Source organism: Massilia solisilvae, from assembly GCF_024753215.1.
GTDB lineage: Bacteria > Pseudomonadota > Gammaproteobacteria > Burkholderiales > Burkholderiaceae_D > Telluria > Telluria solisilvae.
The window spans coordinates 738,878-796,548 of sequence record NZ_JANUGV010000002.1 but is presented as its reverse complement, the minus strand read 5'-3'; the positions used below and the strand labels follow the sequence as shown (position 1 = coordinate 796,548).

Annotated in this window: 51 protein-coding genes, 1 tRNA gene and 1 riboswitch (2 of these 53 running past the window's edge); of the genes, 31 read left to right on the top strand and 21 right to left on the bottom strand. The window is 66.1% G+C overall.

Translation table 11 applies throughout. The features are described from left to right. Window positions 1-1,980: the 3' portion of a two-component system response regulator gene (locus NX773_RS11735; protein ID WP_258856501.1), read on the top strand. Its footprint begins 702 nt before the window's first position; 1,980 of the gene's 2,682 nt are visible here — the last part of the coding sequence; its start codon lies off the left edge, out of view; its stop codon occupies window positions 1,978-1,980. A 53-nt stretch (window positions 1,981-2,033) separates the two neighbouring features. Then, the gene (locus NX773_RS11730; RefSeq protein ID WP_258856500.1) at window positions 2,034-4,895 is read left to right on the top strand and encodes a M16 family metallopeptidase; all 2,862 of its coding nucleotides are present in this window, start codon (window positions 2,034-2,036) and stop codon (window positions 4,893-4,895) included. Window positions 4,896-5,116: 221 nt separating this feature from the next. On the opposite strand, the gene NX773_RS11725 is transcribed toward NX773_RS11730, so the two are convergent. From NX773_RS11725 to glyA, 10 genes are all read right to left on the bottom strand, one after another. Beyond that, complete coding sequence (locus tag NX773_RS11725; protein ID WP_258856499.1) at window positions 5,117-7,081, bottom strand: S9 family peptidase; 1,965 nt, start codon at window positions 7,079-7,081, stop codon at window positions 5,117-5,119. Between the two features lie 154 nt (window positions 7,082-7,235). Continuing rightward, entirely contained in the window at window positions 7,236-7,865 is a 630-nt protein-coding gene (locus NX773_RS11720; protein WP_258856498.1) for a riboflavin synthase, read from the bottom strand. A gap of 6 nt (window positions 7,866-7,871) precedes the next feature. Further along, the gene (gene ribD / locus NX773_RS11715) at window positions 7,872-8,975 is read right to left on the bottom strand and encodes a bifunctional diaminohydroxyphosphoribosylaminopyrimidine deaminase/5-amino-6-(5-phosphoribosylamino)uracil reductase RibD (RefSeq protein WP_258856497.1); all 1,104 of its coding nucleotides are present in this window, start codon (window positions 8,973-8,975) and stop codon (window positions 7,872-7,874) included. A gap of 27 nt (window positions 8,976-9,002) precedes the next feature. Continuing rightward, complete coding sequence (locus NX773_RS11710) at window positions 9,003-9,584, bottom strand: GspH/FimT family pseudopilin (RefSeq protein WP_258856496.1); 582 nt, start codon at window positions 9,582-9,584, stop codon at window positions 9,003-9,005. Beyond that, on the bottom strand, window positions 9,581-10,015 hold the full coding sequence (locus NX773_RS11705; protein WP_258856495.1) for a type IV pilin protein: 435 nt from the start codon (window positions 10,013-10,015) through the stop codon (window positions 9,581-9,583). Before NX773_RS11705 ends, NX773_RS11710 begins: the two co-directional genes overlap by 4 nt. Before the next feature lie 18 nt (window positions 10,016-10,033). Further along, window positions 10,034-10,765: a pilus assembly protein gene (locus tag NX773_RS11700; protein ID WP_258856494.1), complete on the bottom strand. Its 732-nt coding sequence runs from the start codon at window positions 10,763-10,765 to the stop codon at window positions 10,034-10,036. Continuing rightward, window positions 10,762-11,709 (bottom strand): PilW family protein, encoded by a 948-nt coding sequence (locus NX773_RS11695; protein ID WP_258856493.1) that lies wholly within the window; start codon window positions 11,707-11,709, stop codon window positions 10,762-10,764. The genes NX773_RS11700 and NX773_RS11695 overlap by 4 nt, the downstream gene beginning before the upstream one ends. Then, on the bottom strand, window positions 11,709-12,245 hold the full coding sequence (pilV, locus tag NX773_RS11690) for a type IV pilus modification protein PilV (RefSeq protein WP_258856492.1): 537 nt from the start codon (window positions 12,243-12,245) through the stop codon (window positions 11,709-11,711). The genes NX773_RS11695 and pilV overlap by 1 nt, the downstream gene beginning before the upstream one ends. A gap of 206 nt (window positions 12,246-12,451) precedes the next feature. Beyond that, window positions 12,452-12,910 (bottom strand): transcriptional regulator NrdR, encoded by a 459-nt coding sequence (gene nrdR, locus NX773_RS11685; RefSeq protein ID WP_258856491.1) that lies wholly within the window; start codon window positions 12,908-12,910, stop codon window positions 12,452-12,454. A 49-nt stretch (window positions 12,911-12,959) separates the two neighbouring features. Then, complete coding sequence (gene glyA / locus NX773_RS11680) at window positions 12,960-14,207, bottom strand: serine hydroxymethyltransferase (protein WP_258856490.1); 1,248 nt, start codon at window positions 14,205-14,207, stop codon at window positions 12,960-12,962. A 103-nt stretch (window positions 14,208-14,310) separates the two neighbouring features. Then, window positions 14,311-14,422: riboswitch (ZMP/ZTP riboswitch) on the bottom strand. A 123-nt stretch (window positions 14,423-14,545) separates the two neighbouring features. Between glyA and NX773_RS11675 the strand changes: the two genes are divergently transcribed. From NX773_RS11675 to NX773_RS11635, 9 genes are all read left to right on the top strand, one after another. Continuing rightward, a complete protein-coding gene (locus NX773_RS11675) occupies window positions 14,546-15,295 on the top strand; it encodes an SDR family oxidoreductase (protein ID WP_258856489.1) in 750 nt (249 codons plus the stop codon). 325 nt (window positions 15,296-15,620) lie between these two features. Further along, the gene (ybgC, locus tag NX773_RS11670; protein ID WP_258856735.1) at window positions 15,621-16,025 is read left to right on the top strand and encodes a tol-pal system-associated acyl-CoA thioesterase; all 405 of its coding nucleotides are present in this window, start codon (window positions 15,621-15,623) and stop codon (window positions 16,023-16,025) included. A gap of 27 nt (window positions 16,026-16,052) precedes the next feature. Beyond that, window positions 16,053-16,736: a protein TolQ gene (tolQ, locus tag NX773_RS11665; RefSeq protein WP_258822141.1), complete on the top strand. Its 684-nt coding sequence runs from the start codon at window positions 16,053-16,055 to the stop codon at window positions 16,734-16,736. Window positions 16,737-16,755: 19 nt separating this feature from the next. Further along, a complete protein-coding gene (locus tag NX773_RS11660) occupies window positions 16,756-17,187 on the top strand; it encodes an ExbD/TolR family protein (protein ID WP_258822142.1) in 432 nt (143 codons plus the stop codon). A 19-nt stretch (window positions 17,188-17,206) separates the two neighbouring features. Next, the gene (gene tolA / locus NX773_RS11655) at window positions 17,207-18,139 is read left to right on the top strand and encodes a cell envelope integrity protein TolA (RefSeq protein ID WP_258856488.1); all 933 of its coding nucleotides are present in this window, start codon (window positions 17,207-17,209) and stop codon (window positions 18,137-18,139) included. 32 nt (window positions 18,140-18,171) lie between these two features. Beyond that, the gene (gene tolB, locus NX773_RS11650; RefSeq protein ID WP_258822143.1) at window positions 18,172-19,446 is read left to right on the top strand and encodes a Tol-Pal system beta propeller repeat protein TolB; all 1,275 of its coding nucleotides are present in this window, start codon (window positions 18,172-18,174) and stop codon (window positions 19,444-19,446) included. 48 nt (window positions 19,447-19,494) lie between these two features. Beyond that, entirely contained in the window at window positions 19,495-20,019 is a 525-nt protein-coding gene (gene pal / locus NX773_RS11645) for a peptidoglycan-associated lipoprotein Pal (RefSeq protein WP_258856487.1), read from the top strand. A gap of 99 nt (window positions 20,020-20,118) precedes the next feature. Next, the gene (ybgF, locus tag NX773_RS11640) at window positions 20,119-20,904 is read left to right on the top strand and encodes a tol-pal system protein YbgF (RefSeq protein ID WP_258856486.1); all 786 of its coding nucleotides are present in this window, start codon (window positions 20,119-20,121) and stop codon (window positions 20,902-20,904) included. A 57-nt stretch (window positions 20,905-20,961) separates the two neighbouring features. Further along, window positions 20,962-21,037, top strand: a tRNA-Lys gene (locus tag NX773_RS11635). A 110-nt stretch (window positions 21,038-21,147) separates the two neighbouring features. On the opposite strand, the gene NX773_RS11630 is transcribed toward NX773_RS11635, so the two are convergent. The 10 genes from NX773_RS11630 to NX773_RS11585 form a co-directional block, all read right to left on the bottom strand. Then, entirely contained in the window at window positions 21,148-21,393 is a 246-nt protein-coding gene (locus tag NX773_RS11630; RefSeq protein ID WP_258856485.1) for a tyrosine-type recombinase/integrase, read from the bottom strand. A gap of 151 nt (window positions 21,394-21,544) precedes the next feature. Further along, a complete protein-coding gene (locus NX773_RS11625; RefSeq protein ID WP_258856484.1) occupies window positions 21,545-21,955 on the bottom strand; it encodes a hypothetical protein in 411 nt (136 codons plus the stop codon). 55 nt (window positions 21,956-22,010) lie between these two features. Next, window positions 22,011-22,541, bottom strand: a complete 531-nt coding sequence (locus NX773_RS11620) for a hypothetical protein (RefSeq protein ID WP_258856483.1) — start codon at window positions 22,539-22,541, stop codon at window positions 22,011-22,013. Then, on the bottom strand, window positions 22,529-22,696 hold the full coding sequence (locus NX773_RS11615) for a hypothetical protein (RefSeq protein ID WP_258856482.1): 168 nt from the start codon (window positions 22,694-22,696) through the stop codon (window positions 22,529-22,531). Before NX773_RS11615 ends, NX773_RS11620 begins: the two co-directional genes overlap by 13 nt. A gap of 610 nt (window positions 22,697-23,306) precedes the next feature. Continuing rightward, window positions 23,307-26,444: an efflux RND transporter permease subunit gene (locus NX773_RS11610; RefSeq protein ID WP_258856481.1), complete on the bottom strand. Its 3,138-nt coding sequence runs from the start codon at window positions 26,442-26,444 to the stop codon at window positions 23,307-23,309. Further along, the gene (locus NX773_RS11605; protein WP_258856480.1) at window positions 26,434-27,585 is read right to left on the bottom strand and encodes an efflux RND transporter periplasmic adaptor subunit; all 1,152 of its coding nucleotides are present in this window, start codon (window positions 27,583-27,585) and stop codon (window positions 26,434-26,436) included. The genes NX773_RS11610 and NX773_RS11605 overlap by 11 nt, the downstream gene beginning before the upstream one ends. After that, on the bottom strand, window positions 27,582-28,850 hold the full coding sequence (locus NX773_RS11600) for a TolC family protein (RefSeq protein WP_258856479.1): 1,269 nt from the start codon (window positions 28,848-28,850) through the stop codon (window positions 27,582-27,584). The genes NX773_RS11605 and NX773_RS11600 overlap by 4 nt, the downstream gene beginning before the upstream one ends. A gap of 15 nt (window positions 28,851-28,865) precedes the next feature. After that, window positions 28,866-29,231, bottom strand: a complete 366-nt coding sequence (locus NX773_RS11595) for a hypothetical protein (RefSeq protein ID WP_258856478.1) — start codon at window positions 29,229-29,231, stop codon at window positions 28,866-28,868. A 119-nt stretch (window positions 29,232-29,350) separates the two neighbouring features. Next, window positions 29,351-30,730: a sensor histidine kinase gene (locus tag NX773_RS11590; protein ID WP_258856477.1), complete on the bottom strand. Its 1,380-nt coding sequence runs from the start codon at window positions 30,728-30,730 to the stop codon at window positions 29,351-29,353. Between the two features lie 53 nt (window positions 30,731-30,783). Beyond that, window positions 30,784-31,488, bottom strand: coding sequence for a response regulator transcription factor (locus NX773_RS11585; protein WP_258856476.1), 705 nt, complete (start codon window positions 31,486-31,488; stop codon window positions 30,784-30,786). Window positions 31,489-31,653: 165 nt separating this feature from the next. Here NX773_RS11585 and NX773_RS11580 point away from each other — a divergent pair, with 165 nt between their 5' ends. Next, entirely contained in the window at window positions 31,654-32,694 is a 1,041-nt protein-coding gene (locus NX773_RS11580; protein ID WP_258856733.1) for a DUF535 family protein, read from the top strand. On the opposite strand, the gene NX773_RS11575 is transcribed toward NX773_RS11580, so the two are convergent. Then, the gene (locus NX773_RS11575; protein ID WP_258856732.1) at window positions 32,593-33,063 is read right to left on the bottom strand and encodes an Lrp/AsnC family transcriptional regulator; all 471 of its coding nucleotides are present in this window, start codon (window positions 33,061-33,063) and stop codon (window positions 32,593-32,595) included. The genes NX773_RS11580 and NX773_RS11575 overlap by 102 nt on opposite strands. Before the next feature lie 90 nt (window positions 33,064-33,153). Here NX773_RS11575 and ilvB point away from each other — a divergent pair, with 90 nt between their 5' ends. From ilvB to NX773_RS11480, 19 genes are all read left to right on the top strand, one after another. Next, window positions 33,154-34,935, top strand: a complete 1,782-nt coding sequence (gene ilvB / locus NX773_RS11570; protein ID WP_258856475.1) for a biosynthetic-type acetolactate synthase large subunit — start codon at window positions 33,154-33,156, stop codon at window positions 34,933-34,935. A gap of 186 nt (window positions 34,936-35,121) precedes the next feature. Beyond that, a complete protein-coding gene (locus NX773_RS11565) occupies window positions 35,122-37,170 on the top strand; it encodes a TonB-dependent receptor (protein WP_258856474.1) in 2,049 nt (682 codons plus the stop codon). Window positions 37,171-37,180: 10 nt separating this feature from the next. Further along, on the top strand, window positions 37,181-38,323 hold the full coding sequence (locus NX773_RS11560) for a PepSY-associated TM helix domain-containing protein (RefSeq protein WP_258856473.1): 1,143 nt from the start codon (window positions 37,181-37,183) through the stop codon (window positions 38,321-38,323). Window positions 38,324-38,611: 288 nt separating this feature from the next. Next, window positions 38,612-39,607: an AraC family transcriptional regulator gene (locus NX773_RS11555; protein ID WP_258856472.1), complete on the top strand. Its 996-nt coding sequence runs from the start codon at window positions 38,612-38,614 to the stop codon at window positions 39,605-39,607. Window positions 39,608-39,887: 280 nt separating this feature from the next. Next, the gene (locus tag NX773_RS11550; protein ID WP_258856471.1) at window positions 39,888-41,003 is read left to right on the top strand and encodes an alcohol dehydrogenase catalytic domain-containing protein; all 1,116 of its coding nucleotides are present in this window, start codon (window positions 39,888-39,890) and stop codon (window positions 41,001-41,003) included. Window positions 41,004-41,032: 29 nt separating this feature from the next. Next, window positions 41,033-41,563: a cupin domain-containing protein gene (locus tag NX773_RS11545; protein ID WP_258856470.1), complete on the top strand. Its 531-nt coding sequence runs from the start codon at window positions 41,033-41,035 to the stop codon at window positions 41,561-41,563. A gap of 30 nt (window positions 41,564-41,593) precedes the next feature. Further along, entirely contained in the window at window positions 41,594-42,124 is a 531-nt protein-coding gene (locus NX773_RS11540) for a bacteriohemerythrin (protein ID WP_258856469.1), read from the top strand. Continuing rightward, on the top strand, window positions 42,121-42,864 hold the full coding sequence (locus NX773_RS11535; protein WP_258856468.1) for an SDR family NAD(P)-dependent oxidoreductase: 744 nt from the start codon (window positions 42,121-42,123) through the stop codon (window positions 42,862-42,864). The genes NX773_RS11540 and NX773_RS11535 overlap by 4 nt, the downstream gene beginning before the upstream one ends. Window positions 42,865-43,110: 246 nt before the next feature. Then, on the top strand, window positions 43,111-44,451 hold the full coding sequence (locus NX773_RS11530; protein WP_258856467.1) for a Rieske 2Fe-2S domain-containing protein: 1,341 nt from the start codon (window positions 43,111-43,113) through the stop codon (window positions 44,449-44,451). Between the two features lie 95 nt (window positions 44,452-44,546). Then, the gene (locus NX773_RS11525) at window positions 44,547-45,944 is read left to right on the top strand and encodes an amidase (RefSeq protein WP_258856466.1); all 1,398 of its coding nucleotides are present in this window, start codon (window positions 44,547-44,549) and stop codon (window positions 45,942-45,944) included. 23 nt (window positions 45,945-45,967) lie between these two features. Next, a complete protein-coding gene (locus tag NX773_RS11520; protein ID WP_258856465.1) occupies window positions 45,968-46,981 on the top strand; it encodes a ring-hydroxylating dioxygenase ferredoxin reductase family protein in 1,014 nt (337 codons plus the stop codon). Between the two features lie 27 nt (window positions 46,982-47,008). Then, a complete protein-coding gene (locus NX773_RS11515) occupies window positions 47,009-48,340 on the top strand; it encodes a M20 family metallopeptidase (protein WP_258856464.1) in 1,332 nt (443 codons plus the stop codon). A gap of 240 nt (window positions 48,341-48,580) precedes the next feature. After that, the gene (locus NX773_RS11510) at window positions 48,581-49,630 is read left to right on the top strand and encodes a WD40/YVTN/BNR-like repeat-containing protein (protein WP_258856463.1); all 1,050 of its coding nucleotides are present in this window, start codon (window positions 48,581-48,583) and stop codon (window positions 49,628-49,630) included. A gap of 30 nt (window positions 49,631-49,660) precedes the next feature. Further along, complete coding sequence (locus NX773_RS11505) at window positions 49,661-52,036, top strand: efflux RND transporter permease subunit (RefSeq protein WP_258856462.1); 2,376 nt, start codon at window positions 49,661-49,663, stop codon at window positions 52,034-52,036. A gap of 75 nt (window positions 52,037-52,111) precedes the next feature. After that, window positions 52,112-53,695: a DUF1302 family protein gene (locus tag NX773_RS11500; RefSeq protein WP_258856461.1), complete on the top strand. Its 1,584-nt coding sequence runs from the start codon at window positions 52,112-52,114 to the stop codon at window positions 53,693-53,695. Between the two features lie 22 nt (window positions 53,696-53,717). Continuing rightward, window positions 53,718-54,968 carry a DUF1329 domain-containing protein gene (locus NX773_RS11495; protein ID WP_258856460.1) on the top strand — a complete coding sequence of 417 codons (1,251 nt, stop codon included), beginning with the start codon at window positions 53,718-53,720 and terminating at the stop codon, window positions 54,966-54,968. Window positions 54,969-55,073: 105 nt separating this feature from the next. Continuing rightward, window positions 55,074-56,018: a 3-carboxyethylcatechol 2,3-dioxygenase gene (locus tag NX773_RS11490; RefSeq protein WP_258856459.1), complete on the top strand. Its 945-nt coding sequence runs from the start codon at window positions 55,074-55,076 to the stop codon at window positions 56,016-56,018. 21 nt (window positions 56,019-56,039) lie between these two features. Beyond that, the gene (gene mhpD, locus NX773_RS11485; protein ID WP_258856458.1) at window positions 56,040-56,825 is read left to right on the top strand and encodes a 2-keto-4-pentenoate hydratase; all 786 of its coding nucleotides are present in this window, start codon (window positions 56,040-56,042) and stop codon (window positions 56,823-56,825) included. Window positions 56,826-56,835: 10 nt separating this feature from the next. Continuing rightward, window positions 56,836-57,671 carry the 5' portion of an acetaldehyde dehydrogenase (acetylating) gene (locus NX773_RS11480; RefSeq protein ID WP_258856457.1) on the top strand. Its footprint extends 100 nt past the window's final position, so only the first 836 of its 936 coding nucleotides appear in the window; it begins with the start codon at window positions 56,836-56,838; its stop codon lies off the right edge, out of view.

The following is a 57,671-nucleotide window of genomic DNA, read 5'->3' as shown; positions in this document are numbered from 1 at the left end:
GAACCGGGCGGCGCGGCCGTGCCGCCGCCGGGGCGCGCGCACCCCGGCCCCTTCCTCGGCCTGCCGGTGCACGACGCGCGCCGCCGCCACGGCTGGGTGTATGCCACCCGCCGCGCCGGCGCCGCCCCCTTTTGCGAAGAAGACGAGATCATTGCGGTGATGGTCGCCGCCCACCTGGCAGTGGCCTATGACAACCTGAACCTGTACCAGCTGGTGCAGGGCCAGGTCTTGCAGCTGCAGCGCGAAGCGGACGCGCGCGAGCGCGCCGACGCCGCGCTGCGCGAGAGCGAACACCGGCTGGTGCTCGCGCGCCAGGTGTTCGACAGCACGGCCGAGAGCATCATGATGACCAACGCCGACGCCAACATCGTCGCCGCCAACCCGGCCTTCGAGCGCATCACCGGCTACAGCGAGGCCGAGGTCCTCGGCCACAACCCGCGCCTCTTGCGCTCCGGCCGGCACGACCACGCGTTCTACCGCGAGATGTGGCAGGCGCTGTCCGAACAAGGCCAGTGGCGCGGCGAGATCTGGAACCGCCGCAAGAACGGCGAGATCTACCCGGAGCTGATCAGCATCAGCGCCGTGCGCGGCGCCTCCGGCAGCGTCAACGCCTACGTCTCGGTATCGACCGACCTGTCGGCGCTGAAGGCGGCGCACCACCAGGTGGACTACCTGGCCAACCACGACACGCTGACCGGCCTGGCCAACCGCGCGCTGCTGTTCGAGCGCATGGAACCGGCACTGGCCAGCGCGCGCCGCGACGGCGGGCAGCTGGCGCTGATGATGTTCAACCTCGACCGCCTGCAGCGCATCAACGACAGCCTGGGCCAGGCCGGCGGGGACGCGGCGCTGCGCGAAGTGGGCCGCCGCACCGCCGCGCTGGCCGGCGAGGACAACATCGCGGCGCGCCTGGGCAGCGACGATTTCGTGCTGATGCTGGCGCGCTGCGCCGGCACCGAGGATGCGATAACGTGCGCGCGCAAGCTGCTGGACACGATCGCGCGGCCGATTCGGGTGGACAGCCATGACGTGGTGCTCACCGCCAGCATCGGCATCGGCATGTACCCGCGCGACGGCGATACCGCGGGCGACCTGCTCAAGGCCGCGGACGCGGCGCTCACCAACATGAAGGCCTCGGGCAGCAACGACTTCCGCTTCTTCCAGCGCGACATGAACGCGCAGGCACTGCAGCTGCTGGCGCTGGAATCGCGGCTGCGCCGTGCGCTCGAACGCGGCGAACTGGCGCTGCACTACCAGCCGGTGGTCTGCAGCGAACGGGGCCACATCGTCGGCATGGAGGCGCTGCTGCGCTGGCACAGTCCCGAGCTCGGCCTGGTACCGCCGTGCGACTTCATCCCGCTGGCCGAAGAGACGGGCCTGATCGTCCCGGTCGGGAACTGGGTGATCCGTGAAGCCTGCCGCCAGAACAAGGCCTGGCAGGACGCCGGGCTGGCGCCGGTGCGGGTTGCGGTCAACGTGTCTGCCCACCAGGTCCGCTCCGGCAAGCTGCCGTCCGTGGTGCGCGCGGCGCTGGCCGAGACCGGTCTTGCGCCGTCCTGGCTCGAAGTGGAGCTGACCGAGACCGTGATGATGGGCGACAGCGGCGCGGCCGAGGCCCAGCTGGCCGAGCTGCGCGCCATCGGCGTGACGGTGGCACTGGACGACTTCGGCACCGGCTACTCGTCGCTCGGCTACCTGTCGCGCTTCTCGCTGGACAAGCTGAAGATCGACCAGTCGTTCGTGCGCGACATCACCGGCTGCGCGCGCAGCGCCGCGATCGCGCAGGCCACGGTGGCGCTGGCGCGCGGCCTGTCACTGGCGGTGGTGGCCGAAGGCGTCGAGACCGGCGCGCAGCGCGATTACCTGCGCGCGATCGGCTGCCATGCGCTGCAGGGCTACCTGTACAGCCGCCCGGTGCCGCCCGAGCAGATGGCGCAGCTACTGAGACAGGCCAAGCTGCCGCACAACGGTGCGGGCTAACTGCTGAGCCGGGGGTAGAATCGGTATCCAGACCGATACCGAAGAATCACCCGATGACCAACAACTTCATTCCCCGCGCCTGCCTGGCCACCCTGCTCTGCGCCGTGGCGCTTGGCGTGGGCGCTGCCCCGGACCCCGACGCGCCGATCCCGGTCGGCCCGCAGGTCAAGGTGGGCAAGCTTGCCAACGGCCTGACCTACTACATCATGCGCAACGCGCGGCCCGAGCACAAGCTCGAGCTGCGCCTGGTGGTCAAGGCCGGCTCGGTGCTGGAAGATGACGACCAGCAGGGCCTGGCGCACTTCACCGAGCACATGGCGTTCAACGGCACCACCCACTTCAAGCGCAACCAGCTGTTCTCCTACCTCGAATCGATCGGGGTCAAGAACGGCGCCGACCTGAACGCCTACACCTCGTTCGACGAAACGGTGTACATGCTGCCCATTCCCACCGACCGCAAGGAGAACGTGGACAAGGGCTTCCAGGTGCTGGAGGACTGGGCCCATGGCCTGACCTTCGACGAGGCGGACATCGACAAGGAGCGCGGCATCATCCTGGAAGAGCTGCGCCTGCACAAGGGCGCGGGCGACCGTATCGGCAAAGTCACCATGCCCCGAATCTTCAACGGCTCGCGCTACGCCGAGCGGCTCCCGATCGGCAAGGAAGAGACGCTGCGCAGCTTCAAGCCGGACGCGCTGCGCCGCTTCTACCGCGACTGGTACCGCCCCAACCTGATGGCGGTGGTGGTGGTCGGCGACATCGAGCCCCAGGAAGCCGAGCGGCTGGTCAGGGCGCATTTCGCCGGACTGACCAACCCGCCCAGGGAGCGGCCGCGCCAGTACGCGACCGTTCCGCAGCGGCAGGCGACCGAGGCGCTGGTGGTCACCGACAAGGAAGCCGGCGGCAATTCGCTGCTGATCCGCTACCCGGTGCAGCCGGTGCGCGACCGCGAGACCTGGCGCGGCTACCGCGAAACGCTGGTGCGCAGCCTGTTCGAGGGCATGCTGGGCCAGCGCCTGCGCGAACTGTCGCAGCTGCCGGAGCCGCCGTTCATGGCGGGCGGCAGCGGCGTCTCCAAGCTCACCCCGCGCTACGAATCGTACATCGTGCGCGCCGCCCTCGGCCCGCGCGGCGCCACGCCTGCCATCGACGCGCTGGTGCAGGAAAACGAGCGCGCCCGCAAGTACGGTTTTTCCAGCGCCGAGCTGGAACGGGTCAAGAAGAACCTGCTGCGCAACTTCGACCAGGCCTACCTGGAGCGCGACAAGACCGATTCGGCGACCTACGTGGCCGAATACACGCGCAACTTTCTCGAGGGCGAGTCGCTGCCAGGCATCGAGGCCGAGTACAGGATGATGCACGAGCTTATCCCCGGCATCACGCTCGCCGACGTCAACGCCTACGCGCGCCGCACCATCCCCGCCAACTCGGCCAAGCTGGTGATTTACACGGGCGTGGAGCGTGCCGGCGACAAGGCGCCGCTGGGGCAGGAGCTGCTGGCTGCGGTGGCTGCGGCCGAAAAGGCGCAGGTCAAGGCGCACGACGAAAAGGAGGTCGCGGCCAGGCTGATGGACAAGCCGCCGCAGCCCGGCAGCATCGTGGCCGAAAGCCAGGACAAGGCGCTGGGCCTGACCACCCTGCTGCTGTCGAACGGGGTGAAGGTCGTGCTCAAGCCGACCGACTTCAACAACGACCAGGTCTTGATGAGCGCAACGCGTTTCGGCGGCCAGGGACTGTTCGACGACAAGGACGTGCTCAACGCGCGCTTTGCCAACGCGATCGTCGAAAGCATGGGCATCAAGGACCTGGCGCCGCTGGACGTGAACAAGGTCCTGGCCGGCAAGGCCGCGACCTTGCGCACCAGCCTGGGCACCTACACCGACAACCTGGCCGGCGCGGCCGGCGCATCCGACATCGACACCCTGCTGCAGATGGTGTGGCTGCGCTTTGACGGCGTGCGCCGCGACGAGCAGCTGTACAAATCCTTCATCGGCAAGCAGGTCGAGTTTGCGCGCAACCGGATGGGCCAGCCATCGGCCCTGTTCGGCGACACGGTGCAGTCGACCCTGTACGGCGACCACCCGCGCGCGCCGCGCGCGCTGCATCCCGATGAGTTCGCGCAGATCAGCCTGGACCGCAGCATCGCGATCTACCGCCAGCGCTTTTCGAGCGCCAGGGACATGACCTTCTTCCTGGTCGGCAGCTTTGATCTCGAACACATCAAGCCGCTGGTGGCCACCTACCTCGCCAGCCTGCCCACGCCGGACCTGCCGGTAACGTGGCGCGACCATGGCCTGCGGCCGGTCAGCGGCGTCATCAAGCGCGAGGTGCACAGCGGCGCGGAAGACCGCAGCACGGTCTCGCTCCACTTCACCGGCCCGGCCGATTTTTCCGCCGGTGAGGAACTACGCCTGTCGGCGCTGATGGAGGTGATGAACCTGCGCGTGTTCGACGTGCTGCGCCAGCAGCTTGGCCTGATCTACGGCGGCGGCATGCAGGGCTCGATGACGCCGATCCCCTACGGCCACTACTCGATCACCGCGACCCTGCCGACCGGGCCGCAGAACGTGGACAAGGTGCTGGCGGCGACCTTTGCCGAAATCGAGAAGCTCAAGCGCGACGGCCCGGACCCGGCCGATCTGGAGAAGGTGAAGCTGAACTGGACGCAGAGCTACCGCAAGTCGCTGCGCGAGAACGGCTTCTGGCTGGCGATGCTGCAAACCTCGCTGACCGAAGGAACCGACCCGCACGAGGTGCTGGCCCTGGAAAACCGCGTCGCCACGCTGAGCGTGGCGGACGTGAAGGCGGCGGCGCAGCGCTACTTCAACACGAAGAACTACGTGCAGGTGGTGCTGTATCCGGAGAAGGATATGAGCAAGGTGGCGGCAGCCGCGCCGGCGGCGAAAGCGAATTAGATCGGTTCGTTCTCAGGTTGCGTCTGTCCGCACCACTTCGGCACCCGCCACTCCCTTGCCCCCGTCGTCCCCGCGAAGGCGGGGCCCCATGCTGAGTTTGCCAATACGCAGCCGTTGCCACTCCAGCGAGCTATGTATGGGTCCCCGCCTTCGCGGGGACGACGTGCGAATTGTGCCGGCAGGGCCATCGTTCGGCAAGACGGCCCGGCCATCCACCTGGATTACTTCAGGTAGTGGTCAAACCACGCCAGCGTGCGCTCGCGCTGGTCCTTCTGGTGCTCCGGCTTGCGGATCGCATGGCCCTCGCCCTCGTAGATCACGAGCTTGGTCGGCACGTTCATCGCGCGCATGCCGTTCCAGAATTCGATCGACTGCGCCGCCGGGCACTCGACGTCGCGTTCGCCCACGTAGATCAGGGTCGGCGTGGTCGCGTTCTTGATCGACTCGATCGGCGAGGCGGCGCGGTACACCGCCGGATCGTCATACGCCGAGGCGCCGAAGAACGGGATCATCCAGGTGTTGATGCCGTTCTGGCCGTAGTAGCTGATCCAGTTGGCGATGCCGGCGCCGGCCACCGCGGCCTTGAAGCGGTGGCTGTGGGTCACGCCCCACATCGTCATGAAGCCGCCGTACGAGTGGCCCATCAGGCCCAGGCGCTCGCCGTCGATCGGGGCAGCCTTGATCGCGGCATCGACGCCGGCAAGGATGTCGCGCCAGTCGCCGCCGCCGAAGTCGCGCTTGTTGGCGCCGCTGAACTTGGTGCCCTGCCCGTAGCTGCCGCGTGGGTTGGGCATGAAGACGAAGTAGCCGCGCTGGACCAGGTCGCGCACCAGGTTGCTGCGACCGCCTTCGGTGATGAAGCGCGGGGTCACCGCGGCAGCCGGGCCGCCGTGCACCTGCACGATCATCGGGAGCTTCTTGCCGGCTTCCACCTGGCGCGGGCCGACCAGCCAGCCCTGCACGTTGTAGCCTTCGTTGGTCCAGCTCACGCTCTGCGCCTTCACCTGCGGCGCAAAGTCGTCATTGTCGTGCGTGATCGTGGCCAGTTGCGGCAGGCGGCCGGCGACGATGTGCTGTGCGTGCTCGTAATCCTCCTGCACCGCGGCGGCCACCGCGCCGTCGGCGCTGAAGACGAAGTGGCCGTCACGCGAGGCGGACGACGAAACCGGACCGGACCACAGCGTGCGTGTGCTGCGCTTGGCCGGGTCGATCGCCACCACGGCCGAATCGCTGCCCGCCAGTACCGACGCCAGCACCGTTTTGCCGCGCCATGCGATGCCGTTGAACGAGCCGGCGTAGCCCGGCGTCACGTCCAGCGGCTCGCCGCCTGCCAGCGGGACCGTGTACACGTCGCCGCCAACCGAGCCGAAGTCGCTCATCAGGCCACCGATGAAGGCGACCGTGCTGCCATCCGGCGACACGTGCGGCATGTTCATCTGCATTTTCGGCGCGGCGATGATGCGCAGCTTGCCGCTGGCCGCATCGACGTGGCCGAGGGTCGCGACCCACCAGTTGGCGTCGCCATTGCCCTTGGCGCTGGTGACCACAAAGCCTTTGCCGTCCGGGGTCCAGTCGTATTCATAGACGAAGGTATCGGCCGGCGAAACCAGTTTGATCTGGCCGCCGGTGGCCGGCACCAGCGCCACACGCTGCTCGTCCTCGTCCTGCGACAGGCCCAGTTCACCGACTTGCGGTACGCCTGCCTCGACTGCGCCGGTCAGCTTTTTCGCGCCGACCGTGGCCAGCAGCGCGACCTGCTTGCCGTCCGGCGACCAGCGCGCGGTGCTGGCCACGCCCTTGATCGTGGTCAGTGCGGTGAGCTTGCCGTCGCGCGCGACGAACACGGTGGCGGTGCCGGCCTTGGCGTCGGTGCCGATGAAGGCCAGCGACTTCTGGTCCGGCGACCAGGACGGGAAATCGATCTTGCAGCCGGGGCAGGCGGTGGTGTCGTCGTAGCGCCCGACCACCTTGCCGGTGGCGGCGTCACGGATCACGATCAACGGCTGATTGCGTTTGCCGTTGCCTTCTTCCGATCCGCCTTCGACCACGGCAATCCGTGTGCCGTCCGCGTTCATCGCCAGCGATGCGTAGCTGTGCATCGCCGCGCCGGCGGCATGCGCCGCGCCCGCGCCAGCCAGCAGCGCGGCCAGCAGCATGCCGTGCGCCATCCCTTTCGTCTCTCTCATTTCTCGTCCTGTTCTTGAAGGAAGTCTGTCTTTACGGACTTTTCCCGTCCGCTACAAAATATGCATGGGGAAGTCTACGCGAAATGCGTTTCGCACGGGTATTGACAGACTCCCGCGCCAGGGCGGCGCGGGAACGGGGCAGACGGCTGGGAGATCAGGCGCGCGAGGCGGACAGCATGCGCTCGACGTAGCGCGCGATCAGGTCGATTTCGAGGTTCACCCGGGCGCCGGCGCGCAGGTGCTTGAGCGTGGTCACTTCGATGGTGTGCGGGATCAGGTTGATCGAGAAGCGGCACACCCTGGCTCCGCCCTCCTCCACGTCCTCGACACGGTTGACGGTCAGCGACACGCCGTTGACGACCACCGAGCCCTTGTACGCCAGGAACTTGGCCAGTTCCTGCGGCGCGTCGATCACGAGCTCGTGGCTTTCGCCGACCGGCTCGAAGCTGTGCACCTTGCCCAGGCCATCCACGTGGCCCGACACCAGGTGGCCGCCCAGGCGCTCGGCCAGCGTCAGCGCCTTCTCGAGATTGACTTCGCCGGGTGCGTCCAGCCCCACCGTGCGGTTCAGGCTTTCGCGCGAGACGTCCACGGCAAACCCATTGGCGCTCTTGTCGACCACGGTCATGCAGGCGCCATTGATGGCGATCGAGTCGCCGAGCGCAACGTCGGCCAGCGGCAGGCCGCCGGCGTCGATCTCAAGATGCACCCCGGCTTCCAGCCCGCCGGCAAGCGGCGTGATCTTGGTGATGGTGCCCACGGCAGCGACGATTCCAGTAAACATACAGCTTCATTCCTCCGGTTTGATGGTTCTTGCCAGGATGCGCACATCGGCGCCGACCTGTTTGAGTTCGTGAAAGCGCAGCGCGCGCTTGTCGGCCAGGCGTGCCAAAGGCGGCAGCGCGAACATCGGCTGCCCCGGCCCGACCAGGCTGGGAGCGAGGTACACCAGCAGTTCGTCCACGCAGCCCTCGCGCACCAGCGAGGCATTGAGCTTGGCGCCGGCTTCGAGGTGCAGTTCGTTGATCTCGCGCCGGCCCAGTTCCAGCATCAGCGCGGGCAAGTCCACCTTGCCGGACGCGTTGGGCAGATTGACCACGTCGTGCCCGGCCGCGCGCAGTGCCGCCTCCTTGTCGCCGTTCGGCTGCGCCGTCACGATCCAGCATGGCTCGCCCTGCAGGATGCGCGCATCGAGCGCAATCTCAAGCTTGCTGTCAACGATCACGCGGCGCGGCTGGCGCGGCGTGTCGATGCCGCGCACCGTCAGCTGCGGGTCGTCGGCCTTGACCGTGCCGATGCCAGTGAGGATGGCGCAGGCGCGCGCGCGCCAGGCGTGCCCGTCCGCCCGTGCCTCGGGGCCGGTGATCCACTGGCTCTCGCCGCTGGCCAGCGCCGTGGCGCCGTCCAGGCTCGCAGCCGTCTTCAGGCGCACCCACGGGCGGCCGTGGCGCATGCGGGTGAAAAAGCCGATATTGAGCTCGTACGCCTGTTCAGCCAGCACGCCCGACTCGACGGCGATGCCGGCCGCCTTCAGTTGCTCCAGCCCGCGCCCCGCAACCAGCGGGTTGGGGTCGACCATCGCCGCCACCACGCGGCCCAGCCCTGCCTGCATCAGCGCGCCTGAACACGGCGGCGTGCGGCCGTGGTGGCTGCACGGCTCCAGCGTGACGTAGGCGGTCGCACCGCGCACGTCGTTGCCGCGCGCCGCCGCGTCGCGCAAGGCCTGGATTTCGGCGTGCGCCTGGCCGGCCGGCTGGGTGTGCCCCGCACCGATCACCACGCCGTCGCGCACGATCACGCAGCCGATGCGCGGGTTCGGCGTGGTGATGAACATGCCTTTGGCCGCCCATTCGAGGGCCAGGGCCATGCCGTCGGTGTCATTCAGTATCTGCACGGTTTTCTTCAAGTGTGGTGGAAAGCGCTAAGGCGGCACGTCCGGCCCGTCGCAATCGCTGTCGCGCGACGGATCGCACAAGCGCACCCGGCCAAGCATGTTGATTTTAATACGCCGCACGAGCGGGCCGTCGAATAGCGACACTGTCCCCATGCGCGCGGCAGCGCTGTTGGTGTCGCTGCAGCTGCGTCCGGCGCCATTGTAGGCGATGTAATACGGCGGCGCAGCGGCCGTGAAGCTAAACGCTGTCGCGATCGGCCGCGGCAACGGGCCGTGCACGGCCAGTATCTCGTCGCCGGCGCCGGGCACATGGTCGCCGTCGCGGTCCACGAATACAGTCCAGCCTAGCGACCAGTCGTTGCCCGGCAGGCCATTGGCGAGCATTTCCACCCGTTCGTTGCGCGCCATCGCCTGTGCCCGCGTCATGCCGATCGCATCGAACAGCTCGCCGGCGGCAAGGCGGATCTGCTGGGCACGCACCAGCGCGGCCAGGCTGGGGGCGCCCACCGCAAACACGATCACGGCCATAGCCAGCACGGCCAGCAGCTCGAGCAGCGAAAAGCCACGCCGCCGCCGGCGCGCTGCGCGGACGTTCCGCCCGCTTCTCATGGCCAGCACCTGTCCAGCGTGCCGCTCGAGGTTTGCCTGCCTGCGCTGTCGAGCGTCAGCGTCTCGCACTCCGGGTCGCGAAAGCGGCTGTCCACCCGGTCGGTGCCGGGGCGCGCCCGCAGCACGATGCAGGCAGCGAGCGTGCTGTTCGGGCAGGGATAGGCGTCGATCTCGTAGCCGCTCGCCGCCGCCGTGCTGCCGGACCACCATCGAAACGGCCCGGAACTGCCGTCCAACGCCGAGAATGCCTTGTAGCGACGGTGCAGGGTGAAGTGATGCTCTTCCTGCCGCATGGCCTCGACCAGCACGAGCTGCGCTTCGATTCGCCGCGTCTTGCGGATGTACCCGGCGTAAGTCGGGTAGGCCAGCGCGCCCAGCACGGCAAGAATCACGAGCACGATCATCACCTCGACCAGGGTAAATCCTCTCATCGGTTTGCTCCGTTCTTGTTATTTGACGGCAGCCTCGTGCAGGTCCGTCCAGTTGGCGACCTCGCGCCATCCGATCCGACCGGCAGGCAGCGCGGCCTCGGGCTCCCCGCCCGCCCCGGGCGGCCCATGCCCGTCATCGCTGGCATGAGCGCTGGCGCCACCCGGCGCGCCCACTGGCTTGTGGTAGACCGCCTGCAAAACGACCCGCGTTCGCTCGCTGGCACCAAAACCGATCGCGGTGATGCGGAAGAAGTTTCCGCTGCCCGGTGGAGGATGGACCGGGGACAGGAACTCGACGAGGTAGCGCGGCACCCGGGCCGGCAGCGGCCCCTCGCCTGTCGCCATGCGCGCTCCCGTGAATGTGCCGTAAGCGACCGTGACCGACTCGTCCCCGGCCAGGTCCACTTCCTGCCAGGCCGGCGCGGCGGCGCCCGGCTCCACCAGGCAGAGCCCGAGATCGTCGGCTCCGCGCCCGCATCCCTTGCCGATGCCGCTCGCGCCCACATCGAACAGGGATGCCCGGCCGGGGTGGCTGCCCGTGGTGCTGGCGATGTCCAGCTCCGCATCGGCCAGCGCCGCCTCGGCTGAGGCGAACGCGATCTCACGGTCGCGCTGCTGGCGTGCCGTCTTCTCCTCGTTGGCGGCGGCGCGCGCGGCCGCAATGGCCAGCATGAGCAACACCAGCATCAGCACCAGCGCGGTCACGAGAACGGCGCCACGCATTTGGCCGCGCAGGTGGGCCCGGTTCATCGTTGACCTTCCCGCAGCGCCACCGTCGCCAGGAATGTCCTGCGCTGGCGCGGCGCGCCCACGCCCGCGAGCGCATCCTCGCTCAGCCGGGTGCCTGCATCGCTCGTGCCGAACCGGTCCCCGTACGCCGGCCCGAACAGGTCGTAGCTGCGGTTTCGCCCCAGGCTGCGCGCCTCCGCTCCCCGCAGCAGCAGCGCGTACTGCACGCTGGCCACGCGCTTCCAGTGGGTCCGCCGGTTCAGGTCCTGTTCGCGCTCGGCGGCCGTGCTGCCAGCCAGCACCAGCGCCGCGTCGAGTGCCTCGATTGCGCTGGCGTTCACGTAGCGGTTCGGCACACCGTCGGCCGGATCGTCGGTATCCAGCCCATACAGCACCTGGAAGCTGTCCACGCCGGTGACGATCGCATCGGCGCCCCAGCCGCCTGTGGCGCGGTACTTGCAGCGTAGCTCGCCGGCGCCATCGGCACCGCGCGCCACGTAGAAGATGCTCCAGCCTTCGGCATGCTCGTGCGCCGGAAATCCGCCACAACTGAGCATGGTGCCGTCGCCACCGGGCGCAGGACCGGCGCCGGAAAAGCGCACCGCCAGCACGTCGCTGCCGTTCACCGACCACGGCAGCGGGTTGGCAATCCCGTCACCGCCTTTGCTGATCGAATGCGCGTCCAGTCCGGCCACATGTGCGGGTGCGGCTGGATCGAAAGCCTTGCCAGGGTCGGCTTGCTCCAGGTCGCGCCACGCGGACTGGCGCAGAGCCCGGCCTATCGTGTCGAGCGCGTACCTGCCACCCTGCTGCGCTTCGGCGTCCTGCCCCTGCGCGAGGTAGGCTGCATTGGCCGATGCGAACAGCACCTGCGCGGCCAGCACCACCAGCAGCCCAACCGCGGCCGCGACCAGCAGTTCGACGATGCTCAAGCCCTGTTGATTGAACCAGCGCTGGCGTGCCATCACAAGCTCCCGCCAGCAGTCAGCGCAAACGCGCTCGCCTGCCCGTCGCCCTCTGCCCCGCGCCAGCCGATCTTGATGACGATGGGCGCCCCTGGGCCTGCGGCACAATCCCACGACAGCCGGTCGGCCGCGGCGTCCCACGGCGCCGCGTCCCGGCACACGCGCAGGCGCCCCTGGGGGAAGCCGTCGTGGAGCAGGCGGCTGGTTTCGTACACATCGAACGCGGCCAGCGCCGCGGGCGCGCAGTCGTCGCCGTAGCACGAAACCGGGGTTGGCGGCGCTCCGGCGGTGCTGTCGTAGTCAAGCTGGAGATAAGGGTTGGCGCCGTCAGGCGCTGCCATGGCGACGGGATTGGCGCGCATGCGTTCGGCGAGCGATGAAGCCAGTTGCACCGCGGCCGCGCTCAGGGCCAGCTGGCGGGCTGCCGCGTGTGCCTTCGACTGCGTGGCGGCCGCGCCGATGATCCCGACCGACAGCACGAACAGCGCCACCAGCACTTCCACAAGCGTGAATCCACCAGCCGACCAAGCGCGCACCGGGCACCTCCGCAGACGTCAAAAACGTGAGCTGAGAAGTTAGCAGGCGCGGGTCAGGCAGGGATGAGTTGGCTCAAGCGTGCGGTGGATCGTAGGTGGGCGGGTCCCCCGCCCACGCGTTCAGGCGGTGCCGGATCCGGGTGGGTGCTTGGGAGTTCAGCGGACACTCAGGCGCTGGCTGAACGCGTGGGCAGAATCTGCCCACCCTACTTCTTCGGATGCCCCACTTCGGCAATCGCTTCCTGGAACTCGGCCAGGTCTTCGAAATTCTTGTACACCGATGCGAACCGGATGTAGGCGATCTTGTCGAGCCGCTTGAGCTCCTGCATGACCAGCTCGCCCACGTAGCCGGAATCGACTTCGCGCTGCCCGCTGTTGAGGAGCTTCTCTTCGATCGACGCGATGGCCGCATCGATTGCCGCGGCCGACACCGGGCGCTTGCGCAGCGCCAGCATCAGGCTGCCGCGCAGCTTGGACGATTCGAATTCCGAGCGCGTGCCGTTCTTCTTGACGATGATCGGCATCGACAGCTCGACCCGCTCGTAGGTGGTGAATCGCTTGTCGCAATGCGTGCAGCGGCGCCGGCGCCGGATGGAATCGCCCTCCTCCGATATCCGCGTATCGAGGACCTGGGTGTCGTCATGCTGGCAGAAAGGACATTTCATGGCGCCGGATGATGCAAAGCGGGCCGCGCAAGCAGCGCGGCCCAAAGGGTTAGGAAGCGTACACCGGGTACTTGTCGGTCAGCTTCTTCACTTCCGCCTTCACGCGCTCGATGGTGGCGGCGTCGTGCGGGTTGTCGAGCACGTCGGCGATCAGGTTGCCGACCTGGACCGCATCTTCTTCCTTGAAGCCGCGGGTGGTGAACGCCGGGCTGCCCAGGCGGATGCCCGAGGTGACGAACGGCTTTTGCGGGTCGTTCGGGATGCCGTTCTTATTGCAGGTCATGTGCGCCTGGCCCAGGATCGCCTCGGCTTCCTTGCCGGTCAGGCCCTTGGAACGCAGGTCCACCAGCATCACGTGCGACTCGGTACGGCCCGAGACGATGCGCAGGCCGCGCGCCGTCAGGGTATCGGCCAGCGCCTTGGCGTTCTTCACCACCTGCTTCTGGTACTCCTTGAATTCCGGCGACAGCGCTTCCTTGAACGCGACCGCTTTACCGGCGATCACGTGCATCAGCGGGCCACCCTGGATGCCCGGGAAGATCGCCGAGTTGATGGCCTTCTCGTGTTCGGCCTTCATCAGGATGATGCCGCCGCGCGGGCCGCGCAGCGATTTGTGGGTGGTCGAGGTCACGAAGTCGGCGTGCGGCACCGGGTTCGGGTACTCGCCGGCGGCGATCAGGCCGGCGTAGTGGGCCATGTCCACCATGAAGTAGGCGCCGACTTCCTTGGCCACGCGGGCGAAGCGCTCGAAGTCGATGCGCAGCGCGAACGCCGATGCGCCGGCGATGATCAGCTTGGGCTTGTGCTCCCGGGCCAGGCGTTCCATCTGCTCGTAGTCGATGTCTTCCTGCTCGGTCAGGCCGTACGAGATCACGTTGAACCATTTGCCCGACATGTTCAGCGCCATGCCGTGGGTCAGGTGGCCGCCTTCTGCCAGCGACATGCCCATGATGGTGTCGCCCGGCTTGAGCATGGCGAAGAACACGCCCTGGTTGGCCTGCGAGCCCGAGTTCGGCTGCACGTTGGCGGCCTCGGCGCCGAACAGCTCCTTGACACGGTCGATCGCCAGCTGCTCGGCGATGTCCACGTATTCGCAGCCGCCGTAGTAGCGCTTGCCCGGGTAGCCTTCGGCGTATTTATTGGTCAGCTGCGAGCCCTGGGCCTGCATCACGGCCGGCGAGGTGTAGTTCTCGGACGCGATCAGTTCGATGTGGTCTTGCTGGCGCTGGTTTTCCTTCTGGATGGCGTCCCACAGTTCCGGGTCGACTTTGGCGAGCGTGTGATCTTTTGCAAACATGAAAAAATACTCCAATCGATGTGAAACCAGGCACCGGCGGTTTCGCCAGGATGCGGGAGCCGGGAATGAAACAAGGCAGCCCGCGATGCTGTAAAAGCACCGGTGTGGCTGCCCAGGCGAACGGCTGACGTCGTCTCACGTTCCCCGGTGGTGTCCACCTTCCGCCGCGCGGCCAATGATCCTGCGCGGTTTTTTCGCCAGTTACGTGAGACGGTAATGGAGTCTGGATTGTAAGTTAAGTGCCCAGTTAGGGCAAGGAAACCGGATGGGCCGCCCGCCGCCCCGGCCGGCTGTTTGGGCTACAATCTTGCAGCTTTCGCGTTCTTAAGGATTTGACCATGATCGTTTTCATCACCGGCGCCTCGGCCGGCTTTGGCGCCGAAATGGCGCGCACCTTCGTCCGGAACGGGCACCAGGTCGTGCTGGCCGCGCGCCGCATGGACCGGCTCAAGGCCCTGGCCGCCGAACTGGGCGACAACGCCCTGCCGCTCGAGATGGATGTGTCGGACAAGGAATCGATCGACGAGGCGCTGTCGATGCTGCCGCAATCGTGGCGCCAGATCGACGTGCTCATCAACAACGCCGGCCTGGCGCTGAACACCCTGCCCGCGCACCAGGTGCCGCTGGAGGACTGGGACACGATGATCGACACCAACTGCAAGGGCCTGGTGACGATGACCCGCGCCGTCCTGCCGGCCATGGTCGAGCGCGGCAGCGGGCTGGTCATCAACCTGGGTTCGGTGGCCGGCGCCTACCCCTACCCGGGCGGCAATGTGTATGGCGCGACCAAGGCCTTCGTGGACCAGTTCACGCTGAACCTGCGCGCCGACCTGGCCGGCACCGGCGTGCGCGCCACCAACCTGGCGCCGGGCCTGTGCGGCGGCACCGAATTTTCGAACGTGCGCTTCAAGGGCGACGACGCGCTGGCCGCCAAAGTGTACGAAGGCACCACGCCGCTGACGGCGCAGGACATCGCCGAGGCCGCCTACTGGGTGGCGACGCTGCCGCCGCACGTCAACATCAACAGCATCGAGATGATGCCGACCTGCCAGGGTTTCGCGCCGTTCAACATCAAGCGCCGGGGCTAACCGCGCCAGTGCCGTCGTCCCCGCGCAGGCGGGGACCCATAGACCGCGTCCGACTTCGGGAAGTCAGCATGGGCCCCCGCCTGCGCGGGGGCAAAACAATTCCGCCGGTCGCCGGAATTGTTTTGCTTTTGTAACAGCCACGGCAGCAGTCGTTAGAAAGTGTTACAGTCATTGGCTTAACGGCAGTATCTGCTTTCTACTATTGCCGTTTTGATAGCCCGCGACAGGCCATCACGGGCGATTGAGCGGCCATATGTACGCCTCCCTGCGATAAGTTGCACAAAATGGCGTAAAATGTTGCCCACTTACACTTATGGCAAATGAAATGCCTTCAGTTTTTGACTGGACAGTCCGTGTGTATTACGAGGATACGGACGCCGGCGGCATCGTGTTTTACGCGAACTACCTGAAGTTTTTCGAACGCGCGCGCACCGAGTGGCTGCGCGCTGCCGGTATTGGCCAGCAAGAACTGCTCGCGCGGGAAGGCGTCGCCTTCGTCGTCAAGCACGCCAGCATCGACTACAACGCGCCCGCGCGGCTGGACGATGAAATCCGTATCGCCACCACCATCCACAAGCTCGGCCGGGCCACGGTCCAGTTCTTCCAGCAGGCCTGGCGCGGCGAGCAGCTGTTGACCTCCGCGCACGTGAAAGTTGGCTGCGTCGATGCGGCTACCATGCGCCCCCGCTCCCTTCCAGACGAAGTCGCTGCTAAAATGCATGCCGTCTGACAATTATATTTGACCGAATACATTCCGATGAACGCTGTGCAAGATCTTTCCTTCGTCGCCCTGATCAGCAATGCGCACCTGATCGTGCAGATCATCATGGCCTTGCTGTTCGCACTTTCGCTGACGAGCTGGAGCTACATCTTCCGCAAGCTGTTCGCGATCCGTGCGGCGCGCCGCCAGACCGAGCAGTTCGAGCGCAGCTTCTGGGCCGGCGGCAACCTGCACACCCTGCACCAGATGGCCAGCAGCCAGCGCGACCAGAGCGGCGCCCTGGCCCGCATCTTCGAAGCCGGCATGGGGGAATTCATCAAGGGCAAACAAGCCTCGCGCGACGCGCTGGACATGGGCGCGGTGCTCGACGGCGCCCGCCGCGCCATGCGCGCCGCCTTCCAGCGCGAACTGGACGGCCTGGACACGCACCTGAACTTCCTGGCCTCGGTCGGCTCGGTCTCGCCCTACATCGGCCTGCTCGGTACCGTGTGGGGCATCATGAACGCCTTCCGCGGCCTGGCCAACGTGCAGCAAGCCACGCTGGCGGCGGTGGCGCCGGGCATTGCCGAGGCGCTGATCGCCACCGCGATCGGTCTGTTCGCCGCGATTCCGGCGGTGGTGGCGTACAACCGCTTCACCCACGACATCGACCGCCTCGCGATCCGCTTCGAGAGCTTCGTCGAAGAGTTCTCCAACATCCTGCAGCGCCAGTCGCGCTAAGCGAAAGCGGAGAATGACGATGGCCTTTTCCAGCAGCCTGCGCAGCGGACGCCGCAGAAAGTTCAAGTCCGAAATCAACGTCGTGCCGTACATCGACGTGATGCTGGTGCTGCTCATCATTTTCATGGTCACGCCGCCGGCCAACAACCCGAGCGTGATCAACCTGCCGGCCGCCGAGAAGTCGGCGCTGCCGCCGGACGACTACATCCAGATCCAGATCCAGCCGAACGCCGAGATCACGATCGGCGTGCAGGGCAAGAATTCGAGCGCGCAGGCGCGCATGCCCACCCGCAGCGCGGTGATCGACCGCCTGCGCAGCATGCACGAGGAACATCCCGATTACCCGGTGCTGATCGCGGGCGACAAGGACAGCAAGTACGACGACGTCATCCAGCTCATTTCCGAAGCCAAGAAGATGGGCATCAACCGGGTGGGGCTGGCGACGAAGTGATTGGCAAGCCATGTCAGCAATGAAGCAAGCGAGCAGCGGCCCCTACCGGGTGCCGCCGGAACCGCGCCGCTGGTCGGCGATCGTGCTGGCCGTGGCCGTGCACGCGTTCCTGCTCACCTTTTTGTGGGTGGGCATCAGCTGGCAGAACAACAAACCGGCCGCAGTCGAGGCCGAGGTGTGGGACATGAAGGTGCAGACCGCCGCGCCCCCTCCCCCGCCGCCCGCCGAGGCGCCGGAACCGGAGCCGGAGCCGCAGCCCGAACCCGCTCCCGCCCCCAAGGTGGTCGAGCAGCCGGCGCCGCCGGCGCCCGCGCCGGACATCCGGCTGGAGCAGGAGAAGAAGCGCAAGGAAGAGCTGCGCAAGAAGGAGCTCGCCGAAGAGAAGAAGCGCGAAGAGCTGAAGGCCAAGGAACTGGCCGACAAGAAGGCCAAGGAAGAGGCGAAGAAGGAAGCCGACAAGAAGGCCAAGGAAGAGGCGGCCAGGAAGGAAGCCGAGAAGAAGGCTGAAGAACTGAAGAAGAAGGAAGCCGAGAAAGCCGAGAAGGCGGCCAAGGCCAAGGCGGAAGCGCAGAAGAAGGCGCTGCTCGACAAGCAGCGCGCGCAGGACATGGCGCGCATGATGGCCCAGGCCGGCGCGGGCACCAGCGGCACGGCGGCGAAAGCGACCGCGCCGCGGCGCGACGCCGGCTACGAGGCCGCGCTCAGGGCGAAGATCAAGAGCATGACGAGCTACGCCGGCAACACCGACGTGCCGGGCAACCCGACGGTCACGTTCAAGGTGGAGCAGCTGCCGACGGGCGAGATCATCTCGGTGAGAAAGGTAAAGAGCAGTGGGATGCCGGAATTCGACGACGCCGTGGAGCGCGGTATTTCCAAATCGTCACCACTGCCTAAAAAGAAAGATGGTACGGTAGAGCGTTCACTGGAAATCTCGTTCCAAATGAAGGACTGAACGGCACCAGGTCGAACCACAACCATTGATTAATGAGGCTCATGAAAAAACTACACTACCTGCTGTTTTCCGCGACGCTGCTGATGGGCACGGCCCAGGCGCAGCTGCACGTCGAGATCGCCGGCGTGTCCAACAACCAGATCCCGGTCGCGGTGGCCGCGTTCGCTGACGAATCGGTGGCGCCGGAACAGGTGTCGGCCGTGATCCGCGCGGACCTGGAGCGCAGCGGCGTGTTCAAGGTCATCGACGCGCGCCAGGCCATCTCCGAAACCGCCAGCATCGACTACTCCGCCTGGAAAGCCAGCGGCGCCGACGCGGTCGTGGTGGGCAGCGTGCAAAAGCTGGCGGACGGCCGCCTGGCGGTGCGCTACAAGCTGCTCGACACCATCAAGGCCGGCCAGATCTCGTCGCTGTCGGACGCCGTGCAACCGCGCAGCACGCGCCTGCAGGCGCACCGCATCGCCGACGACGTGTACGAAAAGCTGACCGGCGTGCGCGGCATCTTTGCCACCCGCATCTCGTACGTGGGCGAGAACCCGCGCGACAAATTCCGCTACCGCCTCGAAGTGGCCGACTCGGACGGCGCCGGCGTGCAGGTGGCCTTCATGTCGCCGGAACCGATCATCTCCCCGTCGTGGTCGCCGGACGGCACCAAGGTCGCCTACGTCTCGTACGAGAAGAAGAAGCCGATCATCTACATGCAAGACCTGATCACCGGGCAGCGCCGCCTGATCTCTAACCAGAAGGGCAACAACTCGTCGCCGGCCTGGTCGCCGGACGGCAGCAAGCTGGCGATCTCGCTGTCCAAGGACGGCAACACGGAAATCTACACGGTCAATGCCGATGGCAGCGGCCTGCACCGGGTGACCGACAACCCGGCGATCGACAGCGAAGCGCGCTTCTCGGCCGACGGCCAGACCATCTACTTCATGAGCGACCGCAGCGGCGGCCCGCAGATCTACAAGATGAGCGCATCCGGCGGCAACGCCTCGCGCGTGACCTTCAACGGTCCTTACAACATCAGCCCGCGTATTTCGCCAGACGGGAAAACCCTGGCGTTCATCTCGCAGCGCAACGGCGCCTTCTCGCTCTACGCAATGGACCTGGCCTCGGGCCAGGAACTGCGTCTGGCGGACGACGCCTCGGAACCGAGTTTTTCGCCTAACGGCAAGTACATCATGTATGCGACCCATAGCGGCGGGCAGCGCTCGCTTGCCGTGGTCTCGGTCGATGGACGGGTGAAGCAGAGTTTGACCACCCAAGCGGGAAACATCAAGGAGCCCACCTGGGGTCCTTTCATGCAGTAATGATGCAGTAATGATTTGAAGTCCTTTTTTACAACCAGGAGAAAAAACATGCGCAACATCAAGAGTGTAGCCTTCATCGTGAGCGCGGCCGCCCTGCTGTCCGCCTGCAGCTCGACCAAACTGAACGAGACCCCGGTGGTCGACAAGAGCCCGGCACCGGCACCGGTCGCCCAGCAGGACAACCGCGAAGTCAAGCCGGTGACCCCGGACGTGGTGGACCCGCTGAACGATCCGAAAGGCGTGCTCGCGAACCGCAGCGTGTACTTCGACTTCGACAAGTTCGTCGTGCGTGACGACGGCAAGCCGGTCGTCCAGAACCACTCGGCCTACCTGACCAAGAACACCCAGCGCAAAGTGCTGATCCAAGGTAACACCGACGAGCGCGGCGGCACCGAGTACAACCTGGCCCTGGGCCAGAAGCGTGCCGAAGCCGTGCGCAAGGCCATGGGCGCGCTGGGCGTGGCTGACGGCCAGATGGAAGCCGTGTCGCTGGGCAAAGAGAAGCCGAAGGCACAAGGTCACGACGAAGCTGCCTGGGCAGAAAACCGTCGCGCCGACATCGTGTATCAATAATCCTGTCGGACTCGGCTGATTGACACGGGGCGGCGCGCAGTGCAGACTGCGACCGCCCCGTTATTTATTTGCACGTTACAGCGTTAGAAAGAGTCAATCATGATCAAGTTGTCCAAGTCCCGTCTTGCCGTCCTGATGCTGGCTGCCTGGCTGCCGCTGCACGCCTCTGCCGGCCTGCTCGAAGATGATGAAGCACGCAAGGCGATCCTCGACCTGCGCGCCAAGATCGACGCCATGGCGCGCGACCTGAACGCGCGCATCGACACCAAGTCGGACAAATCGACCGCGCTGGACATGCTCAACCAGCACGAGCAAACCATGCAGGAAATCGCGCGCCTGCGCGACCAGGTCGAAACGCTGGCCAACCAGCTGGCCAACGTGCAGAAGAGCCAAAAAGATTACTACGTCGACCTCGACGCGCGCATCAAGAAGCTCGAGCCGCAGCAGGCCACCATCGATGGCCGCACCGCAGAAGTGCTGCCGACCGAAAAGCAGTCGTACGACACGGCGATGGAGCTGTTCAAGTCGGGCGACTACAAGGGCGCCACCGCCGCCTTGGCCGATTTCGTCAAGCGCTTCCCGCAATCGGCGTATGCCGCCAACGCCCAGTACTGGCTGGGCAACGCCTACTACGCGCAGCGCGACTACAAGAACGCGATCGCCGCGCAGGAAGCCGTGGTGAACAACTACAGCACCAGCCCCAAGGCCGCCGACGCGATGCTCAATATCGCCAGCAACTACACCGAGCTGGGCGACGACAAGGCGGCGCGCAAAGCGCTGACCCAGCTGGTCAAGCAATACCCGGACACCTCGGCCGCACAGACCGCCAAGGACCGCCTGGCCGCGCTCAAGCCGGTGGCGGCCAAGACCGCCAAGAAGAAATGACGGGATGCGTGAGCGTTTGACACGTTCGCGCTCAGCCCATATAATCTTGCTTCTTTCGGGTCGTTAGCTCAGTTGGTAGAGCAGCGGACTTTTAATCCGTTGGTCGCGTGTTCGAGCCACGCACGGCCTACCAGAATTTGCAGTATCAGAAAAAGGCGTTACGAGTGATCGTGACGCCTTTTTTGTGCCCGCGGCAGTCCGCGCTTCCATCCTTGTGCCGTATTTGTGACGTGCAGTACGTCGTCAATCACGGCTGTGCCGCGCCATGTTGGCCCGGGCCGGATTCGCGTAACGCCCTACCATCACGGCCGTCTTCCAGCCGCCCATCTCCTGCAGGTCGTACAACTTCGTCCCTTGCTGCACCAGCCAGCTGGCCCAGGTATGCCGCAGGCCGCGCCAGCGGACGTTCGCGATCCCGGTGCGACGAAGGGAGTGGTGCCAGCCCTCGGTGTTCACCTGCCCCAGCGGCTTGCCTTTGTAGATGAGCACGCGCTCGGGGTGGCGGCCTTGCTGCCGTTTCAGCCCCAGTCGAGCCCGATGCCGTCCGCGTCGATGACGGCAACCCGCGAGTCGAGTATCCAGTGTGCCGTGGTGCTGGCGCCGCTGGCGCGAACGCCGTCAGTCGCGCTCGCGAACGGATTCAGTCGGTGAACTGGCGCAGGATGTGATCGCGCGTTTCCGGCCAGTGTTCGCGCGTGCTGCTGTCGATCGTGTCGCGATGGCGCTTCAATAGGCTATCGATGGCAGGGACGTAAGCGCGGGTGTGTTCGAGAAATGACTGGTGCAGCAGATACCGCAAGACATCGCTCGCGTCCGGCTCATCTGGGGACTTGAGGTCGGGGCAAGCGTCGAAGACTCGCGGATGCGCCAGTTCCAGCATCCTCAGTGCGGCTTTACCGACATGGGCGCAGGCGCCCAAATAGCCCATATCGGCTAGCAGCGCCAGTTCCCAGTTAATGCTATTGAACACGGCATTGTCGTTCCGGCTGATCAGCAGGACCGGCTGTTCGCCACGTTGGGCAAGGGCAATGGTCAGTTTCGGTTCGTACATGTATTTGCTCCTTTGGTTAGCGCCCCCAGCCGACTGCCTGGGGTGGAACAACGTGTCATGGTGCCGGATGAGCGCCGTTATCAGTCAGTTTACTCGCGGTTGCAAAACATGCGTACATTCGCCTGTTGGCCTGCTCCTCGCACACCTTGTACTCGCGATACTGCCGACTTGGTGGAAAGTGAGCTTTGCACACGTCGATCTCTACCTTGTTGTTGTTCACGCAGATTTCGTCCAGTTCGGCTTGAGTCTTGCCGCTGGTTTCTGAACCAGGTTGGCGCTCATTATCACTGGCGCTTTCCTGCCCTTCATTGCAGAAGACATGCGACCAATCGCACATCCGTTGCGGAAAAAAATACTGGTGGCCTGGCAACCGGTCTGGTGGACACTTACCCCGGATGCAGACCTTGACAATTCCCGCATCCGGACACGTATCCGGCTCGGACGACATCTGCGCAACGACCCAATCTGGGGCGTCTCGAGGCAGCAGCGGCGGATTGTAGTCGTATACCGGGCTACCCGGAGGCAGTTTGATCACTGGGATCTTGGCGACCGAGTCAGGGGTGCCCTTGATCGTCACGACTTGCATGTCGGTGCTGCCAGTGTCACCACCACCGCCACCACCTGTAGGAATCTCGCCGGTGTCGTCATCACCCTGCCCACCTCCGCCACTGCCGCCACCGCCGTCGCCACCGTTGCCCGGTGGGTGCCCTGGAACAGGAACTTGTGGTGGGTCTTGGTCATCTTCGGGCTCACCGTCTGGGAAATATGGCAGCGACGGCTGCCATCGAAATGAACACACAGGGAGCCGACTCATGCTGGTGATCAGGCACCTCCTTTCGTGATTTAGGTTTCGCGCATGCTGGGTGACGGGCCAGAAGATGAGTTTGGCTGCCACTGCGCATTCACGCGGTAGCTCGCCGATGGCGCCCATCTCGAGAAGGAATTCCTGCTGTCATCAGCTCGCCGCTCTTGTCTGATTGACAAACAATCGTGAATTATGGCTTCGCTGCCGTGCTCAGGCATTGCGGGCGCTCAGTCGCGTCGCCCCTGCGGGGCTAGTGCCCCCGACTGCGACAACATAAGCGGAAGTCGATGGTCAACTTGGCGTATTCGGCGTCACGCCCGTGGCGGTTGCACATCCTGAGCCCTGATCGTGACGCCCTTTTTTGTGCCTGCAAAAAAAATGCCGATGTATCGCACATCGGCAAAGACCACCCAGAGGATTCCCCCGAACGGCCATGGCTCACTAGGGAGAACTCCCCCATCGTATGCCATTGCCGCAGGTCCAAGGATTACACTTGGTTAATGTTGGGCCCGGGCAGGCCGCAAACCGGGAACAGCGAACCGGACATCATTCGGGACGGGCCGCAGGCAGCGCCTGCTCGTCACGCCCGTCGTCATTTGACTCGTCCTGCTCGGCCCTGCGTACGAAGTAGGGAAAAGCCAGTGGCAACAGCAGCAGCGTGAACACGGTCGCCGACACAATGCCGCCCACGATCACCACTGCAAACGGCCGCTGGGTCTCCGACCCGATCCCGTGCGACAGCGCCGCGGGAAGCAAGCCAAGACCGGCCATCAGCGCCGTCATCAGGATCGGGCGCAGGCGCGACACCGCGGCGGCCACCGCGACCTCGGCAAGCGGCGCCTTGCTGCGCCCTTCCCTGGCAAACTCCTCCACCATGATGACGCCGTTCTGGACCGCGATGCCGGCCACCGCGATGAAGCCCACCGCCGCCGAAATCGAGAAATGCAGGCCGGCCAGCGCAAGTCCTGCCACACCCCCGATGAGCGCAAACGGGACGATGGTCAGCACCAGCAGCGCATGGCGCACCGAACGGAACGCCGCAAACAGCAGGCTAAAGATCAGCAATGCCGTGACCGGGACAATCACGCGCAAGCGCTTGACCGCACGTTGCTGGTTCTCGAACTGTCCACCCCAGGTAAGCTGGTAACCAGGCGGCAGGTGCACCTGCTGCGCCACCAGACGCTGGGCCTCGGCCACGAAACTCCCCTGGTCGCGCCCGACCAGGTTCGCCTTCACCGACGCAATGCGCACGCCGGCCTGGCGGCTGATGCGCGCGGCGCCCTGCCGGACGGCGATGCGCGCGATATCCGACAACGGCACGGTGGCATTCCCGCCCGGCAGGCTGACCTGCACGGCGCCGATGCCGGTTAGCGAGTCGCGGTCCTTCTCGTCCAGCCGCAAGGTGACGTCAAAGCGCCGGTCGTCCTCGTAGAACTGGTTGGCGGCGATCCCGCCCAGCGCAGCCTGGATCGCGGCGTTGACGTCGGCGATGTTGACGCCCAGCCGCGCGATGCGCTCGCGGTCCACGACAATGTCGAGCTCGCTCTGGCCGCCGATCCGCACCGCCTCCACGTCGGCCGCGCCAGGAATGGCCGTCAGGATCGCGGCGATCTGCTGGCTCTTTTGCTCGAGCACGGCAAGGTCCGGGCCGAACACCTTGACCGCAATCTCGCCCTTGACGCCCGAGAGCGCCTCCTCGACGTTATCTTCGATGACCTGCGAGAAGTTGGTCGGAATGCCCGGTATCGCGTGAATGCGCGCCGAAATATCCGCGGTCAAGGCGTCCTTGCTGGCGAAACGCCATTGGCCACGCGGCGCCAGGTCGGCCAGGATTTCCATGTTGTTCGGCCCTTTCGGGTCGGTCCCGTCATCCGGTCGGCCCACATGCGAGACGACGTTGCCGATTTCCGGATAGCTGCGCAGGATCGTGCGCACCTGCTTTTCCACCTGCTGCGTCTTTTCGAGCGAACTGGAGGCCGGCAACTCGATCGTCAGCCACAGGTTGCCCTCGTCGAGCTTGGGCAGGAATTCGCTGCCCAGCATGGGTGCCGCGGCCAGCGCCACCACCAGCGCGCACGCCGACGCGCCGAACACCACATGACGGTTCGCCTGCGCCCGCAGCAGCAGGCGCCGGTACCGCTCCTGCAGCCGCGGCAGCCACATGTTCGGCCGTTCCCGCAAAGGACGGTGCGCGTTGGCCCAGGCCAGCAGGGTCGGAACCAGCGTCATCGTCAGCAGGATCGCGCCCAGCATGGCGAAGGTCAGGGTGAACGCCACCGGCGCAAAGATCTTGCCTTCCACGCGCTGGAAGGTATAGATCGGGATGAAAGCGACCACGATGATCGCCTTGGCGAACAAGATCGGTTTGCCCAGCCGCACCACGGTTTGCCGGACGGCCTGGTTGCCACGCCGTGAAGCCTCGCCAGGCTCGACGACCGTCTGCAGGTGCAGGCGCACCAGCAGGGCCTCCACCAGCACCACGGCACTGTCGATGATGATGCCGAAGTCCACCGCGCCCAGCGAGATCAGGTTGGCCGGAATCCCGCGCGCATCCAGCACGATGAATGCCGCCAGCAGCGACAGCGGAATCACGGTAGCGACGATCAGCGCGGCGCGCCAGTTGCCCAGGAATACGACCAGGATGGCAATCACCAGCGCCGCGCCGACCAGCAGGTTCTCGCCCACCGTGCGCACCGTGTGACCGATGAGCTCGCTGCGGTCGTAGATGGTACGGATGCGCACGCCGGCCGGCAGCTTGGCGTTCAAGGCGGCCACCGCCTGCTTCACCCCGTCCACCACCTGCGCCGCATTGGCGCCCTTGGTCATCTGGACGATACCCTCGACCACGCGGTCCTGGCCATTGAAGGCGACGCTGCCCGAGCGCGGACGGTAACCGACTTCCACGCGCGCCACGTCCGATACCAGGACGGTGCGCCCGTCGTGCGCGCTCACGATGACCCGTCCGATATCCGCGATCCGCTCGAACATGCCGATACCGCGCACCACCAGCGCCTCGTCGCCGCGCCGGACCAGCCCGCCGCCCACGTTGGCGCTGTTGCCGGCAACGGCCTGGCGCACCTGCTCGAGCGTCACGCCGTAGCGGTTCAGCGCAAGCGGATCGATCCTGACCTGGTACTCTTTCACCGTTCCGCCGAAACTGACCACATCGGCCACGCCCGGCACCACGCGCAGCCCCGGGCGCACCACCCAGTCCTGCAAGGCGCGCACCTCGTTCTCGTCCATTCCCGGCGGCGTCTCCAGCACATAGCGGAACACTTCGCCCACTGCCGTGGTCAAGGGCGCCAGGGTCGGCTGCACGCCTGGCGGCAGGGTCACGTTTTGCAGCTGCTCGAGCACGCGCTGGCGCGCGAAATAGTCGTCGGTGCCGTCGGCAAACGTCAGCGTGATGACCGACAGGCCGCCAATACTGACCGAGCGCATCTGGGTCTGGCGCGGCACGCCGCTCAGCTCGCGTTCGATCGGCAGCGTGACGGACCGCTCCACTTCTTCCGGCGCCTGCCCGGGCAATTGCGTGACCACCTGGACCTGCACGTCCTGCACGTCGGGGAATGCCTCGATCGGCAGCTCGTCGAGCGCGCGCCAGCCGGCGGCGGCCAGGCATCCGGTCAGGAACAGCACGAAGACGCGCTGGGCCAGGACAAAATCGACCAGCTTAGCGAGCATGGCTTGCCGCCTCCGCGTTCAGCAGCAGCGCGCCCTCGACCACCACGCGCTCGCCGCTGGCCAGGCCGTCGGCCACATAGCTGTTCTCGGCGCCCCCGACTGCCACGGCCACGCGCCGCTTGTGGAAGGCGCCCGGCGCGGTCTCCACGAACACGTAGCTGTACCGCCCCTCCGTGAACAGCGCGGTGTTGGGCAGCCGAACGCCTTGCTTGCCCTGCGCGTCTCCCACGAAGGCCACGCGCACGAACATGTCCGGCTTGAGGGCGCCGTCGGCGTTATCGAGCTCGCAGCGCACCTGCACCCGGCGCGTCACCGGATCGACCGCGACCCCGATGCGTTCGACCCGCGCCTGGAAGGCGCGGCCCGGCCACGCGTCCGCCTCGACCAGCACGCCCTGCCCCCGGCGCAGGCCGACCGCAAGGCGCTCCGGCACGTCCGCCACCGCCCACACGTGGCGCAGGTCGCTCACCACGATCAGCGGCGCGGCCTGGTCCGGGCGTACCTCCTGGCCGGGATTCATCTGCTTGTCGGCAACCGTCCCCCCGATCGGGGCGCGCAGCGCGAACCTGCCGTCCGCCGCGCCTTCCGCGTTCAGGTTGCGCACCCGCTGGCGCGCGCGCCGCGTCTCGGCATCGGCCTGTCGAAAGTCGGCGTCGGCGTTCTCGAGCTCGCGCCGCGCCAGCACGCCGGCGCCGGACAACTGCCGCGCGCGCTCCAGCGCCAGGCGCTTGCGCTCCTGGTCTGCCAGCGCCTTGCGCAGGTCTGCCTGCGCCGTCGCCAGGTCCGGCGAATCGAGCTGCGCCAGCGCCTGGCCGGCACGCACGCTGTCGCCCACTTCGACGGGGGCCGCCACAACGCGCCCCAGCACCGGAGAGGCAATACGACTGGTGTGTGCCTCGTCGTAGGCGATCTTCGCGGCCACCGCATCGGCCAGCGGCATTGGCTGCGCCTGCACTTGCGCGACTTTCAACGATGCGCTGCGCGGATCGCCTGCGGGAATACGGATGTCGTCGGCCGTGCGCGCGGGTGGCGGGACTGCCGGGGCGGCAGCGGGCGCCGCGCCCTCGATCAACTCGGCGGCAGCGAGCGCGGCGGCGCCGCACGCCAGCGCGGCGGCGATGAATCGGAAACGGATCTTCATTCTTTGCTTTCCTCGGAAATTGCGGCATCGAAGGCGGCGGCCGATTTGGCGAAATCGGCGCGCGCCGCGATGGCGTCCAGCTCGGCCGCCCGGTAGCTCCGGCGCACGTCGAGCACGTCCATGACACTGGAGGCGCCGTGGCTGAACGCGAATTCGCCGGCCTCCGATGCCTTGCGGGCGGCCGGCAGAATGTCGTGTTCGAATCGCCCAACCAGGGCTGCGCTGGTTTTCAACTCGGCCGAAGCCTTGTCCAGCTCGGCCCGCGCCAGCTGGCGGGTGCGCAGCAGCGCTTCTTCCGCCGCGTCCACGCTCGCCTGCGCCGCCCGCACCTCGCCTTCCATCCCGTAGCGCACGAAGAGCGGCACCTGCACGGCGATGCCTACGCTGTTGCCGCTGCCCTGGGGATTGGCTGCGCTGGCCGGATAGTGCTCGAACTGCACGCCGACCGTGATGTCGCGGGTACGCCCGGCCAGTGCCAGCTTGTGGGCGGCGCGCGCCGCATCGAGGCGCGCCTGGGCGGCGCGCACGTCGGCGCGCCGCTCGATCAGGGCCTGGCCGCGGTCGGCAAGCACCAGGGCCGGCCAGCCATCGACGGCGCTGGGCAGTTCGCCTGACTCGGCGCCGAGCAGCAGCGCCAGCGCGCGCTGGGCCTGCCCAAGACTGGCGGTGGCGCTGTCCGCGTCATTGCGGGCGCGCAGCGCATCCATGCGCAGGCGCAGGGTATCGCTCGGCGCCAGGTCGCCGGCGCGTTCGCGCTGTTGCGCCGCGCGCAAGGCGTGCTCGGACAAGTCGGCAAGCTGGACCAGCACCTGTACACGCTCCTGCGCCGCCAGCAGGTCGTAGTACGCCTGGCCGACGTCGCGCCGCAGCTGCCGCCGCACGTCGTCGGCGTCGGCGCGCGCCGCAGCCACCAGCTGGGCCGCGGCAGCGCCGCGCAGTTCGCGCTTGCCGCCGCGCTCCACCAGCTGGTCCACCCGCACGGTGCTATCGACGGTCTTGCTGCGCAAGCTGCCGGCGCCCACGCCTGCCGCCGGATTGATGTTCGTCGTCTGCAGCGTCAGGCTTGGATTGGGCGCAGCGCGCGCCTGGGTCTGCGCGGCCTCGGCGCTATCGACGGCAATGGCCGCGAGGCGCGCATCATGATTGCGGGAGAGCGCAAGCCGCACGGCCTGCGCCAGCGTCAGCGGCATTGCGGCGTGCGCCGGCGCGGCGCAAGCGGCAAACGCCAACAGCGCGCATCGCATCGCGCGATACATCGTTACCATGGGGGACTCCAAATCCTATTCGCGGTGCGCCGCGAGCATGCGGGAAATACGTGCGGGACGGCCGTCGGCGCAGGCCTCGGGCCAGAGCTCGACCTCGTCGCGCTCGTGCAGCGTCAGTTCGGCCGGCACCTCGGCCACATCGGTGACCGCACGGTGCCCGTTCCAGAATCGGACCCGGACGAAGCGGCGGCCCGCCAACAGGTCCGGCCCAAGCGCAGCCAGGCAGGCCGGGAGTTCGGACCTGGCCAGCGTGGCATCGGCTGCGCCGATCACCCGCGCGCGCCGGGCGCCATGTTCCCAGTCGGCTTGCGGCCCCTCGGGCTGGGCGCAAGCAGCCAGGCAAAGCGCCAGCACGAAACCGGGGCCATGAGTGAAGCGCATATCAATCCCTGACATCAATGCAGGCACATCCGATGGCCTGCGATCGGGGGACATGATACGGCGCCAGGCGGAGCCGAAAATTACAGCTCAGTAATGATTACGGGATCGTAATTTGTGTCTCAGGCGGCGTGCGAGAAACGCGGCAGCACCAGGCGCACCTCCAACCCGGGACTGGTATTGTGCACGATCAGCTTTCCGCCGTGCTGCTGCGCGATGGCGTTCACGATCGACAGGCCCAGGCCGTTGCCGGGCAGGTGGCGGCTGCGATCGACGCGATAAAAGCGTTCGCACAGGTGCGCCAGGTCGGCAGCGGGAACGCCGGGACCGTCGTCGCGCACGACCAGCGCCGCGGCGTCGGCCTCGGGCTGCACGCTGACGGCGATCCGCACGCCCGTGCCGCCATATTTGAGCGCATTGTCGATCAGGCTGGAAAGCGCGCTGGCGATCAGCTGGCGGTCGCCCTGGACCTGGCACGGCGGGCCGGCAGCCATGCCCAGCCAGGCCCCTTGCGCCTCGGCCGCCGGCTCGTACAGTTCCACGATGTCGGCGGCAATCGATTGCAAGTCCAGCGTGGCGAAGGATACGCCCGCCACGCCCGATTCGACCGCCGCGATCTGCAGCAGCTTGTCGAACACCCCGGTCAGCTCGTCGATCTGCTCGATCGCCGCACGCGCAACCTCGGACAGCTCGTCGCAGCTGCGCGACTCCTGCAGCGCCGTCTCCAGGCGCGCGCGTACCCGCCCGAGCGGGGTGCGCAGGTCGTGCGCGATCGAGTTCGACACGTGGCGCACGCCTTCCATCAGCTCGCCGATGCGGTCGAGCATCTGGTTGATGTCCGCGCTCAGGCGCGCAAATTCGTCCGAGCCCTGCACCGCGATGCGCCGCGTCAGGTCGCCCGCCCCCACCTGCCTTGCGGCGCGCCGGATCTGCCCGATGCGGCGCTCGAGCTGGCGCCGGAACACCAGGGCTCCCGCAAGCGCGAGCAGCAGCGACACCACGACACCCAGCGACAACGCGCGCCCGATCACGGCACGGACCGCGTCCAGCTCGCGCAAATCCCGTCCAACCACCAGCAGTGCGCCGCCGTCCAGGGCGCGCGTGACCAGGCGCGCCGAAAAGCGCTCGCCGTCGCGCGTCAAGGTGCGATAGGCCAGTTCCCCAGCCTTCGGCAGCGGCCCCTGCCAGCCGCCCAGGTTGCCGGCCACGGGCTGCCCCTGCGGCGACAGCAGCACCAGGATCTCGGTATCGGTGTCGATGCGGTCGGAAAGCTGGATGGCGATTTCACGCTCGAGGGCGGTGGCGCCACCGTCGCGGTAACGTGATTGCAGGTGCTGTGCGACCGCGCGTATCCGTGCATCCACGGAGTGCTCGAGCACCCCGACGGTCCCAAAATACAAGACCGCCGCGAGCGTGGCGACCGACAGCGCGACCAGCAAGGCGTAGCCGAGGGCCAGGCGCGCAGCGATCGAACCGCGCAAGCTCACGCGGGACCCGATCATTGGGGCAGCCAACCGGGCCTGGGTCGGGTGGAAGTACGCGACATCGTTCCCGCCTACAGGTCGAACGCCTCGCCGGACGCGGGCACCTTCAAGGTATAGCCGGTACCGCGTACGGTATGAATCAGCGGCAGATCAAAGCCCTTGTCCACCTTGCTGCGCAGCCGGCTGACCTGCACGTCGATCACGTTGGTTTGCGGGTCGAAGTGGTAGTCCCAAACGTCTTCCAGCAACATTCGGCGCGTCACGATCTGCCCCTCGTGGCGCATCAGGTATTCGAGCAGGCGAAATTCGCGCGGCTGGAGCGCAATCGGCTGGCCCGCGCGCGACGCGCGCATGGCGCGCAGGTCAAGTTGCAGGTCGGCGACCTGCAGCTGGGTGGCCAGGCGTGCGCTCGCGGCCCTGCGCACCAGATTCTCGACCCGCGCCACAAGCTCGGCCAGCTCGAACGGCTTGGCCAGGTAGTCGTCGCCGCCGGCATGCAGACCGCGCACGCGCTCGTCCACGCTGTTCAAGGCGCTCAGCACCAGCACCGGAGTGTCGTCCGAGCGGCTGCGGATCGAACGGAGCAGGGCCAGGCCATCGACCACCCCGGGCAACATGCGGTCGAGGACGACCACGTCCCAGCCGCCGCGCTCAAGCAGCTGCGCGGCGCGGATGCCGTCTTCGCACGGGGTCACGGCGTAGCCATTGCGCTCCAGGCCCTTGGACAGGTAGCTGAGCGTCTCGGCGTCGTCTTCAATGAGGAGGCACTGGAACATGGCAAGGTACGGCGCCTGGCTGGGGCGTGGGAGCAAACTTCGAGGCAGCCACGACTATACCATGCAGGGCCGAGCCCCCAGGCCCCTGCCCTGCTCCTCCAAGGTTACGGAACGGTAATCTTTACAGCAGGCTTGCTCCGCTATACTTCGCCGCTTCGCTTGCCCGTGCCCGAAAAGCGAGCACTGCTCTTCTTTATGTATTCCGACTTGCATCCCTGCGCGCGTGAGCGCGCCACGCTGAAAGACAGGGTAAAGCTGCTCCTGGGCGCCGCGCTCTTCCCCAGCCAGACCAAACGCTGGAAAGGCTACGTCCAGGGACACCCGGTCCTGCGCGACCTGGCCGATGGACTGCCAAGAATCATCCATAAGATTTATCGTCCCTACCTGTCCAATCACCTGAGCTGCGCCAGCCGGGTCCGGGTGCTGATGAACCATTACACGGCCATCAGCGACGCCGGCCTCGGCCCCCTGGTGCGCCGCGCCGCCGCGGCGCCGGTCGCGCTGGCCCGGTTCGACGGCAAGTCCGGCGCCATGCTCGAAGTGAGCCTGTCGGCGATCAGGAATGCGCACCGGGAAGGCGAGCTTGCGCTGCACTTGTCCTGCCAGGGGCGCACGGTGTACACCGCCAGCTTTACTGTCGTAATGCAGCGGGAGGAGCGCTGCCTGGCGCTCGGCGGCCTGCAGGGCCTGCGCGCCAGCGATGGCGCGGCGGTGGTCAAGCAGCTCAACCGCGAACTGCACGGCTGCCGGCCGAAGACCTTCCTGGTCGAGATCCTGCGCCACCTGGGCACTTGCCTGGGCTGCAGCAAACTGGTCCTGGTGAGCAACCGCAACCGCATCGTCGTCAACTGGCGGCGCACCGACCGGATCTCGGCCGATTACGACACGACCTGGCGCGAAATGCATGCCGCGCAACGCAGCGATGGCAACTTTGAGCTTCCCTGCATCAATCCGGCAAGCGGCGACATGAGTTCGGTGCCGTCGCACAAACGCTCGGAAGCGCGCAAGCGCCATGCCCTCATCTGTCTTGTCCAGCGCAAGGTCGAGACCTCGTTGACCCTGCCTGCGACGTGGGCGATGGGGAAAGCGGCCGATCAGGCGTCGTCAGCCTGTCAGCGGGGTGTCCTTCTTCTTGAGGGTCCGAAGCACGAAACTCGACTTGCTGTGGCGGATGCCCGGAATCTTGTAGAGCTTTTCCCGCAATAGCCGTTCGTAGTCACGCGTGTCCTTCACCGCAATCCTGATGAAGTAGTCGTAGTCTCCCGAAATCAAAAACGCCTCCAGGACCTCGGGAATGGATTCGAGCGCGCGGCCAAACTCATCCAAGGTCTCCTGGCTGTGGCTGCCCAGGGTCACTTGGACAATCACGGTGTCCTGATAGCCGATCTGCGCAAGATCGACCTTGACCGTATAGCTTTGGATGGCGCCGGCATCGGTCATCCGCTTGATCCGGTTCCAGCAAGAGGTGGTCGACAACCCTACCGCCTTGCCAATCTCCTGCAAGGGAGTCCGCGAGTCATCCAGCAGGATGCGCAAAATCGCCTGATCGTGGCGATCGAAAAATTTTTCATCCATTCCCTGTTTTGACACTATTTTTTCACCATTCAGCGCAATACCATTGAAATTATGAAGCACTTTCACCCGCCGCGCTTATAAAATTTCTACATGGAAGATTCATTGACAAGACCAGTCGCCTCGTCGCTTTCGCCTTGCCCAAGCGGGGTGCTGACGGGCGCACAAGTGCTGTTGCGGGTGCTGATCGACGCCGGTGTGGACACCGTTTTTGGATACCCCGGCGGCGCGGTGCTGCCGTTGTACGACGCGCTATACCAGGAACCGCGCTTGCGCCATGTGCTGGTGCGCCACGAACAGGCGGCGGTGCATGCGGCCGAAGGGTATGCGAGGTCGACTGGCCGTCTCGGTGTCGTCTTCGTGACGTCCGGGCCTGGGATCGCAAACACCATTTCCGGCCTGCTCGACGCAAGCTGTGACTCGATTCCAGTCCTGTGCATCAGTGGCCAAGTGGCGACGCCCCTGATCGGCACGAACGCGTTCCAGGAATGCGACGCCATCGGCATTTCACGCGCTGTCACGAAGTGGAACGCACAGATCCGCAATGCGCACGACATTGTCAGCACGATCAGTACCGCGATCCGGCAAGCCACCGATGGCCGGCCTGGCCCGGTGCTTGTCGATATCCCGAAAGATATCCAGTTACAGGCATGCGAACCTGTCGAGCCAGGAAGCGAGCCGGTGGCGAGCGCACCTGCGATGCCGCCTGCCCTGGACGAGCGTTGGGATGCATTGCTGGACAAGGCGGCGCGCTTGATCGCCAGCTCGCGCCGCCCTGTCTTTTATGGCGGCGGCGGCCTGATCAACTCGGGCGAGCTCGCCTGTGCAAAATTCGCGGACCTGGTTCGCAAAAAGAATGCGCCGTGTACGCTCACCCTGATGGGGCTCGGCGCCTTTCCCGCATCGCAGCCACAATGGCTGGGCATGCTGGGCATGCACGGCACCCTGGAAGCAAACCTGGCGACGCATGAGGCTGATCTGGTCGTCTGCGTGGGCGCCCGGTTCGACGACAGGGTCACCGGCGAGCTCAAACACTTCTGTCCGGGCGCACGCATCGTTCACATTGATATCGATCCCACATCCATCGGCAAAATTGTGCGCGCTGACGTTGGTTTGCTTGGCGATTGCCATACCGTCCTGGCCGCCCTCGGCCAGAAGCTTGCCTCAATGCAGCTTGCTTCGACAGCCCAGTGGTGGCAGCGCATCGAACTATGGCGAAGGGAAAATTGCCTTGGGTTCGAGCACAAGTTCCCGGGTATCGTCCCGCAGCAGTTGATGCAGCGTCTCTCACGCGCGCTGGACGGCCGCGACGCGATCGTCTCGACGGATGTGGGACAACATCAGATGTGGGCGGCACAATATTTGTCGTTCGACACGCCGCGTCGCTGGCTTACCTCCGGAGGCGCCGGGACCATGGGTTACGGCATGCCAGCTGCAATCGGAGCCCAGATCGCGCATCCCGGCAAGACAGTCGTATGCGTCAGTGGCGATGCTTCCATCCTCATGAACATACAGGAGCTCGCCACCGCCGTGCAGCACCGCTGCCCGATCAAGGTCATCCTGTCGAACAACGGCTGCATGGGAATGGTGCGGCAGTGGCAGGAACTGCACCACAACGCTCGCTACAGCCATAGCTACTCGGAAGCCGTTCCGGATTTTGTTGCGCTGGCACTCGCTTTTGGTTGGAAGGGGTGCAAGGTAACCCGGGCAGACGAGCTCGATGACGGGCTCGCCCAGTGCTTGTCCTCCGACTCGCCCTTTTTGCTCGACGTGGCCGTTGAACCGGCCGAAAACTGCTTTCCAATGATCCCTGCGGGCCGCGGACACCATGAAGTGATGCTGTCGAAATATCACTCGTACGAAGCCAATCGATGAGCGCGGGATCAAGCAGGCGCCGCAATCGCGCGAAAGCCCGCACGCGCGATCACGCTAGATTTTGATCTGGATCATGTTTTTAAGATGCATTTCAAATCTATGATTTGCCCATGATCACTTGTTTCGTCTCTCAACGTCAGGTGATGCCACAAACTCATCAGGTGGATTGCCATGGGAACGAACAAAGTGAAACGACACACCCCTCCCGCACGCGGCTGCGTGCGCACCCCGCTCGCCCTCGCGTTGGCGCTTGCCTTCGCCCTGCCGGCGTCGGCGCAGGAAGCAACGACGGTTGACACGCCCGCCCTGACACTGGGCCGCGTGATCGTGGTCGGGCATGCGACCGGCCCGCTGGCCACCCGCAACGTGCTGACCTCGGTGGACACGCTGCGCGACGACCAGATCGCCGACCAGGCCGTCACCCACAACTGGCAATTGTTTGGCCAGATTCCGGGCGTGATGCTGACACAGTTCGGCCAGGGCACGACCTCGGGCAAGTTTTCGATGCGCGGCTTTAACGGTGAAGGCGAGATCAATGCCGTCAAACTGCTGATCGACGGCATCCCGAGCAACAGCAACGACGGCAACATGCCCTACATCGACCTGGCGCCGCTGCTGGACATCCACGCGGTCGAGGTCGTGCGCGGCACCAACGACCCGCGCTACGGCATGCATAACATCGCGGGCAACGCCAACATCGTCACCAAGATCGGCGACAACTACAAGACGGCGCGCCTGGGCTACGGCAGCTTTGACACCCGCGACCTGCAGGGCGCGCTGGGCTTCGACGACAAGGGCTTTTCGCAGAACTACGGCTTCGACTACCAGAGCACCGACGGCTACCGCAACCATTCCGCGGCAGAGAAAGGCGGCTTTTCGGGCAAGTGGTTCTGGACCCCTGACAAGGGCAGCGCGCGCTACGGCCTGATCGTGCGCCACCACCAGGCTTCGGCCGATGAGGCCGGTTACCTGACCTATGCCCAGTCGCGCCAGGACCCGGACATGTCGCCGGCCCACAACCGCACCGACCGCGACCACCGCTCCACCAACCAGGTCGCCATCCAGGCGGAAAACCAGTGGTCCGGCAACCTGTTCTGGACCGCGCAGGCCTACCAGAACGACCTGGACGACCGCCGCTACGTGACCTTCTCTGCCACCGTGTCGCAGCAGGAACGCATCGTGGTCGAGCGCCACCGCGGCGCGGCCGGCACGCTCACCTGGCGCCCCGCCGCCACGGCGCTCGGTGCGTTCACCGTCGTCGGCGGACTCGATACCGAGCACCAGGACAACAGCAGCCAGCGCTACAACACGGTGCAACAGGTACGCACGGCCCAGACGCGCAACCAGCAGTTCGACCTGGACACCACCGGCGGCTTCGTGCAGGTGGTGTACAAGCCCGGCAGCGCGCTGACCGTCACCCCGGCCTGGCGCGCCGACAAGATCGCGGGCACCTACACCAACCTGCTCAGCGGCCAGACGTATGGCGTGAACGACTATGGCCTGATCAGCCAGCCGAAGATCAGCGCGGTGTACAAACTGGCGCCCTCGTACTCGGTCTACGGCAACTGGGGCCGCACTTTCCAGATCGGCGTGGGCACCGCCGCGTACAAGGTCAACCAGTCTGCCGACCTGGCGCCCTCGATCAACGAGGGCTGGGAGACCGGGCTGAAGTTCCGCCCGCTGGACTGGATCGAGGGCCGCGTGGCCCTGTGGGAGCAGACCGCGTCGAACGAGGCGCGCCGCAAGCTCAACGACCCGGCCAACGATGCCGAGAACATCGGCGCCACCCGCCGCCGCGGCCTGGACATCCAGGTCAACGCGCAGCCCACCGAACAGCTGGGAGCCTGGGTTGGCGCCGCTTTCCAGCGCTCGAAGATCGTGCGCACCGATGCCGCCTCCATCGCCACGCTCGGCAATGAAATCGACCACGTGCCGCACTTGCTGTACAACCTCGGGGCCGACTACAAAGCCAGCGACCGCCTGCGCTTCTCGGCATCGATGAACGGGCAAAGTTCCTACTACCTGGAACGCACCAACAAGACCGGCAAGTTCGGCGGCTATGCGCTGATAAACCTGTCGGCAACCTGGTGCGTGAAGGACAATTTCGACGTGGAGCTACAGGTGCGCAACCTCGCCAACCGTTACTACGAGTACGTGTGGCACGACGGCACACAGTCGCTGCATGCGCCTGGCAGCCCGCGCAGCATCAACCTGATGGTCACCGCGCACTTCTGAGGCGGCGCACATGGCAAGTCCGGTCCGGCGCATCGTCCTTGCGCTTCACTTCTGGAGCGGCCTGGTGGTGGGGCTCTGGTTCGTCCTGCTCGGCCTGACCGGCAGCGCCCTCGTGTTCTACCTCGACATCGACCGCGCGCTCAACCCGCACACCCGGGTCGAGCACGCGGTTGCCGCCTTGCCGCCAGTGGAGTCGATCCACCAGGCGCTGCGCCAAACCTATCCGGAGCGTGACGGCCCGTGGCGCATCGAGCTGCCGCTCGACCAGGACACGCCGGTGATGGCGCGCTACTACCATCCGGCCGAGCGCGCCGGCAGCTACTTCGCGCCGCTGCTGGTGACCCTGGACCCCGCGACGCTGCAAGTGACCAGCAAGCGGTTCTGGGGCGACACGGTGGTGACCTGGCTGTTCGACCTGCACTACACGCTGTTGTCGGGCAAACCCGGCCTGGTGCTGGTGGGTCTGGCCGGCATCCTGTGTTTCGCCGTGATGGTGACGGGCATACAGTTGTGGTGGCCGTCCAAGGCCAGGTTCTGGACCGCCCTGCGCATCGTGCCGCGCCCCGGCGCCGTGCGGCGGGCATACGACATGCACTGTTCCAGCGGTGTGTACTGGCTGCCCTTGCTGGCCGTGCTCGCGCTCACCGGCAGCGCGCTGGCATTTCCCGAGCAGACGCGCACGCTCCTGGGTTCCAGCCCGTCCGCGGCGGCGCCGATGACCAGCCCGTCCGCGACGGTGCACGAACACGATACGGTGTCGCTCGACCAGGCCATCGCCACCGCCAGGGCGCGCTTTCCTGACGCCGAAGTCCGCTGGGTGGAAACCAGCGGCGCCGCGCACACGCCCATATCGCTGCGCATGCGCCAGCCGTCCGAGCCAAGCCGCCGCTTCCCCCAAACCCGGGTCTGGCTCGACGCGGGCAGCGGCGCGATCCTGGCCGCGCATGACCCGCTCGCGGCCAACACGGGAGCGCGCATGTCCTACTGGTTCCATCCCCTGCACAACGGCGAAGCGTTCGGGATTGTCGGCCGCGCGGCGGTGTTCCTGTCGGGCTTCGTTCCGCTGCTCCTGTTCGTCACCGGCGTCATCCGCTGGCGGCACAAGGTGCGCGCGCGCGCACAGGCTGCGCGCGCGCCCCGCCCGGCGATGTGACGCTGCGGGCCGCCGCCCGCGCTCATTGGGCAGAAACCGAATTTTTGCAAGGCTTACCACAACCGAAGCAAAAAAAGAACGGATCTGGATCAAGAATATGGCATACTATTTTCCACACGTTGGCGCGACTTACCATCAAAAAGAAGCAGGTTCGTCCACTGCTCACATCAAGCGCGCCATCGGGCGGAGGAACCGGTAAGTTGCCCGCACCTGTCCGACAGGGTGGTCAACCTGGTATTTCAGCGCGCCCGAAACTGAGATCCATGCCTGATCACCCAAGAGACAACTATGGCGCACAGTGTTTTCCCCTCCCTCATGCCGGCGGACAACGTCCTGTCCGACTACGGCCTGTGTCAGACCTCCGACATCGAGGAGGCGCGCTCGGTAGGCGAGCGCATTTTCTGCAGTAACAAGATCTACTCCAAAGACCCAAAGTTCAACACGCGCGTCAATTACCGGCGCGTCAACAGCCTGGGCGTGGGCCGCATGACCTATGGCGGCGAGACCGTCATCGACCCGGACGTGATGGAGTTGTTTTCACTGGTCCAGGTGCCGATCAGCGGGCGCGAGTTCATCGAGTCCGACGGCAAGCGCGCCCTGTTCGAGTCCACCCAGGGCGTGGTGCTGAACTCGCATGCGCGCACGCGCATCCACCACTTTGGTGGCGACAAGATCATCATCCGGGTCGATAACGAGGTGGTCCGGCGCCAGTGCCAGCAGCACCTGGGCCGCACCTTGCACAAGGATGTCGAGTTCGACGCGGTCATGAACCTGGACACGCCGGACGGGCGCAACATGGTCAAGATGCTGGCATGGATGTGCGACGTGCTGTCCACCTCGGACAAGCTCTCGCCCCTGCTCAGCACCCAGTTCGAGACCACCTTCGTCGGCATGCTGCTCAGTTGCCAGCCGAACAACTACAGTGCCGAACTGTGCGAGGAAAAGGGGCAGTCGATCGCGCCGTCCTTCGTCAAGCGCATCGAGCAGTACATCGAGGAGCATGCCCACGAGCCGATCTCGGTGGGCGACCTGGCGGAATACGCCGGCGTCAGCACGCGCTCGCTGTTTGCCGGCTTTCGCCGCTTCCGCAACACCTCGCCCATGCACTTCCTGAAGGAGGTGCGCCTGCGCCGGGTGCACGAAGAACTCCTGCGCACGCCGCCTTCCAGCGGCGCGGTCACCACCGTCGCATTCCGCTGGGGCTTCAGCCATCTCGGCCACTTCACGACCGACTACAAGCGCCGTTTCGGCGAAACTCCGTCCGAAACGCTGCAGCGTTCCTGACCGAAACGTCCCGTCGATGCACCTGTGGCGTGGGCAGGTCTCCTGCCCACGCTACGTCTCCTGCCCTTTCCCTCCCTGATGCCCTCCCGGCCGCCGCGCGTCGCGCCAGCGGCTATCCCCGTCGTGCCAAGCACCGCAGCGTTTCCTGCATTGCCGGGATAAGCGCTTCGCGCACGGGAGTGTGAGCCGGGTTCCCTGTGCCCTAGGATCGACGTTCAACACAGCCGTTCGCCGGCCACGCCGTGGACCGCGAACCGACGATCACACCAAGGAGACAGACATGAACGCCCTGAACACGATGAAGGCAATGCGCATCCACGAGCCTGGCGGCCGCTTCCAGCTCGATACGCTGCCGCTGCCCACGCTGCTGCGTCCCACCGACGTCCTGGTCCAGGTCAAGGCATCCGGCGTGGTGCCGAACCTGCGCAATGTGATGAGCAACTACGGCGAGCGTTCCTACCTCACCGTGCCGGACCTGCCCGCGATCTACGGCCTGGATACCGCCGGGGTGGTGGCCGAAGTCGGCGCCGCCGTCACCGGCATCGCACCGGGCGACCGCGTGTACATCAACCCGGGCCGTTCCTGCGGCTCGTGCCACGCCTGCCGCATGGGCGAGCCGACCAACTGCGTCGCATACACCTTCCAGGGCTACTTCGGCTTCGGGCCGCGCTCCAAGGACATCTACAAGCAGTACCCGTACGGCGGCTTTGGCCAGTACGCCACCGCCCCGGCGGACGGCCTGGTCAAGCTGCCGCCTGCGGTCAGCTTCGAGCAAGCGGCCCGCTTCGGCTACCTGGGCACCGCCTATTCCGGCTTGCGCAAGGCAGGTGTGGCGGCCGGCAAGACCGTGCTGATCAGCGGCGCCAGCGGCACCCTGGGCCTGGGCGCGGTGCAGATCGCGCGCGCGATGGGCGCGGTCAAGATCTTCTGCGTGGCGCGCAATGCCGACCTGCTCGAACGCGTGCGCGCGCTCGATCCCGAGCGTATCCGCGTCTTCTCGCACGGCTCCGGCAACCTGGGCGACTGGGTGCGCAGCGAGACCGGTGGCGTGGGCGTGGACGCAGTGCTGGACGCGATCGGCCCGGGCGCGCCGCACCAGGTCACGCTCGACTGCATCGGCGCGCTGCGCCGCGGCGGCCGCCTGGTCGAGGTGGGTGCAATGAACGACCCGCTGCCGCTGAACCTGCACGAGCTGATGTGCTCGCAGATCAGCGTCCTCGGTTCGCTGTGGTTCTCGGTGGGCGAAGGCCAGGACCTGGCCTACATGGCCGCTGCCGGCACGCTCGACCTGAACGTGTTCGACCATCACCGCTACACGCTCGAGCAAGCCAACGAAGCCCTGGCCGACGCGGAACAGCGCAAGGGCGGTTTTGTCAACGTCGTGATCGTGCAGTAAGCGCACATCCAACAACAAGGAGTCTGAACATGGTAAGACGTATCGTAACGGGCGAGCGCAACGGCAAATCGGTGGTCGTGTCCGACGGCCCGGTGGCCAATACCCACGACTATGCCGCGGTCCCGGGCTTTCAAACCACGCTGGCCTGGGCCACGACCGGGGCCGAGCCCACCCTGCCGTTCGACGGCCGCGATCCGGTGGTGGGCATCGAATCGGTGATGCCGGCGCCGCATGGCACGCGCGTGATCGTGGTCCAGTTCCCGCCCGACAGCGTGATGGCCACGCCGGGCTTTGACGGCGCTGCCGCCGGCGCGGAATACGCACAGTACCTGCCGGGCCTGGCCGAAACCTTCGACACCGACGGGTCCGGTTTCCACCGCACCCCGACGGTCGACTACGACGTGATCCTGTCCGGCGAGCTGTGGCTCGAGCTGGACGATGGCGAGCTGCGTCACCTGAAGGCGGGCGACATCGTGATCCAGAACGGCACGCGCCATGCGTGGCGCAACCGGACCGAAACGCCGGCGGTGATGCTGTCCGTGCTCATCGCGGCGCGCTAGCCCCTCACCTTTTCAGCCCGGAGTCCGCCCATGTCCCACCGCCACGCACACGGCCGCCAGGAAGGCTTTGACGAAAACGCTGCCGAAAAGCTCGAGTGGAGCGACGCCCTGCTGCTCGGCCTTGGCCCGATGGACGACGCGCACGAGCAATTCGTGCAGGTCGTCAAGGCGCTCGCAGGATGCAATGCCGTCACGGCCCTCGGCTGCCTGCAGGCGGTCGAGGATCACCTGCTTGCGCACTTCGATACCGAGCGCGAGTTGATGGAGCGGACCGGGTATCCGTCGATGGATTGCCATCTCGACGAACACCAGAAGGTGCTCGACACGGTGCTGCAGGTGAACCAGCTGGCCAAGGCCGGCCAGGTTGGCCTGCGCGACGTGCGGCGCCTTGCCGCCGCACTCGCGGACTGGTTTCCCAAGCACGCGACCTATCTCGACTCCGCTTTGTCGGCCTGGGTCAGCAAGCAACGCCACGGCGGCGCGCCCGTCATCCTCAGGCGCCACATCGCGCGGTTTGTCGAGCACGAATCGGTTCAGCCTGAGCAAAGGAGTGCAGCATGACGATGCAAGACAAAGTAGGCCTGGTCACAGGCGGCGGCTCGGGCATGGGGCGTGCAGCGGCCATCGCCCTGGCCGCGCAAGGCGCAACCGTGGTGCTGGCCGGCCGCACCGAAGACAAGCTTGCCGCGGTGCGCGACGAGATCGTCAAGGCCGGCGGCAAGGCCGAGACGTTCGTGATGGATGCTTCGCGCCGCGAAGACAACGAAGCGCTGGTCCGGTTCGTCGAATCGCGCTTTGGCCGTCTCGATTTCGCATTCAACAACGCGGGCGGCCACGCCGACTTCAAGCCGATCGACCAGACCCCGGTGGAAGAATCGGAATGGGTCATCGACCTGAACTTCAAGGGCGTCTATTACGGCGTCAAGTACCAGGTCGAGGCGATGCTGCGCGCCGGCGGCGGCGCGATCGTCAACAACGCGTCGATCTTCGGCCTGCGCGGCATGAACGGCATCGCCCATTATGTGGCGGCCAAGCATGCGGTGGTCGGGCTCACCAAGGCAGTCGCCAAGGAATATGCGGACCGTAACATCCGCATCAACGCGGTGTGCCCGGGCGCCACCGAAACACCGAACTACATGCGCTCGACGGGCGGCGACGTGCACCTGCTCGACGACATGATTCCCATGCGCCGCATCGGCCAGCCGCACGAAGTGGCCGAGGCCGTGTTGTACCTGCTCTCGCCAGGATCGGCCTATGTGACCGGCGCCATGCTGTCGGTCGATGGCGGCATGACCGCCTGAGCACACAGCGAACACCGCATCAAACCCGCTCCGAGGGCTGCCCTGTGCAAACAGGCCAGCCCTTTGTCATTGGTGCGCTTTGCCGCTCGCGCCAATGCGAGAAAACACCGCCAATGTTTTTATGCATTGATGGGATAGAGGGTTCGCCAACGGGAGCGCCAGCGCTATTGCCGCTACGTACCATGAGATCGCTTGCTTTGCATCGTGCGAAGCATCTTTCCCATACGTAGGAGATTGGAGGCAATCATGGCAGATCAACCCGTAGTGCGTCGCCGCGTCGTCAAGAACGGCATCAGTGAAGAGCGTACCAACAGCAGCAAAGTGCAGAGCCAATACCAGCCGTACAAGGATGCGGCCTGGGGCTTCATCAATCACTGGTATCCGGCGCTGTTCAGCAACGAGCTGCCGGAAGACCACGTCGAGGGCATCCAGATCTGCGGCATCCCCATCGTGCTGCGCCGCGTGGACGGCAAAGTCTATGCGCTGAAAGACCAGTGTCTGCACCGCGGCGTGCGCCTGTCGGAGAAGCCGATGTGCTTCGACAAGCAAACCATCTCGTGCTGGTACCACGGCTTCACCTTCGACCTGGACTCGGGCCTGCTGTCGACCATCGTGGCCAACCCGAACGACAAGCTGGTCGGCACCACCGGCATCACCACCTACCCGGTGCAGGAAGTGGCCGGCATGATCTTCGTGTTCGTGCGCGAAGACGATTTCCCTGACGCCGACGTGCCGCCGCTGTCCGAGGACCTGCCGGTGCGCTTCCCGGAAAACAGCGAGCGCTTCCCGCACCCGCTGTGGCCGGCCGCGCCGAGCGTGCTGGACGAAAACGCCGTGGCCCTGGGCATGCACCGCACCGGCTTTGGCAACTGGCGCATCGCCTGCGAGAACGGCTTCGACAACGCCCACATCCTGGTCCACAAGGACAACACGATCGTGCACGCGATGGACTGGGTGCTGCCGCTGGGCATCCTGCCGACCGCCGACGACTGCATCGCCACCGTCGAGGACGAGAAAGGTCCGAAAGGCCTGGTGCAGTGGCTGTTCACCGAGAAATGGGCGCCGGTGCTGGAGAACAAGCAACTGGGCCTGAAGATCGAGAACACCAAGGGCCGTCCGTACCGTACCTCGGTGGTGCTGCCGGGCGTGCTGATGGTCGAGAACTGGCCGGAAGAGCATGTGGTGCAGTACGAGTGGTACGTGCCGATTACCGACGACACCCACGAGTACTGGGAAGTGCTGGTGCGCATCTGCCCGACCGAAGCGGACCGCAAGAAATACCAGTACCGCTTCGACCGCGTGTACAAGCCGCTGGCACTGCACGGCTTCAACGACTGCGACCTGTACGCCCGCGAAGCGATGCAGAACTTCTACGCCGACGGCACCGGCTGGGATGACGAGCAACTGGTGGCCACCGACGTGTCGCCGATCACCTGGCGCAAGGTGGCATCGCGCTGGAACCGCGGCATTGCCAAACCGGGCCGCGGCGTGGCCGGTGCGCTCAAGACCACCAGCCTGCGCTTCAAGGACACGGCCGACGGCATGCGTCCTGGCTACAAAGTTCCGAAGATCCCGGACGAAGAGTAAGCAACAGACAAGGCCGCGCCGCCGCGCGCGGCCTTTTTCGCTGCCCTGCAACGCGGCCGGCCCCTGGCCGGCTTCTTGCGCGGCATGGAGTGAACATGGAAAACCAATTGCACTACCTCGAGATGTCCGAGCTGTCGCAGCTCATGCGCAGTGGCGAGATCTCGCCCGTTGAAGTCACGCAGGCGCAACTGGCGCGCATCGGGCAGCTCGACGGTTCGCTCAACAGCTATGCCTGGGTCGCGGCCGAGCAGGCGCTCGCGCAGGCGCGCCAGGCCGAAGCGGAACTCGCGCGCGGCCAATGGCGCGGCCCGCTGCACGGCGTGCCGGTCGGCGTCAAGGACCTGTTCTGGACAAAGGACATGCCGACCACCGCCGGCACCACGATCTACCGCGACTACATGGCGCCGCAAGATGCGACCGTGGTCCAGCGCCTGAAGGATGCGGGCGCGATCATCCTCGGCAAGCTGCGCATGACCGAAGGCGCGTTTGCCATCCACCATCCCGACTTGCCGGCGCCCGCCAATCCATGGGGCGCCGAACACTGGGCCGGCGCCTCGTCCAGCGGCAGCGGCGTGGCCACCGCAGCCGGCCTGTGCTACGGCGCGCTGGGCACCGATACCGGCGGCTCGATCCGTTTCCCCAGCGCGGCCAACAACCTGACGGGCATCAAGCCCACCTGGGGCCGCGTCAGCCGCCACGGCGCGTTCGAGCTGGCCGCCAGCCTCGACCACGTCGGCACGATGGCGCGCAGCGCCAGGGACGCGCTCGCGCTGCTGTCCGTCGTTGCCGGCCACGATCCGAAAGACCCCACCTCGCTGCCTGGCGCCGCGCCCGCGGCATCCGGCATTGACGACAGCCTGGTGGGCCTGCGCGTGGGCGTCGACGAAAGCTGGCTCAGCGACGGCGTCGACCCGGCCATCCAGCGCGGCCTGCAGCAAATCATGGCCTTCATCGAAGAAGGCGGCGGCGTGCTGCACAGCGTGCGCATGCCCGATACCCGTGCCGTGAGCACCAGTTGGGAAAAACACTGCGGCGTGCAGACCGCGGTGGCGCACGCAGCCACCTACCCGGCCCGCGCGGCCGAATACGGCCCTGCGCTGAGCCGCCTGATCGATGGCGGGCTCGAACTGACCGGCCTGGAATACCAGCGCATCCTGCTGGACGCGCAACGCTTCACCGGCGAAGTCGATGCCCTGCTCGACCAGGTCGACCTGGTGCTGGCACCGGTGCAGCCGTATGCGGCGCCCACCTACGAACAACTGGCCGGCCTGGCGCTGGACCCGGAAGCGAATCGCCGCCTGATCCAGTTCACCTCGCCGTTCAACGTCAGCGGCCATCCCTGCCTGAGCCTGCCTTGCGGCTTCACGCAGGCGGGCCTGCCCCTGGGCGCGCAATTCATCGGCAAGAAGGGCTCGGAAGCGCTCCTGTGCCGCGCCGGCATGGCCGTGCAGCGCGTCAGCGACTGGCACAAGCAGCATCCGCCCGGCATCTGAATATCACCACCATGAGCAAGAACATGCACCAAATCACCCTCAACTACGCCGATGGCGTCAGCCGCAGTTTTGAGGTCGCGCCCGGCGAGCTCATCCTTGACGCCGCCATCGCCGCCGAGATTCCCGTCCTGTACCAGTGCCAGTCGGGCAGCTGCTCGACCTGCACCGCCACGCTGGCCTGCGGCGACGCCCACACCCGCGCCGGCGCCAGCTCCACCCTGCTGGCCAGCGAAGTGGCGGCCGGCACGCGCCTGTTGTGCGTGTGCGAAGCCGGCTCCGATTGCAGCTTCGAGCTGGCCTACAGCAGCGAAGCGGGCGCCATCGTCGCGCACGATGTCCATGCCTTCATCGATTCGGTCGAGCAGATCGCCAGCAATGTCGTGCGCCTGACGGTCGAACTGGCCGAGGGCGAATGGATGGACTTCCGTCCCGGCCAGTTCATGCAGATCGAAGTGCCGGGTCTGGGCGTGCTGCGCAGCTACTCGCCGTCGAGCGTGGCAACCGATTTGCCGAAGATGGAGTTCCTGATCCGCATCCTGCCCGACGGCGCGATGTCCAACTTCCTGTCCAAGGTGGCCGAGCCGGACCAGGTGCTCAAGCTGCGCGGCCCCTACGGCTCGTTCTTCCTGCGCGAAGAACACAAGCGCGCACCGCACATCTTCGTGGCCGGCGGCACGGGCCTGGCGCCGATCCTGTCGATGATCGACACGCTGCGCCAGTACGGCGGGCGCAAGCCGCCGATGCTGCTCAGCTTTGGCTGCGCCACGCCGGACGCCCTGTTCAGCCTGGAAGAGATCGAACTGCGCAAGCAATGGCTGCCGACGCTCGACACGCGCATCTGCGTCGACCGCGATGCGCAGGAAGGCATGCATCACGGCAATCCGGTCAGTGCCCTGCGCGAAGGCGACGTGCATCCCGACACCGTGGCCTACCTGTGCGGGCCGCAAGTGATGATCGACGCCGCCACCCGCCGCCTGATCGAGCTCGGCGCCAATCCGGGCAACATCTTCAGCGAACAATTCACGCCAAGCAATTAAGAGCCGATGGCACACAAGGAACCACCCATGCTTCCCGCTACCACCCCCGCCCCGCTCTCCGCCGAACAGCAGCAATGGTATCAAGCCGCCTGCGCGCGGATCGACCCCAAGCGCCTGCAGCAACTGCTGTTCGAGCTGACCAACATCCACAGCCCGACCGGGGCCACGCGCGCAGCCAGCGAGTTCATGGCCGCGCACCTGGGCAAGGTGGGCTTTGACGCCAGCTACCAGCCGCTGACCGACATCAGCGGCAACGTCAAGGCCCAGTACCGCGGCAGCGGCGGCGGCGCCTCGGTGATGCTGTATGCGCCGATCGACACGCACCTGGACTGCACGCCCGCCGAACGCGAACTGCTGACCGGCCCGGCCACCGAGGCCGACATGCAGCCGCGCGCGGCGCAGGTCGAGGACTGGGTGTTCGGCTTGGGCGCGAGCAACCCCAAGGGCATGATCGCGACGCTGACCGAAGTGGCCACCGCGCTCATCGAAGCGCAGGTGCCGCTGCGCGGCGACCTGCTGATGGGCCTGGCCGACGGCGGCATGCCGGTGGACATCGGCGCGCGCCAGCACGCCGGCATGTCCGGCGGCGTGCTGCACCTGCTCAACCGCGGCATGTACCCCGACTTTGCGATCATCATGAAGCCATGGAACTGGGTGTACCACGAAGAGCCGGGCATGGCCTGGTTCAAGCTGCGCGTGTACGGCACCCTGGGCTACGCGGGCGTGCCGCACGACACGCCGGGGTTCCGCAGCTCGGTCGGCGCCACCGCCACCGTCATCCCGGAACTGGAAAAGTGGATCATCGACTATGCCGAGAACAACACCTCGGGCGTGGTCAAGCCGCATGGCTGGATTGCCGGCGTGCGCGGCGGCGATCCGGAGCGCCCTGCCTTCCCGTCCTTCCTGACCGAACTGTTCTTCGACGTGCGCGTCAACCCGCGCACGTCGCCGGCCGAGGTGAAGGCGCAATTCGCCGCCTTCGTGGCCGAACTCAAGGCGCGCCGTCCCGAGCTGGACATGGACTGGGAGATGTACGGCTCGGTCCCCGGCGGCACCACCGACCCTCAGAACTGGATCATCCAGTCCTGCAAGCGCGGCTGGGAACACATCGAGGGCCGGCCGCACGGCACGCCCGACTGGCTGGGCGGCCAGACCGACGGCGCCGCGCTGCGCCGCTGGGGTGTGCCGACCGCACGCGTGGGCTGGCCGTGGCCGGCGCAAGGCGCACCGCTGCCGGTGGCCGAGGGCCTGGGCGGCATGGGCGCGACCTACATTCCCGAGCTGATCCCCTGTGCCAAAAAAATCCTGTACGCGCTGGTGGATACGCTGACACGGCCACGCAGCGAGCTGGGCTTGTAACGCCGGCGCCCTGCTCCCTCCCTGAAGACTGTTTCTGGGTTTGACGACGTCTGCGGGCACGACCCGGACACGTCGTCTTTTTTTTGCGCTGCGCCTTATCCGGATCGTGCATGCCGAACCGCCATGAATGTTGCAGGCAAAGGATAAGCACGCAGTGGTTGGATAGTCGCGCAGGAGCGGGGTCGAGACAATGAATTTTCTGGAAGTTCCTTTTTGCACGTCAACTTTGTGGATCGCCTTATGAACAAGTCCTCCAGTCTTCGCGTGGAGAACCCGGCCCGGACGGGCGCAGCAGCACGCCTGGCCAATCTGGTTGTGTCGGCGCTGCCATGGATGATCATCGCCGGCCTGCTCTATGCCGGCCTGTTTATCAAACCCAAGGCCGTGGGCGGCAGCGTCACACCGCCGGCGCTGGAACGGCGCGACCGCGTGTACGGCATCGCGCACGCAGCGGACGGCGCGCTGCTGGCCGCCGCCTCCAACGGCAAGATCCTGGCCATCGGCGCGGACCGCAAGGTCGCACGCGCTGCCACGCCGGGCAGCCTGTCGCTGCAGGACATTGCCGCATTCGACGGCGCGCACGCAGTGGCGGTCGGCAACGACAACGTCATCCTGGTCACCGAAGACGGCGGCAAGCACTGGCGCCAGGTCGACAACGTGCCGCGCTCGCAGGTGGCCAACAAGCTCAACCGGGTACGCGCCGGCGCCAACGGCGTGGCGGTGGCGGTGGGCGAGATGGGGGCGCTGCTGCGCTCCCAGGACTACGGCAAGACCTGGCAGCGCCTGCGCGAGGAAGAAGACGTGGCCTGGAACGATGTGGCCATCCTCGACGGCGGCGTGCTGGTGGTGGTGGGCGAGTTCGGCAAGATCCTGCGCAGCAGCGACGGCGGCAAGAGCTGGGAAAAGGAACAGCCGCCGGTGCAAAGCTCGCTGATGGGGTTGGCCTTTCGCGATACCGCCAACGGCGTTGCCGTCGGGCTCGAGGGCGTCGTGCTGACCACCGGCGACGGCGGCCGCAGCTGGACCAGCGTCAAAGTGCCGGCGCACGAACACCTGCTCGACGTGGCCTGGAATGCCGACCGCAACGAATGGTTCGCCACCGGCGCCATGGGCCGCTGGGTCAGCGGCACGAGCGGCGCCGACGGCCTGCAATGGAAGGCCGGCGTGCTGGGCGAGCACGCGCTGTCCTGGCACACCCGCGTGCTGGCCGCCGGCCGCGGCTACTGGCTGGCCGGCGCCGACCTGGGCAGCTGGGACGGCCGCCAGTGGACCCCGCTGGCATCGAATTGAATCCCCGCACCATTTTTCGAGATTGTTCCCATGATTGAACGCATCGCGCATTTCTGCGTCGAGAGACGCAAGCTGGTCGTCGGCCTGCTGCTGGCCTGTACCCTGGTCCTGAGCTGGTTCGCCCTGCATATCCAGGTCCGCACCGTGTTCGAGGACATGCTGCCCTCCAAACACGAGTACGTGAAGACCCACGAGAAATTCAAGGACACCTTCGGCGGCTCGAACATCGTCACCATCATGCTCGAGGTGGACAAGGGCGACATCTTCCAGCAGTCAGTGCTGGGCAAGGTGCGCGACCTGACCCTGGGCCTGCGCGAAGTGTCGGCCGTCAACCAGTTCCAGATCACCTCGCTGGCCTCGAAAAAGCTCAAGGAAGTGCACGCTTCCACCAGCGGCATCGAGAGCGTGCCGGTAATGTGGCCGGACGTGCCCCAGACCGCCGACCAGATGGCCGAGCTGAAAGCGGCGGTGCTGCGCAATCCGCTGGTGTACGGCCCCTATGTCTCCAAGGACCTGCAGGCCACCCTGATCACGGTCGACTTCATCGACCAGAAGGTGGACTACGCCACCGTCTTCAAGGAGATCAATGCGCTGATCGCCAAGGTCGATGACCGCTCGGTCAAGATCCGCGTGGTCGGTGACCCGATCCTGTTCGGCTGGGTGAACCACTACCTGCCCGAGACCCTGCACCTGGTGTTCTACGCGCTGGGCGTGACGCTGGCCATGCTGTTCGTGCTGCTGCGCACCTGGCGCGGCGTGCTGCTGCCCCTGCTGGCCGGTCTGGTGAGCGCGATCTGGGCGCTGGGCATTTGCCAGATCCTGGCCATCAATTTCGAGCCGCTGGTGATCGTGGTGGCCATGCTCATCACTTCGCGCGCCGTGTCGCACTCGGTGCAGATCGTCAACCGCTTCGACGACGAGCTGGAAACCCAGGCCACGGTCGATGGGCCGGAGCTGTCGCGCATTGCGGCGCGGGTCGCGCTGGCCGACCTGTTCCGCCCCGGCATGCTGGGCGTGATCGCCGACGCCGCCTGCATGGCCGTGGTCGCGCTCAGCCCGATCCCGATGCTGCAAAAACTGACCGTGCTGTCGGTGGTGTGGGTGTCCACCCTGACGGTCAGCGCCGTCATCCTGACGCCGGTGCTGCTGTCGTGGATTCGCAAGCCGCGCGGCTTTGCGCACCCGCTGAACCTGCAGCCGGTCCTGCGCAAGGTGCTGGACTTCGCGGTTGGCATCACCCTGTCGCGCGCTCGCTATGCGGTGCTGGGCGTGAGCCTGCTGGTGGTGGTCGGCGCCGGCATCTATGCGCTGAACCTGAAGATCGGCGACGCCAATCCGGGTTCGCCGATCCTGTGGCCGCACGCGAAGTACAACCAGGATTCCAAGGCCATCAACTCGCGCTTTGAAGGCGTGGACCGCATGTTCGTGGTGATCGGCGAGGACGGCAAGGCCGGCGTGGTCAAGAGCAACGAAGTGCTGCAGTCGATGGACCGCTTCCAGCGCTTCATGGAAGTGCAGCCCGAGATCGGCGGCTCGGTCTCGATCGCCGACGTGATCCCGCAGATCAATGCCAGCCTGCACGAGGGCAATCCACACTACCTCGAGATGTCGGACAACGCGGCCGTCAACGGCAGCCTGATGGCGATGCTCGAATCGGTCTCCGAGCCGGGCGACATGGACCGCTTTGTGGACAAGGCATCGGCCAACGGCGCGGTCACCCTGATGTTCCGCGACCGCCAGGGCGAAACCATTCGCACCGCGGTGGCGCGCATCAAGGAGTTCATCGCCGCCAACCCGCTCAAGGAAGGCCACTGGCAGCTGGCCGGCGGCGCGGTGGGCGTCATGGCGGCCATCAACGAAATCATCCTGTCCAGCCAGATCGAGGCGATCGCGCTGGCGCTGCTGGTGCTGGCGGTGCTGTGCACCATCGTGTACCGCTCGACGATCGCCGGGATGCTGTTCATGGTGCCGGTCATCATTTCCAACATGCTGACCTTCGCCTTCATGGTGTGGAAAGGCATCGGCATGAACATCAATACCGTGCCGGTGGCCGCGCTGGGCATCGGCCTGGGCGTGGACTACGCGTTCTACATCGCCGACCGCGTCAAGGAAGAAATCGCCATCGGCAGTACGCCCGAGCGCGCCATCAGCCAGGCCCTGCATTCGGCCGGCATGGGCGTGATCGTCACCGCGAGCGTACTGATCCTGAGCACGCTCCTGTGGTGGGTCTCGTCGCTGCGCTTCCAGGCGGAGATGGGACTGTTGATGGCCATCTGGCTGTCGGTGTCGGCCATGTCGGCACTGTTCGTGATGCCTTCGCTGATCTACGTGACGCGCCCGAAGTTCATCTTCGGCGACCCGGGAAAGCCAGTCGATGCGAAGGCAGCGCAGCCACAGGTTGCTTGAGTTCCGAGCAAAACAGAAGTGATTCGAAAAAAACAGGGATTTCCGATTCTTTTCCACGCCCTCAAGGGAGACAACATGAAGCAACGCAAGACCAAACCGGCACGCCGAGGCCACCTGCTCCGCGCGCTCGTTCCTACCGCCGTGATGGCCGCCGCCAGCCCGCTGGCGCTGGCCGGCGACAACAACGGGGACGACCGTTTCCATTTCGACGGTTACCTGCGCGAGGAAGTGTCCATCAATGCCAAGAACTGGCAGGACACGCCCGACTACAACGACAAGGGCAAGGTGTCCATGGCGCGCACGAGCTTGCGCCTGAACATGGAATTCAAAGCGGCAGACGGGCTGACCTTGGTGGCCAAGGCGCGCGCCGCGCGCGAGTGGAATTCGCCGTTCCTGAAGCACCTGGAGGGCATGGGCGCGAACAGCTACCGCAAGAAGGGGCTGACCGACCTGTACAACGACGTCGATGTGCGCGAGTGGTACGCCGACATCGTCGCCAGCGACCGCGTCAAGCTGCGCGTTGGCAAGCAGCAGATCGTCTGGGGCGAGACCGACTTCTTCGTCGCCAACGACCTGGCGCAAGGCTATGACAACGTGTGGCGCAGCTTCCTGGAGCCGGCCAACGAAGACCTGCGCAAAGGGAACATTGCGCTGAAGGCCAACATCGACGTGCCGGAAGCGAATGGCGGCATCGAGGCCTTCTTCCGCCCGGGCTGGGACCGCAAGCGCGACATCGGCACCGAGATCGACGTCTACGGCGGCCGCTGGTCGAGCCAGCCCTATGCCGGCGTGGACTTCCGCAATATCGACCCGTACAGCTGGAACAACTCGAAAGCCAACATCCACAGCAAGAGCGGCGGCGTGCGCTGGAGCGGCATGGCGGGCGACACCAACTACTCGCTCTCGGTCATGCGTACCTTCTACAACATGCCGATCATGAACGCATCGCCCACCTTCATGGACGGCGTGACGCCTTCGGGCGCGGCGCCGATCGGCAGCAAGACCACGGCGGGCCCGGCCGGCGAGATCATCTATCCGATGGTCAACGTGTTCGGCGCGACCGCCAGCCGCTACTCGGACATGAGCGACGCCGTGTTCAGCGCCGAAGTGGCTTACATCAAGGATGCGCCGTTCAACTACACGGCCGCCGCGCCCTCGCTGATGAGCCAGTACATTGCGCCGGGCTTCGATGGCTGGAAGACGCGCAACGTGATCGCCTCGATGGTGCGCATGGACAAGAACTTCGCGTTCACCCAGAACCTGCTGGGCACGGAAAAGCCGATGTTCTTCTCGGTGCAGGTGTTCGACAAGTGGATCCAGGACTTCGACCGCAACGACAACCTGCTCTACAGCGTGGGCTGGGGCGGGCGCGCCAAGCGCCACAACACGCTGGTCACCACGATCTTCGACCTCTCCTATGACAACGGCCGCATCCACCCGCAGCTCGTGCTCGGCTCGGACGTGACCAATGGCGGCGGCTTCTACATCCCGTCCGTCACCTTCCAGCTGAACAAGAACCTGCGCTGGAAGCTCGAGTACGACGGTTTCTGGGACAGCCGCTACGCCAAGGCCCCGGTGCCCCTGAGCGACCGCACCACGCTGTTCGGCTACCTGCACAACCGCGACCAGGTTTACACCAGCCTGAACTATCTCTTCTAACCATCGCACCCCGGGACCAATCATGAAAGCTACGACACTCTACTCCTGCATGGCGGCCGCGCTGTTCGGCACATCCTGCCTGCCGGCCATGGCCGCCGACCTCGCCGAAGGCACGGTGATCTCCGCCGCCAACCTCGACCAGGTTAAGAACGCCACCTTCGAAGGCCACACCATCGGCAGCATGCTGACCGAAAAGATGGAATGGCGCATCCGCAACAGCGGCTGGAAGCTCACCCTGGCGCGCTCGAAGAAGGTGGCGCTCGACCAGAACTGGGTCAAGGCCAGCAAGGCCAACGAAGGCAAGACCAAAATCAACGACGCATCGTGCAAGGTCGATGGCTGGAAGGCCGGCGCGCCCTTCCCCACGATCGACATGAAAGACCCGGAAGCGGGCAAGAAGATCGCCTGGAACCTGGGCATCGGCTCGCTGCTGGGCGACGTGTCCTCGGTGCCGAACTTCACCCAGGTGCTCATTGACGGCAAGAGCGGCATCCACGCCGAACTGGTGGCCGAATTCACCCGCATGAACATGAAAGGACGCCTGACCGGCGGCGCCTCCACCCTGGGCAGCGACGACGAGAGCGCGCGCCAGCTGCTGTTCTTCAAGGCGCCGTCCGAGGTCAAGGGCATCGGCACCTTTACCGTCATGTACGACGCGGCCAAGGTGCCGGACGTGTGGGCCTACGTGCCTGCCGTGCGCCGCACCCGCCGCCTGTCCGGCGGCGCCTGGATGGACCCGGTGGGCTCGTCCGACCAGCTGCAGGACGACCTGGACGGCTTCAACGCGCGTCCGTGCTGGTATCCGGGCTACAAGCTGCTGTCCAAGCGCTGGGTGCTGGCGGCGGCCAACAGCAAGCTCGATGTGTGGAACCAGAAGGCCTCCTCGCCTGCCCAGAAGTACCCGACGCTGGATCAGTCGGCGCCGTACTGGAACCTGAACGACTCGTACGAGCCGCGTGAAGTGTACGTGCTCGAGGTTGCCACCCCGGCGCAGCACCCGTACAGCAAGAAGGTGCTCTACGTCGAGACCGAGTACCCGCGCGTGCACTACGTCGAGGCGTACAACCGCAAGGGCGAGTTCTGGAAGTTCATGGACATCCACTCCTACGTCAACACCAAGGCCGGCGACATCCGTACCGTCTCGGCCGACGTGATCGACTTCCAGCGCAACCACGCCACGATCTCGCTGATCGACGTGGCGACCTGGCGCACCAACTTCGACGCCAAGCCGAGCGACGTGTCGCTGACCCGCCTGGAGTCGGCCGGCCGCTGATGACGGCCCCGGGCCGCCCGAGGTGCTCGGGCGGCCTCGTATCTGCCGGCGCGCCGGGCTGTTCCCGGCGCGCCGGTATGCAACAAGAATTCACCGAGTACCGATATGCCAATTCGTCTTGAATGCCTGTCCCACACCCCGCTGCAGGGCTATTTCGATCCCGCGCCGGACGTACTGAACGAGGTCGAGCGCGTGCAGGCCGCCGCGCGCGCGCGCGTGCTCGCCTACGACCCCGAGCTGGTGGTGGTGTTTGCGCCCGACCATTACAACGGCTTCTTCTACGACCTGATGCCGCCGTTTTGCATCGGCGCGGCAGCCGATTCGATTGGCGATTACAAGAGCCTGGCCGGGCCGCTGCCGGTGCCGGGCGCGCTGGCCCGGGACATGGCCCAAAGCGTGCTGGCGGCCGATATCGACGTCGCCCTGTCCTGGCGCATGCAGGTCGACCATGGCGCCGCGCAGGCGCTCGAAGTGCTCACCGGCGGGCTTGACCGCTTCCCGGTGATCCCCGTATTCATCAATTCCGTGGCGCCGCCGATGGCGACGCTGCGCCGCGCCCGCCTGCTGGGCGAAGCCATCGGGCGCTTCTTGGCGCGCACCGGCAAGCGCGTGCTGGTGGTCGGCTCGGGCGGCATTTCGCACGAGCCGCCGGTGCCGCTGCTGGCCGGCGCCAGCGACGAGGTGGCCGAGCGCCTGATCGCCGGGCGCAACCCGACACCCGAGGGCCGCGCCGCGCGCCAGGCGCGCACGCTTGCCGCGGCCAAGGCCTTCACGGCCGGCGACAGCGGACTGCATCCGCTCAATCCCGAGTGGGACCTGGCGTTCATGGAGAAAATGGCGTCGGAACTGCTGGCCGTCGATGGCATGACCAACGACGCGATCACGCGCGACGGCGGCCGGTCGGCACATGAGATCCGCGCCTGGGTGGCCGCGTTCGGCGCCCTGTCCGCCTATGGCCCCTACCGCGCGACCAACGACTTTTATCGCCCGATCCCCGAATGGATCGCGGGCTTCGGCGCCATGCACGCCGCGCCCGTCGCGGCGGCGTAATCACATCAAAGAAGGAAACTCATGTCCGGACAACTCATACCCAGCCTGGCGACCAGGCTGCGCAACGCAGAATGCACCGGCCAGCCGGTGCCGCCGGTGCGCGGCGACATCGCGCAGGACGACATGGCGCTGGCCTATGCCGTGCAGCAGGCGAACGTCGAGGCGCGCCGCGCACAGGGCGAGCGCATCGTCGGCCGCAAGATCGGCCTGACTTCGCTCGCGGTGCAAAAGCAGCTCAGCGTCGACCAGCCCGACTTCGGCGCGCTGTTTGCCAACATGGCCTATGGCGACGGCCAGCCGATGCCGCTGTCGCGCCTGATCCAGCCCAAGGTGGAGGCCGAGATCGCGCTCGTGCTCAAGCACGACCTGACGCAAGCACAGCACACTTTTGCCGACATCATCGGCGCAACCGACTACGCGCTGGCGGCGATCGAGGTGGTGGACAGCCGCATCCAGAACTGGGACATCCGCTTCGTCGATACGGTCGCCGACAACGCTTCGAGCGCCATGTTCGTGCTTGGCAGCCGCCCGGTGCCGCTGGCCGACCTGGACCTGCCGGGCGCCGCCATGACCCTGGCGCGCGACGGCGAGGTGGTCTCGCAAGGCAGCGGCGCCGCCTGCCTGGGCAACCCGCTCAACGCCGCCGTGTGGCTGGCCGACATGATGGTGAAGATGGGTACGCCCCTGCGCGCCGGCGACGTGCTGATGACCGGCGCGCTCGGCCCGATGGTGGCCGTGACCGCGCCGGGTACGTTCACCGCGCAGATCGACGGGCTGGGCAGCGTGCGCGCCGTATTTTCAGAATAAGGAGTCATCAATGAGCAAGAAACTCAAGGCTGCCATCATCGGCAGCGGCAACATCGGCACCGACCTGATGATCAAGATCCTGCGTCACGGCAGGCATATCGAGATGGGGGCGATGGTGGGCATCGATCCCAAATCCGATGGCCTGGCGCGTGCCGCGCGCATGGGCGTGGCGATCACCCACGAGGGCGTAGACGGCCTGACACGGCTGCCGCAGTTTGCCGACATCGACATCGTGTTCGATGCCACCTCGGCCTCGGCCCACGTGAAGAACGACGCGGTGCTGCGCGCGCTCAAGCCAGCCATCCGCATGGTCGACCTGACCCCGGCCGCGATCGGCCCGTACTGCGTGCCGGTGGTGAACGGCGCCGCCCACCTGGACGCTCGCAACGTGAACATGGTCACCTGCGGCGGCCAGGCCACGATCCCGATGGTGGCCGCGGTCTCGCGCGTGGCCAAGGTGTATTACGGCGAAATCATCGCCTCGATCTCGAGCAAGAGCGCCGGCCCGGGCACCCGCGCCAACATCGACGAATTTACCGAGACTACGTCCAAGGCCATCGAGCAGGTGGGCGGCGCGCAAAAGGGCAAGGCGATCATCATCCTGAATCCCGCCGAGCCGCCGCTGATCATGCGCGACACCGTGTACTGCATGACCGAGCTCGATGCCGACCAGGACGCGATCCGCAAGTCGGTGCAGGACATGGCCGCCGCCGTGCAGGAATACGTCCCCGGCTACCGCCTGAAGCAGGAAGTGCAGTTCGACCGCATCGAGCACGCCCCCAACCTGCCCGGCATCGGCCGCCAGGCGGGGCTGAAGGTCTCGGTCTTCCTGGAAGTGGAAGGAGC

Coding starts and splice junctions, on each gene's coding strand:
- NX773_RS11575 (WP_258856732.1), bottom strand. CDS start 33,063: ATGGATGAAAAATTTTTCGATCGCCACGATCAGGCGATTTTGCGCATC.
- NX773_RS11510 (WP_258856463.1), top strand. CDS start 48,581: ATGAACAAGTCCTCCAGTCTTCGCGTGGAGAACCCGGCCCGGACGGGC.
- tolQ (WP_258822141.1), top strand. CDS start 16,053: ATGAACGCTGTGCAAGATCTTTCCTTCGTCGCCCTGATCAGCAATGCG.
- NX773_RS11710 (WP_258856496.1), bottom strand. CDS start 9,584: ATGAGAAGCGGGCGGAACGTCCGCGCAGCGCGCCGGCGGCGGCGTGGC.
- NX773_RS11490 (WP_258856459.1), top strand. CDS start 55,074: ATGCCAATTCGTCTTGAATGCCTGTCCCACACCCCGCTGCAGGGCTAT.
- pal (WP_258856487.1), top strand. CDS start 19,495: ATGCGCAACATCAAGAGTGTAGCCTTCATCGTGAGCGCGGCCGCCCTG.
- ybgC (WP_258856735.1), top strand. CDS start 15,621: ATGCCTTCAGTTTTTGACTGGACAGTCCGTGTGTATTACGAGGATACG.
- ilvB (WP_258856475.1), top strand. CDS start 33,154: ATGGAAGATTCATTGACAAGACCAGTCGCCTCGTCGCTTTCGCCTTGC.
- NX773_RS11620 (WP_258856483.1), bottom strand. CDS start 22,541: ATGCAAGTCGTGACGATCAAGGGCACCCCTGACTCGGTCGCCAAGATC.
- NX773_RS11550 (WP_258856471.1), top strand. CDS start 39,888: ATGAACGCCCTGAACACGATGAAGGCAATGCGCATCCACGAGCCTGGC.
- NX773_RS11695 (WP_258856493.1), bottom strand. CDS start 11,709: ATGGCACGCCAGCGCTGGTTCAATCAACAGGGCTTGAGCATCGTCGAA.
- NX773_RS11540 (WP_258856469.1), top strand. CDS start 41,594: ATGTCCCACCGCCACGCACACGGCCGCCAGGAAGGCTTTGACGAAAAC.
- tolB (WP_258822143.1), top strand. CDS start 18,172: ATGAGGCTCATGAAAAAACTACACTACCTGCTGTTTTCCGCGACGCTG.
- NX773_RS11590 (WP_258856477.1), bottom strand. CDS start 30,730: ATGATCGGGTCCCGCGTGAGCTTGCGCGGTTCGATCGCTGCGCGCCTG.
- NX773_RS11600 (WP_258856479.1), bottom strand. CDS start 28,850: ATGGTAACGATGTATCGCGCGATGCGATGCGCGCTGTTGGCGTTTGCC.
- NX773_RS11515 (WP_258856464.1), top strand. CDS start 47,009: ATGCTTCCCGCTACCACCCCCGCCCCGCTCTCCGCCGAACAGCAGCAA.
- NX773_RS11675 (WP_258856489.1), top strand. CDS start 14,546: ATGATCGTTTTCATCACCGGCGCCTCGGCCGGCTTTGGCGCCGAAATG.
- NX773_RS11555 (WP_258856472.1), top strand. CDS start 38,612: ATGGCGCACAGTGTTTTCCCCTCCCTCATGCCGGCGGACAACGTCCTG.
- NX773_RS11725 (WP_258856499.1), bottom strand. CDS start 7,081: ATGAGAGAGACGAAAGGGATGGCGCACGGCATGCTGCTGGCCGCGCTG.
- NX773_RS11505 (WP_258856462.1), top strand. CDS start 49,661: ATGATTGAACGCATCGCGCATTTCTGCGTCGAGAGACGCAAGCTGGTC.
- glyA (WP_258856490.1), bottom strand. CDS start 14,207: ATGTTTGCAAAAGATCACACGCTCGCCAAAGTCGACCCGGAACTGTGG.
- NX773_RS11700 (WP_258856494.1), bottom strand. CDS start 10,765: ATGAACCGGGCCCACCTGCGCGGCCAAATGCGTGGCGCCGTTCTCGTG.
- nrdR (WP_258856491.1), bottom strand. CDS start 12,910: ATGAAATGTCCTTTCTGCCAGCATGACGACACCCAGGTCCTCGATACG.
- NX773_RS11705 (WP_258856495.1), bottom strand. CDS start 10,015: ATGAGAGGATTTACCCTGGTCGAGGTGATGATCGTGCTCGTGATTCTT.
- NX773_RS11625 (WP_258856484.1), bottom strand. CDS start 21,955: ATGTACGAACCGAAACTGACCATTGCCCTTGCCCAACGTGGCGAACAG.
- ybgF (WP_258856486.1), top strand. CDS start 20,119: ATGATCAAGTTGTCCAAGTCCCGTCTTGCCGTCCTGATGCTGGCTGCC.
- NX773_RS11610 (WP_258856481.1), bottom strand. CDS start 26,444: ATGCTCGCTAAGCTGGTCGATTTTGTCCTGGCCCAGCGCGTCTTCGTG.
- NX773_RS11495 (WP_258856460.1), top strand. CDS start 53,718: ATGAAAGCTACGACACTCTACTCCTGCATGGCGGCCGCGCTGTTCGGC.
- NX773_RS11615 (WP_258856482.1), bottom strand. CDS start 22,696: ATGACCAAGACCCACCACAAGTTCCTGTTCCAGGGCACCCACCGGGCA.
- NX773_RS11520 (WP_258856465.1), top strand. CDS start 45,968: ATGCACCAAATCACCCTCAACTACGCCGATGGCGTCAGCCGCAGTTTT.
- NX773_RS11500 (WP_258856461.1), top strand. CDS start 52,112: ATGAAGCAACGCAAGACCAAACCGGCACGCCGAGGCCACCTGCTCCGC.
- NX773_RS11535 (WP_258856468.1), top strand. CDS start 42,121: ATGACGATGCAAGACAAAGTAGGCCTGGTCACAGGCGGCGGCTCGGGC.
- NX773_RS11720 (WP_258856498.1), bottom strand. CDS start 7,865: ATGTTTACTGGAATCGTCGCTGCCGTGGGCACCATCACCAAGATCACG.
- NX773_RS11595 (WP_258856478.1), bottom strand. CDS start 29,231: ATGCGCTTCACTCATGGCCCCGGTTTCGTGCTGGCGCTTTGCCTGGCT.
- tolA (WP_258856488.1), top strand. CDS start 17,207: ATGAAGCAAGCGAGCAGCGGCCCCTACCGGGTGCCGCCGGAACCGCGC.
- NX773_RS11530 (WP_258856467.1), top strand. CDS start 43,111: ATGGCAGATCAACCCGTAGTGCGTCGCCGCGTCGTCAAGAACGGCATC.
- NX773_RS11730 (WP_258856500.1), top strand. CDS start 2,034: ATGACCAACAACTTCATTCCCCGCGCCTGCCTGGCCACCCTGCTCTGC.
- NX773_RS11660 (WP_258822142.1), top strand. CDS start 16,756: ATGGCCTTTTCCAGCAGCCTGCGCAGCGGACGCCGCAGAAAGTTCAAG.
- NX773_RS11585 (WP_258856476.1), bottom strand. CDS start 31,488: ATGTTCCAGTGCCTCCTCATTGAAGACGACGCCGAGACGCTCAGCTAC.
- NX773_RS11545 (WP_258856470.1), top strand. CDS start 41,033: ATGGTAAGACGTATCGTAACGGGCGAGCGCAACGGCAAATCGGTGGTC.
- NX773_RS11605 (WP_258856480.1), bottom strand. CDS start 27,585: ATGAAGATCCGTTTCCGATTCATCGCCGCCGCGCTGGCGTGCGGCGCC.
- NX773_RS11560 (WP_258856473.1), top strand. CDS start 37,181: ATGGCAAGTCCGGTCCGGCGCATCGTCCTTGCGCTTCACTTCTGGAGC.
- NX773_RS11525 (WP_258856466.1), top strand. CDS start 44,547: ATGGAAAACCAATTGCACTACCTCGAGATGTCCGAGCTGTCGCAGCTC.
- mhpD (WP_258856458.1), top strand. CDS start 56,040: ATGTCCGGACAACTCATACCCAGCCTGGCGACCAGGCTGCGCAACGCA.